This is a genomic window from Bacteroides sp. AF34-31BH (assembly GCF_003602795.1).
In the GTDB taxonomy this organism is placed as follows: Bacteria; Bacteroidota; Bacteroidia; order Bacteroidales; family Bacteroidaceae; genus Bacteroides; species Bacteroides uniformis.
In genome coordinates, this window is the sequence record NZ_QTLV01000014.1 from 57,672 (window position 1) to 115,342 (window position 57,671).

The 57,671-nt window shown below is 48.6% G+C and carries 50 protein-coding genes, 1 other RNA gene and 1 pseudogene (2 of these 52 cut by a window edge); 18 read left to right on the top strand and 34 right to left on the bottom strand.

Annotated elements, in window-relative coordinates:
* The 6 genes from DWZ67_RS17420 to ald form a co-directional block, all read left to right on the top strand.
* Nucleotides 1–1,233 carry the 3' portion of an ATP-binding protein gene (locus DWZ67_RS17420; protein WP_016274383.1) on the top strand. 330 nt of this gene lie to the left of the window's left edge, so only the last 1,233 of its 1,563 coding nucleotides appear in the window; the start codon falls outside the window, past its left edge; its stop codon occupies nt 1,231–1,233.
* A gap of 225 nt (nt 1,234–1,458) precedes the next feature.
* Nucleotides 1,459–3,519: a leucine-rich repeat protein gene (locus DWZ67_RS17425; RefSeq protein ID WP_165852490.1), complete on the top strand. Its 2,061-nt coding sequence runs from the start codon at nt 1,459–1,461 to the stop codon at nt 3,517–3,519.
* A 60-nt stretch (nt 3,520–3,579) separates the two neighbouring features.
* Complete coding sequence (locus DWZ67_RS20180; RefSeq protein ID WP_016274381.1) at nt 3,580–3,756, top strand: hypothetical protein; 177 nt, start codon at nt 3,580–3,582, stop codon at nt 3,754–3,756.
* An 87-nt stretch (nt 3,757–3,843) separates the two neighbouring features.
* The gene (locus DWZ67_RS20605; protein WP_120139424.1) at nt 3,844–6,123 is read left to right on the top strand and encodes a leucine-rich repeat domain-containing protein; all 2,280 of its coding nucleotides are present in this window, start codon (nt 3,844–3,846) and stop codon (nt 6,121–6,123) included.
* 32 nt (nt 6,124–6,155) lie between these two features.
* Complete coding sequence (locus DWZ67_RS17435; protein ID WP_057089516.1) at nt 6,156–7,157, top strand: fimbrillin family protein; 1,002 nt, start codon at nt 6,156–6,158, stop codon at nt 7,155–7,157.
* Nucleotides 7,158–7,275: 118 nt separating this feature from the next.
* Complete coding sequence (gene ald, locus DWZ67_RS17440) at nt 7,276–8,382, top strand: alanine dehydrogenase (RefSeq protein WP_016274378.1); 1,107 nt, start codon at nt 7,276–7,278, stop codon at nt 8,380–8,382.
* Between the two features lie 47 nt (nt 8,383–8,429).
* On the opposite strand, the gene DWZ67_RS17445 is transcribed toward ald, so the two are convergent.
* Entirely contained in the window at nt 8,430–9,644 is a 1,215-nt protein-coding gene (locus tag DWZ67_RS17445; protein ID WP_057089515.1) for an MFS transporter, read from the bottom strand.
* A gap of 202 nt (nt 9,645–9,846) precedes the next feature.
* Between DWZ67_RS17445 and DWZ67_RS17450 the strand changes: the two genes are divergently transcribed.
* The 4 genes from DWZ67_RS17450 (at nt 9,847) to gadC (ending at nt 14,914) form a co-directional block, all read left to right on the top strand.
* Nucleotides 9,847–11,283 (top strand): glutamate decarboxylase, encoded by a 1,437-nt coding sequence (locus DWZ67_RS17450; RefSeq protein WP_005831197.1) that lies wholly within the window; start codon nt 9,847–9,849, stop codon nt 11,281–11,283.
* Between the two features lie 122 nt (nt 11,284–11,405).
* Nucleotides 11,406–12,371, top strand: a complete 966-nt coding sequence (gene glsA / locus DWZ67_RS17455; RefSeq protein WP_009038262.1) for a glutaminase A — start codon at nt 11,406–11,408, stop codon at nt 12,369–12,371.
* 109 nt (nt 12,372–12,480) lie between these two features.
* Nucleotides 12,481–13,224 (top strand): potassium channel family protein, encoded by a 744-nt coding sequence (locus tag DWZ67_RS17460; RefSeq protein ID WP_005832258.1) that lies wholly within the window; start codon nt 12,481–12,483, stop codon nt 13,222–13,224.
* Between the two features lie 103 nt (nt 13,225–13,327).
* Complete coding sequence (gene gadC / locus DWZ67_RS17465) at nt 13,328–14,914, top strand: putative glutamine/gamma-aminobutyrate antiporter GadC (RefSeq protein WP_005832260.1); 1,587 nt, start codon at nt 13,328–13,330, stop codon at nt 14,912–14,914.
* A 92-nt stretch (nt 14,915–15,006) separates the two neighbouring features.
* Here the strand turns inward: gadC and DWZ67_RS17470 are convergent, their stop codons facing one another.
* From DWZ67_RS17470 to DWZ67_RS17510, 9 genes are all read right to left on the bottom strand, one after another.
* Nucleotides 15,007–15,957, bottom strand: a complete 951-nt coding sequence (locus tag DWZ67_RS17470; RefSeq protein ID WP_009038261.1) for an NAD(P)H-dependent flavin oxidoreductase — start codon at nt 15,955–15,957, stop codon at nt 15,007–15,009.
* 78 nt (nt 15,958–16,035) lie between these two features.
* Nucleotides 16,036–16,698, bottom strand: a complete 663-nt coding sequence (locus tag DWZ67_RS17475) for a DUF4858 domain-containing protein (protein ID WP_008664780.1) — start codon at nt 16,696–16,698, stop codon at nt 16,036–16,038.
* Nucleotides 16,699–16,746: 48 nt separating this feature from the next.
* Entirely contained in the window at nt 16,747–17,304 is a 558-nt protein-coding gene (locus DWZ67_RS17480; RefSeq protein WP_005831209.1) for a DUF4943 family protein, read from the bottom strand.
* Between the two features lie 19 nt (nt 17,305–17,323).
* A complete protein-coding gene (locus DWZ67_RS17485; RefSeq protein ID WP_057256420.1) occupies nt 17,324–18,424 on the bottom strand; it encodes an outer membrane beta-barrel protein in 1,101 nt (366 codons plus the stop codon).
* Complete coding sequence (locus DWZ67_RS17490) at nt 18,411–19,019, bottom strand: RNA polymerase sigma factor (protein ID WP_005832268.1); 609 nt, start codon at nt 19,017–19,019, stop codon at nt 18,411–18,413. Before DWZ67_RS17490 ends, DWZ67_RS17485 begins: the two co-directional genes overlap by 14 nt.
* Before the next feature lie 50 nt (nt 19,020–19,069).
* Nucleotides 19,070–19,774, bottom strand: coding sequence for a hypothetical protein (locus DWZ67_RS17495; RefSeq protein WP_035448799.1), 705 nt, complete (start codon nt 19,772–19,774; stop codon nt 19,070–19,072).
* Between the two features lie 6 nt (nt 19,775–19,780).
* Nucleotides 19,781–20,491: a hypothetical protein gene (locus DWZ67_RS17500; RefSeq protein WP_005832272.1), complete on the bottom strand. Its 711-nt coding sequence runs from the start codon at nt 20,489–20,491 to the stop codon at nt 19,781–19,783.
* Nucleotides 20,492–20,721: 230 nt separating this feature from the next.
* Entirely contained in the window at nt 20,722–21,570 is an 849-nt protein-coding gene (gene nadC / locus DWZ67_RS17505) for a carboxylating nicotinate-nucleotide diphosphorylase (RefSeq protein ID WP_005832274.1), read from the bottom strand.
* Complete coding sequence (locus tag DWZ67_RS17510; protein ID WP_005832276.1) at nt 21,563–21,955, bottom strand: DUF4783 domain-containing protein; 393 nt, start codon at nt 21,953–21,955, stop codon at nt 21,563–21,565. The genes nadC and DWZ67_RS17510 overlap by 8 nt, the downstream gene beginning before the upstream one ends.
* A 94-nt stretch (nt 21,956–22,049) precedes the next feature.
* Between DWZ67_RS17510 and rlmH the strand changes: the two genes are divergently transcribed.
* Nucleotides 22,050–22,523, top strand: a complete 474-nt coding sequence (gene rlmH, locus DWZ67_RS17515; RefSeq protein WP_005831223.1) for a 23S rRNA (pseudouridine(1915)-N(3))-methyltransferase RlmH — start codon at nt 22,050–22,052, stop codon at nt 22,521–22,523.
* A 6-nt stretch (nt 22,524–22,529) separates the two neighbouring features.
* Here the strand turns inward: rlmH and DWZ67_RS17520 are convergent, their stop codons facing one another.
* The 10 genes from DWZ67_RS17520 to DWZ67_RS17565 all read right to left on the bottom strand — a co-directional run bounded on the left by DWZ67_RS17520 (nt 22,530) and on the right by DWZ67_RS17565 (nt 37,396).
* Nucleotides 22,530–25,439, bottom strand: coding sequence for a bifunctional fucokinase/fucose-1-phosphate guanylyltransferase (locus tag DWZ67_RS17520; RefSeq protein ID WP_229122489.1), 2,910 nt, complete (start codon nt 25,437–25,439; stop codon nt 22,530–22,532).
* A 423-nt stretch (nt 25,440–25,862) separates the two neighbouring features.
* Nucleotides 25,863–26,219 (bottom strand): MarR family transcriptional regulator, encoded by a 357-nt coding sequence (locus DWZ67_RS17525; RefSeq protein WP_005831273.1) that lies wholly within the window; start codon nt 26,217–26,219, stop codon nt 25,863–25,865.
* 11 nt (nt 26,220–26,230) lie between these two features.
* On the bottom strand, nt 26,231–28,702 hold the full coding sequence (locus DWZ67_RS17530; protein ID WP_087333046.1) for an FAD-dependent oxidoreductase: 2,472 nt from the start codon (nt 28,700–28,702) through the stop codon (nt 26,231–26,233).
* A 178-nt stretch (nt 28,703–28,880) separates the two neighbouring features.
* Nucleotides 28,881–30,095: a clostripain-related cysteine peptidase gene (locus tag DWZ67_RS17535; RefSeq protein ID WP_117749714.1), complete on the bottom strand. Its 1,215-nt coding sequence runs from the start codon at nt 30,093–30,095 to the stop codon at nt 28,881–28,883.
* 10 nt (nt 30,096–30,105) lie between these two features.
* Nucleotides 30,106–30,504 (bottom strand): hypothetical protein, encoded by a 399-nt coding sequence (locus DWZ67_RS17540; protein ID WP_009038255.1) that lies wholly within the window; start codon nt 30,502–30,504, stop codon nt 30,106–30,108.
* A gap of 122 nt (nt 30,505–30,626) precedes the next feature.
* Nucleotides 30,627–31,487, bottom strand: coding sequence for an RNA polymerase sigma factor RpoD/SigA (locus DWZ67_RS17545; RefSeq protein WP_002561589.1), 861 nt, complete (start codon nt 31,485–31,487; stop codon nt 30,627–30,629).
* Between the two features lie 192 nt (nt 31,488–31,679).
* Nucleotides 31,680–33,209, bottom strand: a complete 1,530-nt coding sequence (locus DWZ67_RS17550) for a Do family serine endopeptidase (RefSeq protein ID WP_035458138.1) — start codon at nt 33,207–33,209, stop codon at nt 31,680–31,682.
* Between the two features lie 347 nt (nt 33,210–33,556).
* Nucleotides 33,557–34,891 (bottom strand): transglutaminase-like domain-containing protein, encoded by a 1,335-nt coding sequence (locus DWZ67_RS17555; RefSeq protein ID WP_120139425.1) that lies wholly within the window; start codon nt 34,889–34,891, stop codon nt 33,557–33,559.
* Nucleotides 34,888–36,060, bottom strand: a complete 1,173-nt coding sequence (locus DWZ67_RS17560) for a dipeptide epimerase (protein ID WP_009038253.1) — start codon at nt 36,058–36,060, stop codon at nt 34,888–34,890. Before DWZ67_RS17560 ends, DWZ67_RS17555 begins: the two co-directional genes overlap by 4 nt.
* Before the next feature lie 130 nt (nt 36,061–36,190).
* Nucleotides 36,191–37,396: an NlpC/P60 family protein gene (locus tag DWZ67_RS17565; protein WP_044468207.1), complete on the bottom strand. Its 1,206-nt coding sequence runs from the start codon at nt 37,394–37,396 to the stop codon at nt 36,191–36,193.
* A gap of 200 nt (nt 37,397–37,596) precedes the next feature.
* Between DWZ67_RS17565 and rnpB the strand changes: the two genes are divergently transcribed.
* Both rnpB and DWZ67_RS17575 read left to right on the top strand, forming a co-directional pair.
* An RNA gene (gene rnpB, locus DWZ67_RS17570) (RNase P RNA component class A) lies at nt 37,597–38,010 on the top strand.
* Between the two features lie 30 nt (nt 38,011–38,040).
* Nucleotides 38,041–39,360 carry a YihY/virulence factor BrkB family protein gene (locus DWZ67_RS17575; protein ID WP_005832288.1) on the top strand — a complete coding sequence of 440 codons (1,320 nt, stop codon included), beginning with the start codon at nt 38,041–38,043 and terminating at the stop codon, nt 39,358–39,360.
* 136 nt (nt 39,361–39,496) lie between these two features.
* On the opposite strand, the pseudogene DWZ67_RS17580 reads toward DWZ67_RS17575, so the two are convergent.
* The 6 genes and pseudogenes from DWZ67_RS17580 to pstC all read right to left on the bottom strand — a co-directional run.
* Nucleotides 39,497–39,577: pseudogene (locus tag DWZ67_RS17580) on the bottom strand (NAD(P)H nitroreductase); the annotation flags it as partial.
* 12 nt (nt 39,578–39,589) lie between these two features.
* On the bottom strand, nt 39,590–40,192 hold the full coding sequence (locus DWZ67_RS17585; RefSeq protein ID WP_005832292.1) for a riboflavin synthase: 603 nt from the start codon (nt 40,190–40,192) through the stop codon (nt 39,590–39,592).
* Between the two features lie 352 nt (nt 40,193–40,544).
* Nucleotides 40,545–41,240 carry a phosphate signaling complex protein PhoU gene (phoU, locus tag DWZ67_RS17590; RefSeq protein WP_005832294.1) on the bottom strand — a complete coding sequence of 232 codons (696 nt, stop codon included), beginning with the start codon at nt 41,238–41,240 and terminating at the stop codon, nt 40,545–40,547.
* Between the two features lie 60 nt (nt 41,241–41,300).
* A complete protein-coding gene (gene pstB, locus DWZ67_RS17595; protein ID WP_120139435.1) occupies nt 41,301–42,056 on the bottom strand; it encodes a phosphate ABC transporter ATP-binding protein PstB in 756 nt (251 codons plus the stop codon).
* Between the two features lie 17 nt (nt 42,057–42,073).
* Entirely contained in the window at nt 42,074–42,934 is an 861-nt protein-coding gene (gene pstA, locus DWZ67_RS17600; protein ID WP_016274363.1) for a phosphate ABC transporter permease PstA, read from the bottom strand.
* A 12-nt stretch (nt 42,935–42,946) separates the two neighbouring features.
* Nucleotides 42,947–44,131, bottom strand: a complete 1,185-nt coding sequence (pstC, locus tag DWZ67_RS17605; RefSeq protein ID WP_120139426.1) for a phosphate ABC transporter permease subunit PstC — start codon at nt 44,129–44,131, stop codon at nt 42,947–42,949.
* A 191-nt stretch (nt 44,132–44,322) separates the two neighbouring features.
* Between pstC and DWZ67_RS17610 the strand changes: the two genes are divergently transcribed.
* From DWZ67_RS17610 to DWZ67_RS17625, 4 genes are all read left to right on the top strand, one after another.
* On the top strand, nt 44,323–45,144 hold the full coding sequence (locus DWZ67_RS17610) for a PstS family phosphate ABC transporter substrate-binding protein (protein ID WP_120139427.1): 822 nt from the start codon (nt 44,323–44,325) through the stop codon (nt 45,142–45,144).
* A 74-nt stretch (nt 45,145–45,218) separates the two neighbouring features.
* Entirely contained in the window at nt 45,219–46,958 is a 1,740-nt protein-coding gene (locus DWZ67_RS17615; RefSeq protein ID WP_120139428.1) for a glutamine--tRNA ligase/YqeY domain fusion protein, read from the top strand.
* Between the two features lie 4 nt (nt 46,959–46,962).
* Nucleotides 46,963–48,375 carry a tetratricopeptide repeat protein gene (locus tag DWZ67_RS17620; RefSeq protein ID WP_120139429.1) on the top strand — a complete coding sequence of 471 codons (1,413 nt, stop codon included), beginning with the start codon at nt 46,963–46,965 and terminating at the stop codon, nt 48,373–48,375.
* A 28-nt stretch (nt 48,376–48,403) separates the two neighbouring features.
* Nucleotides 48,404–49,042 carry a DedA family protein gene (locus DWZ67_RS17625; protein WP_005831315.1) on the top strand — a complete coding sequence of 213 codons (639 nt, stop codon included), beginning with the start codon at nt 48,404–48,406 and terminating at the stop codon, nt 49,040–49,042.
* A gap of 90 nt (nt 49,043–49,132) precedes the next feature.
* Here the strand turns inward: DWZ67_RS17625 and tpx are convergent, their stop codons facing one another.
* The gene (tpx, locus tag DWZ67_RS17630; RefSeq protein ID WP_005831317.1) at nt 49,133–49,633 is read right to left on the bottom strand and encodes a thiol peroxidase; all 501 of its coding nucleotides are present in this window, start codon (nt 49,631–49,633) and stop codon (nt 49,133–49,135) included.
* 126 nt (nt 49,634–49,759) lie between these two features.
* Between tpx and DWZ67_RS17635 the strand changes: the two genes are divergently transcribed.
* Nucleotides 49,760–50,359 carry an HdeD family acid-resistance protein gene (locus DWZ67_RS17635; RefSeq protein ID WP_005831320.1) on the top strand — a complete coding sequence of 200 codons (600 nt, stop codon included), beginning with the start codon at nt 49,760–49,762 and terminating at the stop codon, nt 50,357–50,359.
* A 63-nt stretch (nt 50,360–50,422) separates the two neighbouring features.
* On the opposite strand, the gene DWZ67_RS17640 is transcribed toward DWZ67_RS17635, so the two are convergent.
* The 7 genes from DWZ67_RS17640 to DWZ67_RS17670 form a co-directional block, all read right to left on the bottom strand.
* Nucleotides 50,423–51,016, bottom strand: coding sequence for a master DNA invertase Mpi family serine-type recombinase (locus tag DWZ67_RS17640; RefSeq protein WP_057089503.1), 594 nt, complete (start codon nt 51,014–51,016; stop codon nt 50,423–50,425).
* A gap of 228 nt (nt 51,017–51,244) precedes the next feature.
* The gene (locus DWZ67_RS17645) at nt 51,245–52,486 is read right to left on the bottom strand and encodes a DegT/DnrJ/EryC1/StrS family aminotransferase (RefSeq protein WP_120139430.1); all 1,242 of its coding nucleotides are present in this window, start codon (nt 52,484–52,486) and stop codon (nt 51,245–51,247) included.
* A gap of 86 nt (nt 52,487–52,572) precedes the next feature.
* Nucleotides 52,573–53,235 carry an MBL fold metallo-hydrolase gene (locus tag DWZ67_RS17650; protein WP_120139431.1) on the bottom strand — a complete coding sequence of 221 codons (663 nt, stop codon included), beginning with the start codon at nt 53,233–53,235 and terminating at the stop codon, nt 52,573–52,575.
* The gene (locus DWZ67_RS17655; RefSeq protein WP_243635188.1) at nt 53,205–55,673 is read right to left on the bottom strand and encodes an acyl-CoA reductase; all 2,469 of its coding nucleotides are present in this window, start codon (nt 55,671–55,673) and stop codon (nt 53,205–53,207) included. The genes DWZ67_RS17650 and DWZ67_RS17655 overlap by 31 nt, the downstream gene beginning before the upstream one ends.
* A gap of 2 nt (nt 55,674–55,675) precedes the next feature.
* A complete protein-coding gene (locus DWZ67_RS17660; protein WP_120028781.1) occupies nt 55,676–57,109 on the bottom strand; it encodes a class I adenylate-forming enzyme family protein in 1,434 nt (477 codons plus the stop codon).
* 5 nt (nt 57,110–57,114) lie between these two features.
* Nucleotides 57,115–57,345 (bottom strand): acyl carrier protein, encoded by a 231-nt coding sequence (locus DWZ67_RS17665; RefSeq protein ID WP_005832318.1) that lies wholly within the window; start codon nt 57,343–57,345, stop codon nt 57,115–57,117.
* Between the two features lie 3 nt (nt 57,346–57,348).
* Nucleotides 57,349–57,671 carry the end of a transketolase family protein gene (locus DWZ67_RS17670; RefSeq protein ID WP_009038242.1) on the bottom strand. 643 nt of this gene lie beyond the right edge of the window, so 323 of the gene's 966 nt are visible here — the last part of the coding sequence; its start codon lies beyond the right edge, outside the window — the gene reads right to left on this strand; its stop codon occupies nt 57,349–57,351.

Here is a 57,671-nt window from a genome sequence, read left to right on the forward strand (position 1 = left end):
AAAGCTGTGACAGAATGGGAACAGCTTTATGGCACGGGAATGGCGGAAAGCACGCTTGCCCTTCGCTTCGCCGGAGTGGTCAGGCGTGCCTGCGAGCAGACGGGGCAACGTGTGGCCATCCTCATCGACGAATACGACAAGCCCATGCTGCAAGCCATCGGCAACAAAGCGCTGCAGAACGAGTTCCGCAACACCTTGAAACCCTTCTACGGCGTACTGAAAACCATGGACGGATGCATCCAGTTTGCCCTGCTGACGGGGGTCACCAAGTTCGGCAAGGTCAGCGTGTTCAGCGACCTCAACAACCTGAACGACATCTCCATGGACCGGCGATACCTTGCCCTTTGCGGTGTCACCGACGAAGAGCTGCGCCAAGAATTCGCCCCAAGCATCCGGCTGCTGGCGCAGGCGCAAAACATGACCTACGAGGAAACCTGCCAACGCTTGCAGAAAGATTACGACGGTTACCACTTCACACACAACTCCATCGGAATCTACAACCCTTTCAGCCTGCTCAACACCTTCGACAAGCAGGAGTTCGGCAGCTATTGGTTCGAGACGGGCACCCCCACCTATCTGGTGGAACTGCTGAAACGCAACCACTACAACCTGGAGGAGATGGCCCATGCAGAAACCTACGCCGACGTGCTGAACAGCATCTATGGCGACGAAGACCCACTGCCCGTCATCTTCCAAAGCGGATACCTCACGATTAAGGAGTACGACCCAAGGTTCGGACTCTACCGCCTCGGCTTCCCCAACCGGGAAGTGGAAGAAGGGTTCGTCAAGTTCCTGATGCCGTTCTACACCCGCTTCAACAAGATAGAGGCACCGTTCGAGATACAGAAGTTTGTACGTGAGATAGAATCCGGACAGCCCGATGCCTTCTTCCGCCGCCTGCAAAGTTTCTTTGCCGACACCCCCTACGAACTTGTCGGCGACCGCGAACTGCACTACCAGAACGTGCTTTTCATTGTCTTCAAGCTGGTGGGATTCTATACCCAAGTGGAATATCACACCTCCGAGGGACGTGTGGACCTCGTGCTGAAGACAGACCGCTACATCTACATCATGGAGTTCAAGTTCGAAGGCACTGCCGAAGAAGCGCTGCGGCAGATTGACGAAAAACACTACGCGCAACCCTTCGAAGCCGACGGTCGCCCACTGTTCAGGATAGGCGTGAACTTCAGCGCCCGGACGCGCAACATAGAAAGGTGGCTGATAAAAGCATGACTTCCTCCCCATAAGGACGGATTTTCATCCTCCGCACTTCCCTTCGCACCCCCTCCGGAAGCACTTCTGAGAGGGGGTGCGACAATTCAGGACAACAAGGCGACAATGCAGGACAAGCACCGAGGGGTAAAATTAGGCAGTTTATACCATTATTAACAACTTTGCAGACACATTTGCAAAGGAACATTAATAAAACCTATAACAACCCAAATGGAGAACTGCATCATGAAACGACTGACCTCACAGGGATGGGAAACGCTGCGCATACTGACCGCCATCACGGCAGCCATAGGTACCATGATATGCCTGCTGATACTGGCAGGATGCACCAACGAACTGACCGGGCAGGACGAAAACCGGGGAAACGGACAAGCGCTGACGCTGGGAACCGTAAGCATAGAAGGAGGAAACACCCGTGCCGCCAATGCCGTGCCCGGCGTGGCATCCGGCCATAGCTTCAGAGACGACGAAAAGCTGCACGTAGCCCTCACCGCCGGAAGCGCCCAATCTGCCGGCACCTACCTATACGACGGCAACAACAGCAGCTGGAGTTCCACCAAGACCGAGCGCGCCTACTGGCAAGGGAGCGGCAACCACACCCTCACCGCCTGGTGGGGACCCGCTTATTCTTCCTCCTCCCCTGCCGTTTACGACATGCCCTCCGACTACGAAACCAACACCGCCGCAGGGAGCACCCTGAATGCCTGGGACGGCAAGCAATATACCGCTGCCGCCGATAAATGGCACATCACCGACCTGCTGCACTACAGCGGTACACATTCCGCCACATCCTCTTCCATCAATCTGCTGCTGAAGCACAGCATGGCGCAGCTATGCGTCAACCTGCTGCCGGGCGACGGCATCACCGCCGAACAGCTGCAGAAGGCCACCGTACACCTCAAGCAAGCGAAAGCCTACTTCACCATGAATACCGACGGAGAGCCCGTCATCCATAATCACGACGGCGAAGCCTCCACCCCTACCGATGTCCGCCTGCTGAAGAACGGCAATACCTCGTCGGCATACTACGCCCTGATGCTGCCGGGACAGACCTTTGCCGCAAACCGACTGATGATAAGCATCCACATCGGAAACGACATCTATAAGTACCTCCCCACCAACGACATCACCACCCAAGCCAATACCTGCCACGAGCTGAAACTGAAAGTAAACAAAGCAGGGGTGAGCGCATTGAGCGTAACGTCCACCGGATGGCAAAGCCCGACACTGGTGGAGGCGACGGAAGCAGAAAGCTTCGTAACAGTGGAGAACGAAACAGCGGGAAGCCTGCTGGCAGATGGGTCTGCACTGAAGACTGCACTGGCAAGCGCCGGCCAAGACAGCCCCATCAAGGTAATGATTACGGGGGAGATTAGCGACCAGGACTTGGCGAATTTGAAAGAGCAGATGATCGGTGGTAGTAATGGTAATAAATACTTCAAGGTCAGCCACCTCTACATCACCGCAAGCGGGGCGACAACCATACCGGAGGGATTTTGCAAAACGGGGGATAACACAAATACCGCACTTCAAGAGGTGATACTCCCCGAAGGGATAACAAGTATAGGAGAGCGCGCATTCCAAAGCTGCACGACACTAAAGAGCATTCAACTGCCAAAGAAAGTGACAAAGATAGGAAAGTACGCATTCATTAATTGCCGCCAGCTAACAAACATCCAACTGCCGGACGGAGTGACAGAAATAGGAGAATACGCATTCGTCGACTGTAGCAGCCTGACAGAAATCAGCATCCCCACGGGAGTAACGAAGATAGGAGAGAGGACATTCCAAAGCTGCGCGAATCTGACGAGCATCCAACTGCCGGAGACAGTGACAGAGATAGGCCAAAGCGCATTCAACTACTGTGGAAGTCTGAAGGAAATCAACATACCGAAAGCAGCGACAAGCATAGGAAGCTACGCATTCCAGTATTGTAGCAGCTTGACAGAAATCAGCATACCCAAAGCAGTGACAAGCATAGGAGTCTGCGCATTCTACGACTGCTCCGCCCTCGAAGAAGTCGTCCTCAGCGGCACCAACGACCAATTTGGCTTCTTCCTGCCCACCGTTGGTGATGGTGCATTCGCAGGCACCTCCGCCACCCTCCTCTTCCTCACCGATGTCACCGAAGAGATGTTCAAGGCAGAAGGAAATGCCGCCACATGCCAATCCTGGGGTAGTGTCACCTGGAAAGCCATCCACTACAACCTGACTGCGGATAATCCTGCCAGCCTGACAGACACCGCCAACTATAGCGGCCACTGGCTCAAGGACTCCCCCCAATAACCCCAACCCCATAACCCATAACCCATAACTCAAAATTCATAACTCATAATTCAAAACCCCATGGCAACAACCTTTGAAAAGCTCATCAGTCTCGTGGCCTACGACAACGCCCTGACCGAGCGCACGGACGACTTCTACCTCCGTGCCAAGACACAACCCCGCACACTGGGCATCACCGAGATAGCCCGCGAAACAGCCCGGCAACTGGGCAAGTACGGCGAAAACCCGTTGGGATAACACCCCACGGCCCTACCCCCATAAGGGTGCGCACCCCCACCCCGAACGGCCCTACTTATACGAAACCCTAAAAAAGACACCCAACGAATGAAAACAAGGAACCACCTCCGCCGGACGCTACTGCTCCCCACCCTGCTGCTTGCCCTGCTGCCGCCCTGCGCCTGCACAGACGACATCTGCCCCGACACCGCCCCCCTGCCCGGTGCCGACAGTGAAGCCACAGCCTCCCTCATAGGCCAACCCATACAGATAGGCTGCATCGCCACAAGCGTGGAACAGCAGTCGCCCATGGCCGGAGAAGGAGGAGGGCAGACACGCGCCGACGGAACCACCGGCACACCCGCCACGGAAACCGGCTTCCCCAAAGTAGGAACCACCATCACCGTATTCATGACCGTGCCCGTAAGGTCGTCGTCGGCAGCAGACGGCTCGTCCGCCGAAGTCCGCTACAGCCACGCCAACTACACCTGCACCTCCGTCAGCACCGACGGCGGCACGCAAGCCGTCACCTCCGCCACTTGGCAGCCCACCGACCCCGCCAACCTCCTCCGCTGGGAGAAAGACGCCGCCGCCTACTACTTCGCCGCCATCTCCCCCGCCATAGAGATGCAGCCACTGGAGGCATTGACATATACCGGCAGCGACGGCAACAGCGGAGGCAGCTACGCCCTGCAGACGGGCGAAGCCTTCACCTTCCAGCTGCCCCAAGCCTTCACCCCCGAGAACTACGCCTACTGGGAACAGCTGCGCACCTCCGGCCTCGCCGTCCGCATACCCCAGCCCACCGCCGACCCCATCCCCCTACAGATGCAACGCGCCCTGGTGAAAGTGGACATCTTCTCCACCGCATCCGCCGCCGTCCTGCTGAAAGCACCTGCCAAAGCCGTATTCTGCGTCTACACAGGCGGAGTGACGGCGCTGAGAGAGGCACCCATTGTGAGCAATTCTACTGACGGGATACACTCCTATCTGTTTGTTGACAAGCTCACCGACACCCGTTCCGTCACCACCTTGAGCCGGGACGGTGCGGCGGTGCATCGGGCGTTGATGATACCCACTTACCACCAATACAGCCCAGACTACCTCCCCCCTAATGGACCTACTTGCAGCGAAGCCGGAGGAAACGGTGCCCTCTCTTTTCTTACGGACAAGGTATATAGCGCCGGAGGCTCAATCGGCAGCAGCAGCGAGACCGGCAGCGTCACCGGCGGCACCACCGGCAACCGATTCTATCTCCCCGGCAAGTACCTGCAAGTGTCGGACGGAAGTACCGACATAAAAGGCACAGCACCGGAAAACATCCTCCTGCTGGATGGGACGGAAGCGTCCTACAATGCCGTAAAGAGCAGGCTGGAAGCGATAAATGCCGCCGGAAGCTCTTCTCCCCCTACCCTCGTCTCCAAACTCTTCATCAGCGGTTCTGTACCGGAAGGCATGGACCAGAGCGAGCTGTTAGGATTGCTGGGCAGCAGCCATAATTACGTACAAAACCTCTATATGGAGCCGGTGAAGGAAGTGCCTACGAATTGGTATCTCTTCACCAACGGCAATAGTACTCTGCAAAGCATCAACCTGCCACAAGCCACCAAAATAGGATATAATGCTTTCAATAAATGCACCGGCCTGACAAGCATCAACCTGCCACAAGTCACCAAAATAGGATATAATACTCTTCAGGGTTGTACCGGCCTGACAAGCATCGACCTGTCACAAGTCACCAAAATAGGAAATGGTACTTTTGTGAATTGTACCAGCCTGACAAATATTGACCTGTCACAAGCCACCGACATCGGAGAAAATGCTTTCTGGAATTGCACCGCCCTGACAAGTATCGACCTGCCACAAGTCACCGACATCGGAGTCAGTGCTTTTTGGAGTTGCACCGGCCTGACAAGTATCGACCTGCCACAAGCCATCGGAATCGGAGAAAGAGCCTTCCAGGATTGCACCGCCCTGGCAAGCATTGACCTGCCAAAAGTCACCAATATAGGAATCGGAGCTTTCGTCGGATGCGGGAAACTGGCAAGCATCTACCTGCCACAAGTCACCGACATCAGAGAAGATGCTTTCTTTGGTTGCACCGGCCTGAAGAGCATCGTCCTTAGCGGCACCGGTACCGAAAACAGCTTCGCTCTCCCCACCTACGACACCCAAAACGGTCTCGGAAATTATAATTTCTCCCCCGAGAACCTCTTCCTCACCGGAGTTACCGCACTCGAGGACGATCAAATCACCCAGTGCCGCACCTGGGGAAAGATGACTTGGGCGAACATATACTATAACTACAAGGGAAGCCCTTCACTTGCCGAAGCCACCATTACGGAGCTGACAAACCCCGAGAATTACACAAAAGTAACCGATAAGTAACTTATTATTAACAACAAATAAATAGACCAAATATGAAAACAAGAAGTATCCAAACGCTGCTCCTCGCAGCCACCCTCGGCCTGCTGGTCACCGCCTGTAACAACGATTCAGACCAGACAGTGGACATCACCAAGCCCATCAACGTGAAGCTCTCGCTCACCACCACCGGCACCAATATCCCCATCAGCCGCGCCGCCATCGGCGCCACCGAGTTCGATGATGACGACGCACTGGGCCTCTACATCGCCCACAAAACGGGTGCCAACGATGAATCCCCCATCAGCGCCTCCCTCGACCCCAAGAACACCAAATGGGTAAACGGCAGCTTCACCGACGAACCCCTCTACTGGCAGAACGTCACCGACCAGCACACCCTCTACGCCTACTATCCCTATACCAACACCGCCACCGACACCTACACCGTGCCCAACGTCAGCATCAAGCCCGACCAGAACAACAGCAGCACCGCCGCCGCCGACTACGAAGCCTCCGACCTGCTGTGGGGCAAATGCACCACCGTGGCAACGAACAACGCAAGCATCAGCATGAAGCACTGCATGAGCCAAATCACCGTCACCCTCTCCGCAGGAAACGGCTACTCCTCCCTGCCCGCCATCGACAAGGTAGAACTGCTCTGCTCCGCAGGCTTCGCCCTCAGCGGCACGTGGAATCTGGCAGACGGCAAAGTAACAAAGGCTAATGATGCCGCTGCCACCGACGCTGCAGCTGCATCTACCACCTCCATCACCACCTACGCCCACAGCGTTGCAGGTGCCACCACCTACCGCGCCATCGTGCTGCCGGGTCAGGCATTCACCAATAGCTCCCAATTCGTAAAAGTCACCTCCGGCAGCAACACCTACACCTACTATCTGGCTATGAGTTCCAGCGAAAACCTCACTACCGAGGCCAACAAAACCTACAACTTCGACCTCAGCCTGAACAAGGCCGGGCTGACGCTGAAAGGGATTACCATCGCCGCATGGGACACAGATGAAATAGAAGGGGATGCAGGCATGGACATTGGAAACTGATGGACAATGAATAACTGAGAACGAAAACTGTTCTTAAACATGGAGGGTACGGAGACACTGTACCCTCCATTTTTGTATCTTGCGCCATGTTTAACCCCTCAATAAAAACTTTAAGGTTATGATTATCGGAGTACCTAAAGAAATCAAGAACAACGAGAACCGTGTAGGAATGACCCCTGCCGGAGTAGCCGAGTTGGTGAAACGCGGTCATACGGTGTATGTGCAAGCCTCGGCAGGCGCAAACAGCGGTTTCTCTGACGATGATTACATCGCCGTAGGTGCACAAATGTTGCCAACCATTGAAGACACGTATGCCATAGCCGACATGATTGTCAAGGTAAAGGAGCCCATCGCACCGGAGTACAAACTGATAAAAAAGGAACAAGTGGTATTCACCTATTTCCACTTCGCTGCCGATAAATTGCTGACCGAAGCCATGATAGCAAGCGGCGCCGTCTGCATCGCCTACGAAACGGTAGAGAAAGAAGACCGCTCACTTCCGCTGCTTACCCCCATGAGCGAAGTGGCGGGACGCATGGCCACCCAGGTAGGAGCACGCTTCCTCGAAAAACCCCAAGGCGGCAAAGGGAAACTGATGGGTGGCGTGACGGGTGTACGCCCCGCACGCGTACTTATCCTGGGCGGCGGCATTGTGGGCACCAATGCCGCACAAATAGCTGCCGGAATGGGTGCCGAGGTACTGATTGCCGACATCAACCTTCCCCGCCTGCGCTACCTCAGTGAAGTGATGCCCAAGAATGTAAAAACACTCTATTCTTCCCTTCACAATATCAAAATGGAATTACCTACAATAGACCTCGTAATAGGGTCTGTCCTTATCCCCGGTGACAAAGCGCCTCATCTCATCACCAAAGAAATGCTGAAAATGATGAAGCCCGGCACCGTACTCGTAGACGTTGCCATCGACCAAGGCGGATGTTTCGAAACCTCCCACCCCACCACGCACAGCGACCCTACCTACATTGTGGACGGAATTGTACACTACGCCGTTGCCAATATCCCCGGCGCCGTACCCTTCACCTCCACCATGGCACTGACAAATGCCACCCTGCCCTACACCGTTGCCCTGGCATGCAAAGGCTGGAGACAAGCCTGCAAGGACGATCCGGCTCTGGCGTTGGGATTGAACGTAGTGGAAGGCAAGGTAACATACAGAGCTGTAGCCGATGTCTTCGGGCTGAAATATGAGGCGATTGAGTTATAAGTTATAGAGGGTGTCTCATCTGTGTGCCATCAACCGTTTTGACACCCTCAATCTCCAAACAAAGAATCCTTCTTCCTCGCATACTCCCACCACATGGCGAGCAGTGTGATGCAGAGGTTGAAAATAAACGGGAATTCCTTGGAACTAGTGTGGAACAAGGTCTGAAAGAAGTCTGTAATGAACGGGGACAATAGAATCGCCAGATAATTCATTACCATTACAAAGGCCAGTGCCAAAGTTGTTTTTTCCGGTATAGCCGTATCTACTGTCTCGTCATAAATCAGCGGTTGAATGACACCATATCCCAAACCAACCAACATACATCCCGGTATTATCAGCCATTCTTTAGGCGAAATCCATATCAAAAGCAAACCCGCTGCAATGAACAAAAGGCTGTAAAACTTTGTGTGTTTCCCCATCCACTTCACGATATGCCCCAGGAAGAAACCCGGAGCCATAATGGCAAGGAAGAATAAGGAGATCATCAATCCGGAATTTCCGCTGGAGAAGTGATGGGCCTCCATCAAAAAAGGCAAGTCAAAAGTAACCGCCAGCACTACATACGTAGTGACGCCATAAAACAGCATCAACTGTAGCAGATGGCAGATATGGATGCCGTATTTACCGGGAACCGCACGCTTGGATTCCTCCGGAACAACGGCAGCTGTATCTTCTGCTATCTGCGGCTGACCGGTATCCCCCTTCAAATATCCGACAAGCAGCAGAGAAACCAACGGAAGCAGGTATACCACGAAAGGCAAGTGCCAGTTTACCTCTGCCAGATACCCAGTCACCGCCGTTGCCACAACCAGCGTCACATTGGTAATGGCAGAACTGTAACCAAACTGCTTCACCCGATATTCCCCCGTGAAATAGCGTGAAACCAGACCGGTGGACAACGGAATAATCACCCCCGAACCGATGCCAAGCAAAGCGCTGACCACCATCAACTGCCACATTTTATCCGAAAAAAGATAAAGTACCCCACTGGTGGCAAACATCCAAAGCCCCGCTTTCAGCAGACGCACAAAGTCACGTTTCTCGGCCAGCTTGCCCGCCAACAGCACAAAAGGAATTATCAGCAGCGAAGGCAGGGAGGTAAGCATCTGTATATCCAGTTCTGTGGCATGTGGAAAAATGGTAGTAAGTTGTCCCAAAATAGGTGATACGGCCAACCCCGGCAAGGAAGTCAATGCAGAGACTGACCAAATGCCGACAAGCGTGATAAGGGGGATTGTACCCCTTCCGGTATTGATTTTCATATAGTAGTATATTAATTAAATGAATAATGTGGGAACAACAAACTTACCTTCAGAATGTTCGTTTTTTAAGATTTTACTACGCTGCCCTTTAATAAACGCCAAATAATGCAAAACCCCGGAACTTTCATCCGCAAACCCCGTTGTTGTGGGAAATTCGACGGGGAAAAGCCCCGCCGCCTAAACCTTTAAAAAACTTATTAATATGGAAGATTTGAATTTCAGAAAAGGAGATGCAAAAACTGAAGTATTCGGTTCAAACCGTATGTTACAACCCTCACCCGTAGAAAAGATTCCCGACGGACCCACTACCCCGGAAATCGCCTATCAGATGGTGAAAGACGAAACCTTCGCCCAAACGCAGCCTCGCTTGAATCTGGCTACATTCGTCACTACCTATATGGACGAATATGCCACCAAGTTGATGAACGAAGCCATCAACATCAACTACATTGACGAGACCGAATATCCGCGCATCGCCGTAATGAACGGTAAATGTATCAACATCGTGGCCAACCTCTGGAACTCTCCTGAAAAAGAAACCTGGAAAACCGGCGCACTTGCCATCGGTTCCTCGGAGGCATGTATGCTGGGTGGTGTGGCAGCCTGGTTGCGCTGGCGCAAGAAACGTCAGGCACAAGGCAAACCGTTCGACAAACCCAACTTCGTTATTTCAACCGGTTTCCAGGTGGTATGGGAAAAATTCGCCCAATTGTGGCAGATTGAAATGCGTGAAGTACCTTTGACACTCGACAAGACCACGCTCGACCCCGAAGAAGCCTTGAAGATGTGTGATGAGAACACCATCTGTATCGTGCCTATCCAAGGCGTTACATGGACAGGACTGAACGATGACGTCGAAGCCCTCGACAAAGCCCTCGATGCCTACAATGCGAAGACCGGCTACGACATTCCTATCCACGTAGATGCCGCCAGCGGTGGTTTCATCCTCCCGTTCCTCTATCCCGAAAAGAAATGGGACTTCCGTCTGAAGTGGGTACTCTCCATCAGCGTCAGCGGACACAAATTCGGTCTGGTTTATCCGGGTCTGGGCTGGGTTTGCTGGAAAGGCAAGGAATATCTGCCCGAAGAAATGTCATTCAGCGTAAACTACCTCGGTGCCAACATTACTCAGGTAGGCCTGAACTTCTCCCGTCCTGCCGCACAGATTCTGGGTCAATATTACCAGTTCATCCGTTTGGGATTCCAGGGTTACAAGGAAGTACAGTACAACTCTCTGACCATCGCCAAGTATATCCATGACGAAATCGGCAAGATGGCTCCGTTCGTAAACTATTCCGACGAAGTTGTGAACCCGCTGTTCATCTGGTACTTGAAACCGGAATATGCAAGAGCTGCCAAATGGACTCTGTATGACCTGCAGGACAAGTTGTCACAGCACGGCTGGATGGTACCCGCCTATACACTGCCTTCAAAACTGGAAGACTACGTCGTTATGCGTGTCGTTGTCCGCCAGGGATTCAGCCGCGACATGGCAGACATGCTGTTGGGTGACATCAAGAATGCCATCACCGAACTGGAGAAACTGGACTATCCGACGCCTACCCGTATGGCACAGGAAAAGAACCTGCCGGTGGAAACCAAAATATTCAACCACGGATGCCGTACTCATAAAAAATAAATTAATTTACGATTAAACGATTTACGATGTACGATTAGAGTTTCTCTTGATACGGACTACGTTTAAAGGAGTAATTTCAATCGTAAATCGTACATCGTCTAATCGTACATCACAACGTGTTTATGGAAAAGAAAATATCAATTTCACAAATAAAGGAGGTTGCCCAAGAAGCCTACAATGAGGTGAAGGGCAGCACAGGAGGCAAGAATGCGGATTATATTCCCTACCTTGCCAACATAGACTCCAAACTATTCGGACTCAGCATCTGCCTGATGAACGGGCAGACCATCAATATAGGTGACACAGACTATCGTTTCGGTATAGAGTCCGTCTCGAAGGTACACACAGCCATCCTTATCCTGCGCCAATACGGTGCGCAGAAAGTGCTGGACATGATAGGTGCCGATGCCACGGGACTACCGTTCAACTCCATCATCGCCATCTTGCTGGAAAACGACCACCCTTCCACTCCATTGGTAAATGCCGGTGCCATTTCCGCCTGTTCCATGGTACAGCCAGTGGGAAACTCCGACAAGAAATGGGATGCCATTGTACAGAATGTCACTGAGCTGTGCGGCTCTGCCCCACAACTCATCGACGAACTGTACAAATCGGAAACGGCTACCAACTTCAACAACCGCTCCATTGCCTGGCTGCTGAAAAACTACAACCGCATCTACGATAATCCGGACATGGCTCTCGACCTCTATACTCGCCAGTGTTCTCTCGGCATCACGGCCCAGCAACTGGGCATTGCCGCAGGAACCATCGCCAATAACGGTGTGAACCCCGTCACCAAACAAACGGTGTTCGAAGCCAGCTTGGCACCGAAAATCACGTCGATGATTTCTACCGTAGGCTTCTACGAGCATTCGGGCGACTGGATGTACACCGCCGGCATACCGGCCAAAAGCGGTGTAGGCGGTGGTGTAATGGCCGTATTGCCCGGTGTCATGGGAGTATCGGCCTTCGCTCCTCCCCTAGACGAAGCGGGAAACTCCGTAAAGGCCCAATCGGCAATCAAGTTCATCATGAACAAGCTCGGCCTGGGTGTGTTCAACGGTGATAACGTAACGATTACAGAATAAGTTTCTCTTTTTAGTTATGAGTTATAGGTTATGAGTTATTTGTTGGTAGGCACCGTAATCAGCAAATGACTTATAACTCATAACTTATGACTTTATAATGGACTTCATCATGAAAATGGCTCTATCAGAATTTGTATTGCGGGAAAAAGGTATCTATGGCATACTGCATGTCATTATATTGATACTGTCGCTATTTTTAGTTATCAGCATCTCTGTCGACACGTTCAAGGGGATCCCCTTTTACGAACAGTCGGTCTACATGAAAGTACAGTTGTGGATATGCGCCCTGTTCCTGGCAGATTTTGTATTGGAATGGTTCCTGGCAGAGAAGAAGGGTCACTACGTGGCCACGCATTTCATTTTCCTGCTGGTAGCTATACCCTATCAAAACATCATTGCCTATATGGGATGGACTTTCTCACCCGAGATAACCTATATGCTGCGTTTCATCCCATTGGTGCGGGGTGGTTACGCCATGGCTATCGTGGTGGGTTGGCTGACGTACAACCGCGCATCGGGACTGTTCGTTTCCTACCTTACCATGTTGCTGGCCACTGTCTATTTTTCCAGTCTGGCCTTTTATGTCATGGAGCATGGTCCCAATCCTTTAGTCAAAGGATATGGAGACGCCTTATGGTGGGCATTTATGGATGTGACGACGGTGGGTTCCAATATCATAGCAGTCACTCCCACCGGACGGGTACTGTCCGTACTGCTGGCTGCGCTGGGCATGATGATGTTCCCTATCTTTACAGTGTATGTAACGAGCCTGGTCGAACGGCGCAATAAGGAAAAAGAAGAGTTCTACAAGAAAGTTGCACAGAAGCCCGCGCCCAAAGCCGACGCTTCCTGAATAGTTAAAACCTGAACTTTCACTTATCCGTTGGGAACAACTCTCCCCAAGTGTTGTTATAGACGCTGATTTTGAATATATTTTTCATCTAAAACCTTAACTTATGGCAAATATTAAACAAACAGTGAAGCTGGGTGTATTTACCCTGGCAATCATGAATGTGACGGCAGTAGTATCCCTACGTGGACTTCCTGCCGAGGCCGTGTACGGAATGAGTTCGGCCTTCTACTACTTATTTGCAGCCATTGTTTTTCTGATTCCGACGTCACTTGTCGCCGCGGAACTGGCTGCCATGTTTCAAGACAAGCAAGGCGGTGTGTTCCGCTGGGTGGGCGAAGCCTACGGAAAAAAACTGGGCTTCCTTGCCATCTGGGTACAATGGATTGAAAGTACAATCTGGTATCCTACCGTATTGACATTCGGTGCCGTATCCATTGCTTTCATCGGCATGAACGACGTACACGACATGTCACTGGCCAACAACAAGTATTACTCGCTCGTCGTTGTCCTCATCATCTACTGGCTGGCTACGTTCATCTCCATGAAGGGCATGAGCTGGGTAGGTAAAGTGGCAAAGGTCGGCGGCCTGGTCGGGACTATTATCCCTGCCGCACTGCTGATTATCCTGGGTATTATCTACCTTGCCACCGGCGGACACTCCAACCTGGATTTCCACAGCAGCTTCTTCCCCGACTTGACGAACTTCGACAACGTGGTGCTTGCTGCCAGTATCTTCCTCTTCTATGCCGGTATGGAAATGGGCGGTATCCACGTAAAAGACGTGAACAATCCCTCCAAGAATTATCCGAAGGCAGTGTTCATCGGTGCAGCCATTACGGTTATCATCTTCGTACTCGGAACTTTCTCACTGGGTATCATCATCCCGGCCAAAGACATCAGTCTGACACAGAGTCTGCTTGTAGGCTTCGATAACTATTTCCATTACATCCGTGCCTCCTGGCTGTCACCCATCATTGCCATTGCTCTGGCATTCGGGGTGCTGGCAGGTGTATTGACATGGGTTGCCGGTCCGTCCAAAGGTATCTTTGCCGTAGGAAAAGCAGGCTACATGCCTCCGTTCTTCCAAAAGACAAACAAACTGGGCGTACAGAAGAATATCCTTTATGTACAAGGCGGTGCAGTAACCGTACTGAGCCTTCTGTTCGTAGTCATGCCTTCCGTACAGAGTTTCTACCAGATTCTATCACAGCTGACTGTAGTCCTCTATCTTATCATGTATATGCTGATGTTCTCCGGAGCCATCGTGCTGCGTTATAAGATGAAGAAGCTGAACCGTCCGTTCCGTATCGGCAAGAATGGCAACGGATTGATGTGGCTCATCGGTGGTCTTGGTTTCTGCGGGTCATTGCTGGCATTCGTATTGAGCTTTATCCCACCCAGCCAGATTTCAACAGGCAGCAACACTGTATGGTTCTCCGTGCTCATCATCGGTGCGCTGATTGTAGTCATTGCCCCATTCATTATTTATGCTTCCAAGAAACCGTCCTGGGTTGACCCGAACAGTAGCTTTGAACCGTTCCATTGGGAAGAGCAACCTGCTGTGCAGACAGCCGGTAAAAGTGCAACAAATATGGCTACCGGTAGCGCCACTGCCAGCAGCAATGGCACAAGTAATTCCGCCACAAGTGGAAATACGGCAAAAGACACAACCAATATCCCCAAAGGATAAAAGGTTATAAGTTGAAACTAAAAAAGGAATATCCCCGAAATCACCGGGAATATTCCTTTTTTATTGTTATATGATACCAGAAGAGGGAATATTCAGAAATCCAATTCCTGCATTCTCTCCCACGCCCTTCTGCTCTCCTCCACCAACTCTTGCATGACCGACGCCACAGACTGCACTCCCTTTCCATGCAGCAAGGCAGATACCTGCCCTATTTCCAGTTCCCCTTCTTCCAAGTCACCTTCAAAAATACCACGTTTGGCACGGCCACGCCCTAAAAGGATACGAAGTTCTTCCTCTGAAGCTCCCACAGCCTCAGCAGCCTCTACGGCGCTGCGAAAGTTATTGCGCACCAGACGCACCGGAGCCAATTTCTTCAAAAGCAGACGGGTATCCCCTTCTTCCAAATGCAAGCAGTAATCCTTAAATACCTCGTTTGCAGAACTCTCTGCCGTCAAGGCAAAGCGTGTACCAATCTGCACACCTTCCGCACCCAGCACCCGGGCAGCCAGCATGGCCTCACCCGTTGCAATGCCACCGGCGGCAATCAGCGGAAGTGTAGTAACTGCACGTACAGCTGGTATCAGGCACAGGGTGGTAGTCTCCTCCCTCCCATTGTGCCCACCGGCTTCGAAGCCTTCGGCAACTACTGCATCAACACCCGCCTCTTCTGCCTTCACGGCAAAACGCGAGGACGAAACAACATGCACCACCGTGATGCCACGCTCGTGCAACCAACCAGTCCATTTCTTCGGGCTGCCGGCAGATGTAAATACAATCTTCACTCCCTCGTCGGCCACAATCTGCATTATCTCTTCTATCTGGGGATACATCAAGGGAATATTCACACCAAAAGCATGATGCGTAGCCTCATGGCATTTCCTGATATGCTCCCGCAACGTTTCGGGATGCATCGAACCTGCGCCGAGCAAGCCTAGCCCTCCTGCATTGCTTACAGCAGCAGCAAGTCTCCAGCCGCTACACCACACCATGCCACCTTGAATTATCGGATATCTTATTCCGAATAGAGAAGTCACTCTGTTCATTATTACTTTTTTTAAAGGTTTACTAATGAAAACAAGAAGAGGAGAAAGAAAGTTCAAAATTTGACAAAAAGTGATAAATTACTGTTGTTCCAAAACAGTTATCGAATCTCCATACGCCTTCAATACTTCCAGCGTACGGGCACGGCGCTTGCGGCCTTTGAAATTCCAAAACTCACGGGTAAAAGGTGTCATCAGGTCTAAACCGGAAATTCCACCGCCACTGGCACCCTGCCAACCGCCCACAGCCATATTATTGGCCCGCTCCGTCACCCGGTAACGCAAACCGGTTGCTTCAATCTGCTCCACCGTCTCACGCGGACCGGCATCAAACGGATGTTTAGCCCAGTTCGTAGGAATCATCAGAATCTTAAGCGCATAGAATTCATCTCCTCGCCAAGTATCCTTGTCTACCTTGATTTTTTTCTGATAAATGGGGTCCCAATTATATTTGGTATTGGCTGTATAAGGACGTAAGGTAAGCACCACTTTTTTCTCGGGCGCTTTCGGCATGACGGGCAATGAATTATCAAAATCCATCCACGACTTGTCCATCACCGCTTTCGGAGTACCCAGAGAATTGTTCATTTCCAATTCCTGCAATACCTCCGGATTCAGTTTTACCTCCCCCTCGCCCTTCAGCAACCGGTTCAGCCTCAACGAGTCCTGAGGGGTCCAGTTTTGGGCATAGCAAGGGAAGGCTACTGCACAGAGCAGCCCCATTACAAGTATAAATCTCTTCACCTGACAGTTTGATTACTTAATACCTAATCCTTAATCCCTAAAAACATTTCACCACCACATATATCCGCTGCCACAAAGCGGTTCGTCATAGCAGGGATCAATCGTCCACATAGTCCGTGGATACTTACGGGTTTCCCACCAGCGGCGGTAGCGCGAAGCAGCATCCAGCACCTCTTCATCCGAAAGGAAATAGATACCTTCATAATTCTCCGCATCCGTATGTACCATCTTGCATCCCATCGAAGCATTGTTCCCGAGGCGGATAGTCTCTACCGTCCACAGGATGCATTCGCCCAAACGCAGCTTGCCACCTGCCGAATAGGATACCGGAGCCAGGGGGAAAGAGGGAATGACCGTCAAGTCCTCGGCATACTTCAGCAATTCCTCTATATCTTCGGAAGTGAACTTGGGCATGTTACTCAATCCATCCGGACTTTGGGTAGAATATTTGCCAGCCTTCAACTGCTTGACAAACAAGTCTACATCCGGATGGTTGTAGTCCAACGTTTCTTTGCTGCAAGAGCTCAAAGAGAGAACAGAAAGAGTAAAGAATACGAGCAGCATAGTCTGCCCGAATATATGTAATTTATTGTATAGAGTCTTCATATTTGTATGGTATTTAAGATTAATAAGTCATGCGCACGCCGCACAACAGATTCAGATTGGTGGGCCGTTCCGTACGCAAGGTTCTTGTCTGCGAGTCCGTATCGAAATGATGGGATACAGACGGCTCTGCAAACAAGGCAAAACGGTTGTTCATTTTATAGCGTACCCCTACTCCGGCAGCAACCGACAACTGTACCGGCTCTGCACCGAAACCATTGTCCGGAGCACCAGCAATGCATTTCTCGGCTGCTCCACCTACCATAGCATAGAAATCCACTTTCGGCGTACTGGCCAGCATCATGTTCAGCCTTACCGGAACTTCCAGCGTATGCAACGTATGGTCACCATCCAAGCAATTATACTGAAGACCGGCTTCCAAGGAGAAATGCTTGTTCAAACAACGTTCCACGCTTACCCCGGCCGTGAACGGCATATGAAAATTCCCTTTCGGCAGGGAAGTGCCGATGCCTGCTTTCAATGCCCAATTACGGGGCTTGGATGGCGATACAGCCACAGAGTTTGCCGGTTCTTCCTCAGAAGATGGCAGCATTCTATCTATATCAGCATCCTTATGGCCAGGATTTGAATGGTAGTTCCCGTTTCCGGCCGGAGTTCCGTTACTGTAATAACCGTTTCCCGGCTGCTGCTGGTTTCCGTACACCCGTTGGGTAATCCGAATGGAAACATGGACAGACACGGATTCATCCTCATCGGCCTGCGCCGTCAATCCTGCCGGAATGCCGTTGGCGGGATGCTGTGTACCGGGCTTTTGTGCCATGGGGTTGGCCTGATGGATAGAGGGAAAACTTTCCTGCACCACATCCCCGTTCAAGTTACCTTCCGGCGTCATGGCCGCCACTTGTGTAAAGGCCTCCTTGATTTCCTCTTTCGGAGAGAAATACCAGAAAGCGGCAGAAGCAGCTCCCAGTACAAATACAACAGAGGCGGCTGCGGCTACGCGGTGAAACCTCGGAGAAAGAAAAAGCGGCCTCCTGCCTTTTGCGGCAACCGGTGACGGCAAGTCACGTTGCAACCCTTCCCAGAAGTCCTCCCGCACTGTCATCTCTGCGCCGGCAAGACGACTGCGGAACAAACCGGTTATTTCATCATTTTCTCTCATATTCAGTATATTCTTTAATTCTTTTTATCAACAAACACTTAGCACGATGCAACTGCGAGGTAGACGAATGCTCTTTGATGTGGAGGATTTCGGCTATTTCCTTGTGCGATTTCTCCTCAAAGACGTATAAGTTGAATACAGTACGGCATCCATCGGGAAGTTCCGCCACGAACGCCATCAGCATTTCTTCGGAAATACGGCCTCCGGTTTCGGCAATGCCTGCTTCATCCGGAATGTCGGGCAATTGTTCCTCATTCACCACCAGTTGGCTGAAACGTTGCTGTTTCCGCAGGTAGTCTATCGCCTGCGTCACCATTACCCTTGTCACCCAGGTACTCAATGCACATTCGCCACGGAAGGTGAAGTGGGTGAAAATTTTGATGAAGCCATCGTGCAATACGTCATGGGCCGCATCGACATCGCCCGTATAGCGGTAACATACCGCCAGCATCTGCTTGGAGTAGAGGGTGTATAATTCCTTTCGGGCGGAATCCTTTCCTGCCCGGCAGCCCTCAATCAGTTCTATCTCATTTTCCAATGTCAGTGCTCGTTTTACGGACGCCTCTTTGCGTCGTTTGTTAGTTAGACGCAGCATTGCGGAAAATGCTGCTGAATTAATTCTAAAAAGAAGTTAAAGAACGGAGATTATTTATATTTGGCTTTCAAAGCCTGTATTTGCTTGTCCAGCATCTCATCCAGTTTATCAAATTCATGCCAATACAGAAAACCGGGAACCATGTTGACGTAATTGATAAATTTCTTATACTGCACAAGAAACAAGGCCTGGTCCCGAAGACCGTCGCCACCGTCAAAAACATTCGCCCACTCCCTGGACATGGCAGCACTCATAAGAGCATCTGTTTTCGTTGCATAGTAATCACTGACATCCTTTTGTTTCCTGCCCAACTCAAAATAAGTCTGCAATACATCCTGCAACATACGTTTGTCCGGTATATACTGCATCAATGAAGAACCTTTCAGCACATCCAGCGCATCTGTCCTATAAGAAAATTCATCCATATTATTGAAAAACTTGCCATACTTCCACAGAGTATCTGTCGGTATCTTGGATACATCCATATCATGTTCCCTCAACAACAGACTCATGTGTATGTCAATATCCAACAAGTGCTTTATATTACGGAGCTCCTGCCTATTATATTCCAACTCTTCCGTTACCAACTGCATCGTAGCACGCACTTCCTTTTGGCGGGCATTCTCGGTAATCCGGTCATTTCCCCAGAAAGTGACAATGATGCCCGCAGCCACAATACTGAACTGGCGGAAATAATCACCTATGCGCCAACTTTTTATCTTATGGTTCAACCTGTTAAAGCTTGTCTTTCCCATATCTTTTCATTCTAAATGATACTTTTTCTCAAGCGCTTGTATTGCCTCGTCTATACGTTTTCCCACACGTTCTACATAGTCCGGCGTAAAATAGTTCCGCGCTACCCTGACAAAGTTCCGTACCGACCTGTCCGACAAGTAAATATCCCACGCCTCATATCCTCCACGATTTATCTGGTCCGTCTGTTCATCAGTCAATGCCAAATGGAAAGGAACCATAATTTCGTCCTTCATATCGTAATAGCCATTCATAGTCGCCCTAAATCCATCCAATACCTCATAGATTCCGGTCAACTGCAACAGTAGCTCTTTATCTGAAATCTTCTGCATCAACATGGAGTTTTTAAGTATATCCAATGCATTCTGACTATAATAAAAACTGCGGATATGCCCCATAAGAAAGCGGAACTGTATCAATGAATCTTCCGGTATCGTCCGATGCTTTAAGTCATGCTCCACCAATAAGCTGGAAAGACGTTCATCCTCTCTAAACTCTGAAACGATACTCTTATAATTTTCCCGGTTACTTTTCAGTTCATCCCTAATCAGCGACATGGTGGCTTGAATATCCTTTTTCTCGGAGTTTTGAGTAACCAACTCACTACCGACAAAAGTAATCAGTACGCCAATCACCACAATGGAAGTCTGCCGGATGTAGTCTCCCACTTGCCAATCTTTGACAGTTGTTTTTACTTTATTCCATGTTATGTTTTTCATATCTTCCTACGCTATTATCCATTACTCTGAAACACATCATCCGTTATAGCCAAACGCATCATCTATCCGTCCCCAACAGACCATCTGTTTCACCCCAATACACCATCTGTTTTTTCAGGAGTCATTACTCTGCTGGTTATCAAGAGAAAGCCTCTCATAAGTCTGCCGTAATGCAGCATTCTTTATGAGAGGCTTTCCTTATTATTCTGCAATAATGCTTTCCGCCTTTGTCAACATGCTTTAAAGCTCATGTCCAATCCTTTCACAGAGTGCGTCAAAGCTCCTACGGAAATAAAATCCACACCGCATTCGGCATAGTCGCGGAGCGTATCAAACGTGATGCCGCCGGAAGATTCCGTTTCATAGCGGCCGCCTACCATCTCTACGGCCTTCTTTGTCATTGCCGGCGTAAAGTTGTCGAACATGATACGGTCTACACCGCCCAGGTCGAGCACCTGCTGCAATTCGTCGAAGTTGCGCACTTCTATTTCTATCTTGAGGTCCTTGCCTTTTTCCTTGCAATATTCCTTCGCACGGTTGATAGCCTTGTCGATTCCTCCGGCAAAGTCCACATGGTTGTCTTTCAGCAAAATCATATCGAACAAGCCGATACGGTGGTTTACACCGCCACCGATTTTCACTGCCATTTTCTCGAGGATACGCATGCCCGGAGTAGTCTTGCGGGTATCGAGTACACGGGTATTCGTACCTTTCAGTTGCTCGGCATACCTATGTGTCATGGTGGCAATGCCACTCATGCGCTGCATGATGTTCAGCATCAGACGCTCCGTTTGCAACAAAGACTGTATCTTGCCTTCCACAATCATGGCCACATCACCCGGCTTTACGGCTGTACCGTCATTAATGAACACTTCCACCTTCATGGTAGGATCGAAACGGCGGAACACCTCCTTTGCTATCTCGATACCGGCCAGGATGCCCGGTTCTTTTATCAACAGTTTGGATTTGCCCATTGCCGTAGCAGGAATGCACGAAAGGGTTGTATGGTCTCCATCGCCTATATCTTCGGCGAAAGCCAGGTCTATCAACCTGTCAATCAATTCTTCTTCCTTATTCATCTGTTTTATCTATCCTTATTTGATGTATGACATATTTGTTCTGTACTTTTCTGAAGAAACAATTCACCCGAAAGTTTCCATTTGCGGTCATCAAGGTACCGATGACGAAACCGGACTCATCGCGCTTCCCCTGATGGTTCACATTAAAACTGCCGACCTTGTGGTTGGAGAAGAAAGCAGCCATTGTGCCCTCTGCCGTCCGCTTGTCGGCGTGGGTCGACTTATTCTGAATGATTAAATCGACCTTGTCACCCAGATACTTGTTGAGCTCCTGAGAGTTTCCTTCCTTGAAGGCTCCAATCACTCCCTCGGGAACATTCTGAGCCAGCAGCACAGACGTCCAAATGAAGAGACCGGTCAACAAAAAGATTACCCGTTTTTTCATTTTCACAAGTATTTATGATAGGCAAAGGTAAGCATTTGTCTCAAAATACAATAAAAAAATGCTAAATTTGTGTGCTAATCAAAACAGAACCAGTATGAAAACTACTCTGCTCGTTGTAGGACGAACTGTAGAACAACACTTTATAACAGCCATCAACGACTATGTGCAACGTACCAAGCGTTATCTCTCATTCGAGATGGAAGTCATCCCCGAACTGAAAAACACCAAGAGCCTCTCCATGGAAGTGCAGAAGGAAAAGGAAGGGGAACTGATATTGAAAGCTCTCCAGCCGGGAGATGTGGTCGTACTGCTGGACGAAGGTGGAAAAGAAATGCGCTCCATAGAGTTTGCAGACTATATGAAGCGCAAGATGAATACCGTGAACAAACGGCTGGTATTTATTATCGGAGGCCCTTACGGATTCTCCCCCAAAGTGTACGAAGCGGCACACGAGAAGATGTCCCTCTCACGCATGACCTTTTCCCATCAGATGGTGCGCCTCATCTTTGTGGAGCAACTCTACCGGGCGATGACCATACTGAACGGGGGGCCGTATCATCATGAATGATGAATTTCAGCTCCGCGACACCTGGAATCCCTTATCCGAGAGTGACATTTCTACGAACCTGGCTCTCGGATTCGGTACATTCAGCGTCAAGGTCTCACGGATGCGCAGGGCTGCCTGCGGATCCTTAGCCACCATATACAGATAACCTCCCCCACCGGCTCCCGGCAGTTTATATCCTAAGGTATAGTCTTTTATCTGACAGATGATGTCCTCTACGGCAGGAGGATTTGTTCCACTGTCCAGTGCCTTCTTCTGCATCCATGTCTTGCCTACCAGTGTTCCGAAACTCTTGAAGTCATTCCGTTGAATGGCTTCGGCCATATCCAAGGCATGTGCTTTCATCTCTTCTAATAACCCCAGGTGCAGGGAAGAGTTGAGGAACATGGAGCGTACTATTTCTGCAAGGATGCCCTTGGCTGTACGCGTAATGCCCGTATAATACAGCAGATGGCAATCGCGGTATTCCGGATGGGTAAACAAATGCTCGGGCAACCAGCGTACCAATGGCTGCTGGGCAAATCCAGCCTCCGTCTGCAACAGTTTGATGCCTTGCAATACCCCACCGTATTGGTCTTGCCAACCGCCACCGGTCGTCAGCAACTGTTCCAGGGCAAGCGTACGGCGGCATATTTCGTTCTTATCCCACATCAGTCCGCAAAAGTCACTCAATGAACCCAAGACAGTAGAAGCCAAAATGGAGCTTGTGCCCAGACCGGAACCTGCAGGTATGGCAGAAAGCAATGTAATCTCTATACCTGTGCCGAAGGCTTCCAGTTGTTTTTCCAGCGAAGGATAAGCCGTTTCTGAAAAAGCCGGAACAAACCCGGCCAGCGCCAATGCTGCTTTGGGAATGGAAAAGGGGGAACCTATCATGCAATAGGATTGCAATTCCTCAAAAGTATTCACCACCTCCATGGCTCCCATATCAATGGAGCGCAACACGATGCGATGCTCCGCGCAAGGTTTGATGTACACTTGTAAAGGCGGCTGCCCGTTCAGTTCAATGGCAATATTCACCACACTCCCACCGGCAAACAAGGAGTAAGGCGGAGTGTCCGTCCATCCTCCCGCCATATCTATGCGTACGGGGCTACGCCCCCATACAATCTGGTCACTATACACATTCAGGCGAGGACTGCTCTTGCGTTCATACAAATCAGTCAGCAATCCTTCGCGCAACAAGCTGAATGCGGCCTGCTCGTCTGCCTTGAAGTCCCTTCCGTCCAGCTTCTCAATCTGTGCACGCAGCATCCGGTTATGGATACGCTGCATCAGCGAGGCATCTGTCGGCAACACTTCCGGCTTGTCAATGCCGAATTTATGGAATTTACCGGCCACATCCATCAAGTCGAGTTGATAGAATACACTCTTTGCATGGTTGCGTGCCAGCACTTCCCAGTTTCCTTTGCAGAAGCTCTCCCGCTGTGCATACAGCAGACGCAAGTCGGCTTGTGCTGAAATTTCGTCGGCGGACAACCGACGACTTTCCAGCCAGACAGCCTTTCCTTCCGTCAAGCCCGGTTCGGAAACCATCCATCGAAGCACTGTCCCCATCTGCTCTTTATCTTCCACAACCGGGAAAATGGCAGCAGCCTGCAGGTCCTCTTTTCTGCCGGTGATGTCTTCCACCGACAATTCCCGTTCGACCAGCCATTCCGAAAACGACATTCCAAGGAACAGTGTCTTTTCATCCCGAATATCCCCCTTAAAAGTATCGTCAAAACCATAGGGGCGTACTGCCCAGCGCTGGTCGGCAAGCGGAACTATATCAATGCAGATACCGTCTGGAATGGTCAGCCTCCAGTCATTCTTGGGAACACCCGTGATAATCTGCCGTGCCCCCAGCCGCCAAGAAGCTCCAACAAAGCTATTTTCAATCCAAAGACTGTCGTTCTTCGGAGTAAGGGGGAGATGCACTTCTGCATTCTGCACAAAGATGGCCGGATTGGGCTTCAACTTCCGGTGCATAATCTGGCGCTGGTCGTAGACCTTATTCTGTAAGGTGACGGTTGAAGACAACAGTTCGCGGCTTGTTCCATAATGGTAGAATTCGCCTCCGGGCAAAGGCAATATGGCGACGGAGAGGCTATTCAGCTCTTCATCCTCAATACGGGGATGATTTCCTAAGGACAAGCCAAAGTCAGCATACAAGTCATAGTATTTCAAGTCGGAATATGGCGTATCCACGTCCAAAGCCCCATCTGCCTTCTGCGAACGTTTCATCAGCAAGTCAACGGCCCGGTCGCTCAATAGCCAGATGCCGATATCCATTAAAAAGAGATGTGTCTTGGAGAGGTTTTCCAATTCTTCCAGAGAGGGTTTCTGAAGCATGAAATCCAAGGATTCCGGTTGATTCCGGTCCGAGATAAACACACCATGATGTGTGGCGAGCAACGGGTCTACCCACAGTCCATAGCACACCACATCTGCATCGGGAATCTCTTGAAGCGGCTTTTCCGCACGGATATATACGTCACCACTGGCAATCAGCGTACGCAGTCTTTCGGGAGCCCGCTCCATTATCTTTTCGTAAAGTGGGAGTTGAAGGGATAATAAATTCTGTCCCAGTTTTTGTCCACGCGCCCAGCGAAACACCGGAATCGGGGTCAATATCTTGCCCGACGGTGCATATCCCGGTAAACGACGGCTTTGTCCTCCGGCATGCAGCAGAATACGCTTCTCTATTGGAATGCTTTTCTCTGTTGGAATGCACTTTTCTGTTGGAATACGCTCCTCCGCCCAATACTTCCTATCCCGTTCCTTCTGCCATTCTCTCAAGAGCCAGGTAGTTCCCCCACCCGAGCCAAGTTTCATTCCCACCGGGTCGGAAGTACAAAACCATTCCGTACGGTCTACATTTTCCAGTTCATAGAATGCCGACACCAGATTAGGCGGCAAAGACAATAATTTCTGCATATCAATCGCTGTATTGCTTACTATTTGACAGCAAAGTAAAATAATATTAGGCAATTGACATAGAAAGTTTCAATTTATTTCTTTGGTATCAAGCTTGTGTTCCTTTACGGAAATACGACTGAGTATATAGGCGATTCATAAAGAATGGCTTTTCCAATCAAGTTCATTTTTAAAACAGAGAAAAGAATTGATTAAGAGTTAAGAAATTGTCGAAAGAGACATTATTAAAGATTCTTAGTAAATTTCTCAGTAATAAAAGATAGAAATACACACGAACAGATACAAACAATTTATAGCATGCAATACACGATACTAACAACATGTCGTGCAAGAAGTTAATAACGTGTCCTACAAAAAACAAATATCGTGTCCGCAGGATATTAACTTCCTGCAAACACGATATTAATTCGCTTTTACACAAAACTATACGAGGCTAACTACCTGCTGCAACAACCCCGACAATTCGAAAGTAGCATTCTTAATATCCGAAATCCGGTTCTTGCCTTCTGTCGTAAGAGAAAAACGCATCTGACGCTTATCTTCCTTACCTATCAGACGGGTAATGAGCTTCTTTCCCTCGACAGAGCGAATGACCTTTGAAGTGTTGGAGGCAGACAAACCCAGTGCCTCGGCTATCTCACTGGAGGTAAGCTTAGGAGTATTGAGCAGCGTGCACAACAGCATTCCTTCATTCAGCGATAAATCATACATCTGCGTAAACTGCACCTCGAACTCGGCAATAGCCCGATAAACATCACGGATTTTACATAAAGTCTCCATATCTTGTCCTCCTATATAAATAAGTTCACATTTGCCTTGTCCGCACGTTCCATATAGGTAGCCACGCCGCCGATGGTTACTTCATCCAGAAGTTCTTCGTGCTGGATGCCCATCATATCCATAGACATCTGGCAAGCAATGAATTCCACTCCCTGCGCCAATGCCTGCGAGCGCAACGACTCCAAAGAATCCACTCCCTTGCGCTTCATCAAGAAGCGCATCATGCGGCTGCCCATGCCAAACATATTCATCTGCGACAACTTCAGTTTCAAAGAGCTGGACGGCAGCATCATGCCGAACATCTTGCCGAAGAAGTCCTTCTGCACACTGGGTTTCTGCACTTTCTTCAAGACGTTCAGTCCCCAGAAGGTGAAGAAAATGGTTACTTTCTGTCCCGTTGCCGCTGCTCCGTTTGCTAGTACGAAGGTTGCCAGCGCTTTGTCCAGGTCGTCACTGAACAGAATCAGCGTCTTTCCCCTACCCCTGGCTGCGGAAACATTGGAAGCAGATGTACAAGCCGGAGCACCTTTCTCGATGACTACCGTATAGCGTCCTTTCTCGTCATGCTTCTCTATCAATTTATTTCCCGTCGTATCACACCAGGCAGAAGCATCGCGTGCAAAACCGGCATCGGTTGCCACAATCTCCACACGCTCGCCCACAGCAATGCTATCCATCGCCTTTTTCACCTGCATGATAGGTCCCGGACATTGCAAACCGCAAGCATTTATCTTCAACGTTTCCTTCTTGGACACTGATGCATCCGCAGGAACATCATCAGTAGCAGCCTCTACCGAAGAAGAAGAGCCGCCGCCTGCCGGAGCAGATGGAAACGGCAGAGGTGCTGTTGCCGTGGAGTAGGTCTTATAACCACCTATCAGATTGCGCACATTGCGATAGCCGCGCCCCATCAGGATGCGCAGGGACAGATAACCGCGCAGACCCACAGCACAGAAAAGCACTACCGGCTTGTCTGTAGGTATCTCTGCCAAATGTTCGCGCATTTCGTCCAACGGAATATTGACGGCTCCCGGAATGGTGCCGAAAGAGAATTCCTCGGGCGTACGGGTATCTATCAGCATCACTTTATCCTTCTCTTCTACCAGCTCGCGCCAAGAGATGACAGGCATAGCACCGCTGATAATGTTCGATGCTACATAGCCGCCAATAGCGATGGGGTCTTTAGCCGAGGAGAAAGGAGGCGCATACGTGTGCTCCGTCTCCATCAAATCGTAGACTGTGCCACCCCGCTTGATGAGTCCGGCTATCTGGTCGATTCGCTTGTCCACTCCCTCGTAACCGATACATTGCGCACCATAGAGTTTACCGGTTTTGGGATGGAAAGTCAGTTTCAAGGTCAAAGGTAGGGCATCCGGATAGTAACCGGCATGAGATGCCGAGTGAGTCACCGAGCTTTGATATTCCATGCCCCACTGCTTCAAGCGTTTGGCTGCAAGGCCCGTAGAGGCTACCGTCATGTCGAATACTTTGGCAATGGAGGTGCCGATAGCTCCTTCGTAGGAAACAGTATTGCCAAACACCATATTATCAGCAACGATACGTCCCTGGCGGTTGGCAGGATTTGCCAGATAATTGAGCCAGGGCTTTCCGGTCAGCGGATGAGGATATTCGATGGCATCGCCCACAGCATAGATGTCTTTTTCGGAAGTCTCCAAGTGTTCGTCTACCCAGATACCGCCCATCTCGCCCAGTTTCAAGCCGGCTTGTTGCGCCAATGCAGTGGCAGGACGCACACCGATGGAGAGTAACACCATATCGGCAGGAATGGCCTTTCCGCTTTTCAGGAATACGGTGATTCCGTTGTCCGTACGCTTGAAATGGGTTACTCCTTCTTCCAGATAGAGAGAGACGCCTTTCTGCAACAGATGCTGATGAATAGGTGCCGCCATAGAGAAGTCGATAGGTGCCATCACCTGATTACCCATTTCGACTACAGACACATGAACACCGGCATGATGCAGGTTCTCCGCCATTTCCAATCCGATGAAACCGGCACCTACCACCACGGCGCGTTTCACCTGCTTGTCCGAGATATAAGCCTTGATATGGTCGGTATCTTCTACATTGCGCAACGTGAAGATGCCTTCGGAATTAATGCCTTCCAAGGGGGGCTTCACGGGGTTGGCACCGGGAGAAAGCAAAAGTTTGTCATAGCTTTCGTCGTACTCCTTGCCTTCCACATTGCGTATGGTAACGGTCTTGTTTTTGGGATGGATGGCGATTACTTCATTCTGCACACGCACATCAATGCGGAAGCGCTTGCCGAAAGATTCGGGTGTCTGCACCAGCAGCTTCTCGCGCTCTGCTATCACTCCACCTATATAATAAGGTAAACCACAATTAGCATACGAGATGTAAGGGCCTTTCTCCAATAAAAGGATTTCAGCCATTTCGTCCACTCTTCTCAGTCGGGCGGCTGCCGTGGCTCCACCTGCTACACCGCCAATGATTACATATTTCATAATTCTTCGTTTTTTAAGTTTGATGATGCAAAGAAAAGAGTTATTTTCAATAAAACATAATTTCCAAAGGAAAATATTATTAAAAGACTCATTTTTAATAAGAATAGGCATAAAAAAACGGATTATTACAAGTTTTTACACCTATAATAATCCGTTCAGTATGCAAGTTTTTATAAGCTTACCAACCAAGCCGAGCAAGACCGACAGCACTATACCATGAAGTAGAACGATAAGCGGCATTAGCAGCTTGAGCAGCAGCAGAAGTGGCAGTGGAAGGTATATAATGGCTAACCCCATTTGCCCGCTTCATGGAGAACATACCAACAGACATCGAATAAATCATTGGCGTTTTTTTCCAACAGACAGAAGCTGCATCATATGCTTGCTTCCATTCATCCAAGACAACTTCATCCACAACAAGTTTTTCCATCATTTCTACGAAATCATAATAGCCTACATAATAAGACGATCCTACTTTACGCTGATCATAATCAAAGACCGATGATCGAAGAACTTCCCTATCTGCTGTCACTCCCGACAAAGCATTTGCTGTAGCAGCAGCTAAGTTCTCAAGCTCAGAAGATTTCAGCACATCTATAGCAGTACCCATTGTCCAATTGCTATTACTCCCTATTTTTCCAGTATAAATTTCATCATAAGCAGCAAAAGTCCCAATAGCCATTTCTACCGCTGCACCTTTCTGAAATATAAATGGAAACATTCTATCATAGGCAGCACCTGGACCTGGATTCTCAGCAGGGAAACCAATATAGTAATCGCAACAATCACGCAACTCATACGCGACTTCCACCGACTGCATAAAGCAAGCATCAAACATAATAAAGTCAAAATGAGGGGCATTCTGTAATACCGATTTCAAGTCCTCAATATTCATATAATGCCCTCCTCCAGTCTTATCATTTCCTATCCAGCGAGTAGAAGGCAATGGAGTAGGTATCCATCCTTCCCCATGCGACCAATAAATCAAACCATAACTTTCCGCTTTATATAAAGAATTCCCAAACACATCATTGAATACCTCTTGTGTCTCAGCTACTCCACATGAATTTCTATCTTCGTATTCTTTGACTATTGTTTCAACAACAGTACCACCTTTATTTTCAATTTCAATCAAACGAGGAGATCCCGTATCTATATACACCAATAAATGCATATCAGATGTATTATCAATTGAAGCCATCCCAGCTTTCAATTCCTCCAAATCCCCATCCGTAAAGCTAGCCAATGGATTTATACTATTATCCGCTGCCATATATACCAGCACAGTACGTTTCCCATCAACCGGAGGATCAGGCATCGGATCATCACCACGACACGCCGACATGAACAAGGGGAAAACGAAGAAAAAAATAAGATATAGTTTTGTTTTCATACTTGAAATCTTATTCCTGCGGTTTTGCAAATGTGAAAGCTTCAGGCTTCACCACCTGCAAAACCATATTCTTACTCTTCTTATACTTGCCTTTTACCTTTACAGCCTCTTTTTCCAACTTTTTCCTGTTTTCAGAGAAATAAATCATACAAGTATAGTCCGGCTTCTTCAGATTGTACTCCAGATAGTTCTTGAGCTGGTAAGTGTATAAATCACGCTTGGGCAAGAATCCATTCTTATCCAGCTCTACGCTGTCCAATACCTGGATGTCTGTATAATATACGATGGAGTCATTGAAAGAAGCCGCCACACCAAAAGCATATACAGCCTTTTCCTTATCTTTCATTGTAAAAGCCGAGCACAACGCAAAAACCAAAGCTACGGCACAAAGTATACGAACGTATTTCATTGAGTTATGAGTTATAAGTTATGAATTATCAATGGGGGCAAAGATATAAAAAAAACCGCACGCCTACTAAAGACGTACGGTTTTTTAATTCCTTCTATTTGTCGGAAACTGATATTTCTTATTTATCCCAAATAAGATTTGAGCAATTTACTACGATTACTTTGTCTTAATCTTCTGATTGCTTTTTCCTTAATCTGACGCACACGCTCACGGGTCAAGCCGAATTTGTCGCCGATTTCCTCTAATGTCATTTCCTGCTGTCCGATACCGAAAAACATCTGTATGATTTCTTTTTCCCTATCGGTTAACGTAGAAAGAGCTCTATCAATTTCCCTCGCAAGAGACTCGTTCACCAAAGAGCGGTCGGCCATAGGGGAGTCGTCGTTGACCAGCACATCGAGCAAGCTGTTGTCCTCTCCTTCTACGAAAGGTGCGTCTACCGAGATATGACGGCCGGACACCTTCAGCGTATCAGAGATTTTGTCAACAGGGATTTCCAGTTCATCGGCAAGCTCTTCGGGAGACGGACGACGTTCGTTTTCCTGCTCGAACTTGGAGAAGGCCTTGCTGATTTTATTCAGCGAACCTACCTGGTTCAACGGAAGACGTACAATACGCGACTGCTCTGCCAAAGCCTGCAGAATGGACTGACGTATCCACCATACTGCATAACTGATGAACTTGAAACCACGTGTTTCATCGAACTTTTCGGCAGCCTTGATCAGTCCTAAATTACCCTCGTTAATCAAGTCGGGCAAACTCAAACCTTGGTTTTGGTACTGCTTGGCCACAGATACAACGAAACGCAGATTGGCACGTGTCAATTTCTCCAGTGCAACACGGTCACCCTTGCGGATGCGCTGAGCGAGCTCCACTTCCTCTTCAACAGTAATGAGGTCTTCGCGACCGATTTCCTGCAAATACTTGTCAAGAGAAGCGCTCTCTCTGTTAGTGATACTTTTTGTAATTTTAAGTTGTCTCATTCTTATAATACAGATTTGGGTTGCAAAGGTACGACAAATTATTTTGTTACAATAATTTCATCCCAACTTTTTCACCTTATTTATATCTTATCCTATATAACAAAAAGGATGCCGGTATGTATTGTACCGACACCCCCTTTTTCGCTATTGTTAGCTAATATTACAATCTTCTTACCTAACTATCCCTATTTTTTATTCTTGAGTCAAATCAACGGCATACATTGCACGTTTTCCTGACGGGAACATACCGGTGATGAACAAACCTTGCTCAGGAGACTTTCTTGCCTCTTTCATCGCCTTTTCCAAATCGTCCACCGTCTTCATCGGCACTCCGTTGGCTTTCAGAATGATGAAGCCCTTGCGAATACCTGCATCGGCCATCTTACCATTGGTAACCCCGGTAACTTCCAGACCGTACCCCAGGTTCAACTGCTTCTTCAGCTCGGAAGATACGGGCTTGAAGGCTGCACCCAAGATTTCCATTCCGGCATCCTTCACTACCTTCGTAGTGCCTTGCTCATTCTTCAGCGTGATTTCGAATTCCTTTTCCTTCTTGTCACGAACCACCGTTACCTTCACTTTGTCGCCCGGACGGTGTTTTGCCAGCATTTCCTGCAAATCCGAGAACTTGTGAATCTTCTTGCCGTTCAATGCTATGATTACATCGTTTTCCTTCAAGACGCCGGCAGCGGAACCACCTTCAACAACTTCGGCCACATAGATACCCTCTTTCACACCAAGTTCGTCGGCCTTCTTCTTCAGTTCTTCGGTCCAGCGTTCGTCCATCTGCAGGTCTGTGCTCAAATCACTACCCTTGATGCCAAGGAGCGCGCGCTGCACGGTACCAAACTGTTTCAAGTCGGCTACCACCTTTGTCATAATGCTGGTAGGGATGGCAAAACCATAACCGGAATAAGCACCCGTGGGTGAGTAAAGCATGGCATTGATACCAACCAGCTCGCCTTTGGCATTCACCAACGCACCACCACTGTTACCTTGGTTGATGGCAGCATCCGTCTGAATGAAAGACTGGATGTTTGCAGCTTGTCCGTTGGAGGCAGAAGAGCCAATGGAACGGGCTTTTGCACTGACGATACCAGCTGTTACGGTAGAGTTCAGGTTGAACGGATTACCTACTGCCAATACCCATTCTCCCACCTTCAACTGGTCGGAGTCACCAACCGGAATTGTCGGGAAGTCATCCCCTTCAATCTTAATCAATGCCAAGTCCGTGCTGGGGTCAGTACCGATGATGCGTCCTTTCAGCTCACGGTCGTCATTCAGTTTCACAGTGATTTCATCAGCACCTTCCACCACGTGATTGTTCGTCACAATATATCCGTCTTTGGAGATGATGACACCCGAACCGAAACCTACACGCGGCTGGGTCTGTATCTGGCGCTGGCGTCCACGACCGTCTCCAAAGAAGAAGTCAAAAATATCCGGCTGTTCTTGCACCGTCTGAGTCTTGCTCAACTGAGTGGCACGTATATGCACTACAGCATGGAGCGAACTCTCCGCTGCTTGTGTCAAATCCACAGGCTGGGCATCCGTTGCATGGAAAGCCGCCGGTAGCAGATTATTGGGGTTCTGTTGGAACAACTCGCTGAATGCGGCAGGCTTTTCCTTATTCAGCATCTTATAAGTGGTCAATCCAGCCACTCCAGAGCTCAGGAGCACGATAGCCGCAACTCCAAGGATGTTTTTTGTTGTCTGTTTCATACTATTCTTCCTATTCTTTAAATTGTTAATATTCAAGTTTCGTTTAACATTACGACGTTAAAATAACGACAAAAAACGTTCAGTTATTCCGCTTGTCACTCTTTTTTGTTCTCTTTTAACAGAGGATATTTAGGGCTTAACAGCGGTTAACGGCAAAGACTGACAAATTAGCATTTATGTACGATTGCTGACTGTTAAAGAACTGACAGATAGGGCATAAAAAGACGCATCACCCGTTGCGGCCGAAACGGATGATGCATTTGGGGTAAACAGATGATGCGTTTATACCAAACAGATGATGTGTTCGGGCTGAACGCATCATCTGTTTTTAGAGGGCAGATAGCACCTTAATAATTCAAGTAATCAATGTCCATGTGGTAGTCCCACTGCGGGAAGTAGAGGTTACCTCCCTCCCACTCCACCTCGCCACGCTGGAAGTCGACGGTCTCGCTGCGGGGATACTGCTTTTCGGGCTGTAGCGGCATGCCGTAATCAGTGTTCACAATCATGCGCCAAGAGTCTATACCACCCAGGAAGAAATATTCTTCGTCGGCATTGCGAGCAAAGGCAGGAATGCCGAATGACTGGTCGGCAGGCACCCAACCCACACCCTCAAAATAGACTTCTGCCCAATCGTGCAGATTCCATGCACGGGGATGCATCATGAAGCCGCTCTGGAAATGTGCGGGAATTCCACTGATGCGGCAAAGCGTAATGAACAGCAGGCTGACTTGGCCACAGTCTCCGTGACGGTTGTCCAACACATATTCCGGGATATTCTCAATGGTGGAATATTCGCGTGCAGAAGCCCACGGGAAGTTGTCATTCACCCAACGGAAGATACGTTTGGCTTTCAAGTAGGGGTTGGTTTCACCGGCTGTCAATTTGGCAGCAAGTTCGCGCAAGCGCGGGGAAAAGACGATATGCTTCTCACGCTCGGCTGTATATTCCTTATAAAGAGCGGTCGTCGTATCATAGGGCTGCACGTCTTCCGGCTTCAGATTATGCCATTCGCCGTTGGCGGTAAACTCAAAGGTTTCGGAGAATACGGTCGGTTCGCCTTCGACAGCACGTTTCTCCATGTACAATGTACTGTGACGGCACTCGGGCGACGAAAAGGTGTATTGCGGTTCACTGGCCGAAATGAACTCGACATCCTGCTGCCGAGCCTGGTCCTGACGGGGATAGGGCAACCAGCAACGGATGATTTTCCCGGCAGGCACGGCATTGGTATCCACGGTCAACGTGTAGGTGACGCGCATGCGCTTCGGCGCAACAATGGCCTTGCCCTCCTTCTTCACAGCAGAAATGATTTCGGGCAGGTTCTCCATATTCACTTTCTCGCTGCCACTCGGCGAAGAACCTTCCTTGGCTATCTTGATGTCATAGCAAGTGGAGTCCACACGAAACAGATTAGGTCCGGCATTACGGAAATAGCGTTTCTCTCCATCCAGCATCATGCACTCCAAAGCTTTGGAAGCTTCCCACTGGCGCATCTGCTCATCGGTCACGTCGGGAATATACTTGCGGATATAGTCCTTCACCTGGGATTCCGTCATACAGAAATCCGTAAGCAGACGTTGGTACAGGTCGTCCTCCCAATTATAGGGCTTGCTCTCGGACTTCGTGCTGCATGCAGAAGCTATCACAAACAGAGCGACGGTATACAATAGCTTTCTCATAACTTCACCACTCCAATACCCGGCAAATCGGGCAACGTTATCTTACCTTTCACAACCTCCATACCCTTGAAACGATCGTTCGCAATCAGCAGACTACCGTCCAAGTCGGCAAAGTCCACTGCCGGAGAGAATTGAGAGGCAGCGGTAATGGCACAAGAGGTCTCGGTCATACAGCCTACCATCACTTTCATGTCCAATGCACGTGCCAAAGTCACCATCTTCCAGGCTTCGCGCATACCGGTACACTTCATCAGCTTGATGTTGATGCCCGTAAAGGCGCCCTTCAAGCCTGCCACATCCTTCAGACGCTGAATGGACTCATCGGCAAATATGGGTAACGGGCTTTGCTGGGCGACCCATGCGATATCGTCCAATTGTTCCTTGGGCATCGGTTGCTCTATCATGACAATTCCTTTTTCGTGCAGCCAATGTATCATATCGAGCGCATGATGTTTGTCTTTCCAGCCCTGGTTGGCATCAATGGCAATCGGAAGGTCTGTCACCGAACGGATGGTCTCTATCATTTCTTTGTCGTTCTCCCGCCCCAGCTTCACTTTAAGGATATTGAACCGGTCGGCACACTCTTTCGTCTTTTCACGCACCACGTCGGCCGTATCAATGCCGATGGTGAAAGTTGTAGAGGGAGTCTTCTCCTTGTCCAAACCCCATATCTTATACCAAGGGGCTTGCAACAGTTTGCCCACAAGGTCGTGCAAGGCGATGTCCACAGCAGTTTTAGCAGCGGAATCCCCTGCCGAGAGGCTGTCTATATAAGCCAGTATATCTTCCAGCTGAAAGGGGTCTGAGAATTGGCCGATGACATCCTGCACCTTCTTCAGAAAAGCCAATACACTGTCCATCGTGCCCAGTTCGTGTTGCAGGTACGGGGGCATGGAGGCTTCACCATAACCGATAATGCCATCATATTCTATCTCGACCTGAACGTCGGGAGTGGTAGTACGCGAGTAGGTGGCCACTGTAAAGACATGGCGCAATTTCAGTTCATAGGGGAAGAAACGCAGTTTCATTTTGGGGGTTACACCTGCCCTACTGTTCACGTTGAACAAGGAAGGAGCGTCATTTCCTCCGGCAAATACATGATTGATTGCCATGCCTGAGCCGAGTGCGGCAAAAGCGGCGGTTTTCAGGAAATCTCTTCTGTTTGACATAATTGTGTGTGTATTAAATGTGCCAATATGCTAATGTGCCAATATGCCAATGGGCTGCGCTATATATATACTACGTCATGTTTGCACCGTCACGCCGAGGTCATTGGCATATTGGCACATTAGCACATTATTACATTGAATAAAATGGATTCGTTTTCGTTGTATTGAGCGACGCCTCCTTATTTATATAAGGTAACACGCGCGTAGCGAACAACAGTCTACCGAGGTTGTATTCATCGAACAGCTCGTCGTCGGGGCTGAAGCTATTGACGCGCACATCGCCTTGCGAATGGATGAAACGCTTGTTGCCGATATACATGCCGACATGTACCACACGTTCCTTGCGTTCCGGCGTCGCCTTGCGCCCGAAGAAAATCAAATCGCCCGGCTGGAGGTTACTGAAATCAGGAGCGATATCGATATGCTCGCCCACGTATGCCTGCTGGGAAGCATCCCGCGGAATGATGATGTCGTGCATGAAAAGAACGGTGCGCATGAAGCCGCTACAATCCACCCCTTTGGAGGAAGTGCCAGCCCAAAGATAAGGGATGCCCATCATGCTATGCGCCGTAGCTATAATGCTGGCTGCGTCCTGCTTCAAGGCTGCCCGCCATTTCTTCTCAGGCATAGAGATGGATTTGGAGATATATCCCTGGCGGCCGTCGGGATAAGCCACCTTATAAAAGGCACCTTTTGTCCCCTCCCACTTCAGGCGGTTTCCGGCAGCAACATCAGAGACGGTCTGCGATGCCTGGCTGGGCTGTGAGTAGACAAAGCCATAATGCGAAGTCACCACTATTTTCTCTGCATTGTTCCAAGCGGTCAGCTCTTCCCGCGTGACGGGATGTATGCCTACTCGGTGTACCCATGCAATGTAGTTGTCCGGTGTCTGGATACGGTACCAGCCGTCGCGCTGCAACACCCGCACCGGCATACCCATCAAGCCTTGCGTCATCATTTCTGAAGAGAAATCCGGGGCTACCCGAAGATTGCACACAGACACATTGACAATGCCATACGTCTTGCCTTCAAGTCCGGCCTCATCCGGAAGCACTTGCAGACAATCCATCACCGCATATCCTTTCTTTGCCAAACCATCCAGCAAAGCCGTCTTTGCCTCTGCCGAAGTGGTGACACCACGCAACATCACATTCTTTCCGGAGAAAGAGTAATCCACATCGAACAAAGCCACGCGCTTGTCCGGTGCAAACTTTTGTTTCAAACTGTCAGCGAGTTGCGCCACTTCTGCAGGTATTGTACGGTCACCCACTTCCGAAGCGACAGCAAAAAGCGGGATTAACAGAAATAAAGAAAAAAGAGAGGATAACTTTTTCATTGGCCAAAAGGATTTGGGGGTTATTACTAATAGCAAAGCTACGAATTTATTCCGAAATAGATACATGTTTTTAAGATAATTAAGAGTAAAGAATGAAGAATGAAGGATTCATCCGTACTGCATCCGCACACTGCACAACAAATTCTTCATCCTTCATTCTTCATTCTTCATTAATATTCCGTATCTTTGTACCCTATAAAGCAGTTGGTCGGTCTGTCGCTTGCGCCTCGTGCGTATGAGGAAAGTCCGGGCAACACAGAGCGTCCCACTTCCTAACAGAAAGCTGTCCGTGAGGGTAGAGTAACGTAGAAGAAAATAACCGCCGTCGCCCTTGGGCTACGGTAAGGGTGAGAAGGTGGGGTAAGAGCCTACCAGTCTTGTGGCGACACAAGGGCTGTGCGTCTTGGGAGTTGTAAGGTCATGTAAACCGACGTTATGAGAGTTGCTCGCTCCATGTCGGAGGGTAGACCGCTAAAGCTTGTATGGTGACATGCGGCTCAGATAAATGACAGACACTTCTTTAATGGAGAATGGATAATGAAGAATGGATAATTCCTAATTAGGCTTTTTCAGAAACAGAAGAACAGAACCCGGCTTACAGACTGACTGCTTTTTTATTGACAATGGATAATCGAGATAATAGCATGAACAAGCGTATTGCTGCCCTTTGGAAATTCCTCACCTACGACATCTGGCGTATTACGGAAGATGAAGTCACGCGAACGACCTTTTCCGTATACAATATCATCAAGACGATTTATCTTTGCATCAACCGCTTCACCAAAGACCGGATAGTAAACAAAGCCTCGGCGCTGACTTACAGTACGCTGCTTGCCATCGTGCCTATTCTTGCCATTTTGTTTGCCATAGCCCGCGGTTTCGGATTCGATAATCTGATGGAAAGCCAGATTGTCAACGGTTTCGGCGGTCCTACGGAAACCACGGAAGTCATCCTGCAATTCGTGAATTCGTATTTGTCTCAGACCAAGAGTGGAATATTCATCGGAGTGGGTCTGATTATGTTGCTGTGGACAGTCCTGAATCTAATCAACAATATGGAAATCACCTTCAACCGCATCTGGCAGGTGAAAAAGGCGCGCAGCATGTACCGCAAAATAACGGATTACTTCTCTATGCTTCTGCTGATGCCCATTCTGCTGGTGGTGTCCGGTGGTCTTTCCATCTTCATGAGTACGATGGTGAAGAACCTCGAAGACTTTACCCTGCTGGCTCCCGTCGGCAAGTTTATGGTGCGCCTCATCCCCTTCGTGCTGACCTGGTTCATGTTTACAGCACTGTACGTCTTTATGCCGAATACAAAGGTCAAGCTGAAACACGCACTCATATCCGGTATTCTGGCAGGTACGGCACACCAGGCATTCCAATTCCTTTACATCAGCAGCCAGTTGTGGGTTTCCCGTTACAATGCCATCTATGGTAGTTTTGCCGCCCTTCCGATGTTTCTGCTATGGTTGCAGGTATCCTGGACCATCTGCCTATTCGGTGCCGAACTGACCTACGCCGGACAGAATATCCGGAACTTCAGCTTCGACAAGGATGCGCGCAATATCAGCCGGCGCTACCGCGATTTTATCTCCATCCTGATAATGTCTCTCATAGCCAAGCGCTTTGAACAAGACGCCCAGCCCTATACAGCCGAAGAGATATCCGAAGAGTGCCAGATTCCCATCCGGCTGACACACGAAACCCTTTATGAATTGCAGGAAATCAACCTCCTACATGAAGTGGTGACCGATGAAAAGAGTGAAGACATCGCTTACCAGCCTTCCATGGATATCAACAAAATGAATGTGGCCCTCCTACTGGACAAACTGGACACGCACGGCTCAGAAGATTTCAAAATTGATAAGGAAAATGAATTCAACAACCAATGGGGAGCATTGCTGAAGGCACGGGAGGAATACTACAAGAATGCAAGCAAGGTGCTGCTGAAGGATTTGTAAGCACGCGGAAGTCTTTCCGGAAACTCCGTATCTGCTTTCTTTTTGATTATTTTTTAGACGCGGATGACGCGGATGGGAATATTAAAAAAATCCGCGTCATCTGCGTCATCTGTGTCTAAAAAGTAAATCACCGATATTTCTCAGGCTCCACGGCACGAGTCATATCATAGGCACGGTCACTCTGACGGGATGCCACTAATTGCAGGAAATCGTCCATAGTGCCGTTACCTTATTTATATTGTATCATGCGGCTGATGTACTTACCAATGATATCGAACTCCAGATTCACCACACTGCCCACTTTGAAAGCATGGAAATTGGTATGCTCAAAGGTGTAAGGAATAATGGCCACCTGGAAAGTATCGTCGGTGGGATTGCACACGGTCAGGCTGACACCATTGACCGTTACCGAGCCTTTGTCTACCGTGATGTAGCCGCGCTTTGCCATCTCCTTGTCAAAAGCATACCGGAAAGTAAAGTAATAGCTTCCTTCCGCATCCTTTATATCGATGCAAGTGGCAGTCTGGTCCACATGTCCTTGAACGATATGGCCATCCAGCCGGCCGTTCATCATCATACTACGCTCCACATTCACTTCATCTCCCACCTGCAACAAGCCAAGATTGGAACGGTCCAGCGTTTCCTTCATGGCCGTCACGGTATAGGTATCATCTGTCAGACTGACTACCGTCAGGCAAACACCGTTGTGAGACACACTCTGGTCTATTTTTAATTCACTGACGAATGAACACTTGAAAGTAAAATGTACATTCTCCTGGTCTTTGACCATCGCCACCAATGTGGCACATTCTTCTACTATTCCGGAAAACATGGTTCTATATACTTTTAGGTTATACGCGATTTATTATTAATATGCGCAAAGATACAAAAAGCCCTTCGTATAGGTACAAAAAAAAGGAAGCTTTTCACAAAGCCTCCTTTTTCAGTTTTCAATAGGTATTAGTTTTTTTTTAAGGTAAAAAGATTGTTTTCAGGATAACGATGCAAATATAGGCGCTTTTCGTGATACTAACCAAATTAAAAAACATGTCTTATAACATCTTTTTGAGAAATCATTTAAGTTTATTATCATTTCAAAGCATTTTTCTACACCTGCAATCGTTTTCAATGGACAAATATAAGGCTATTTTCCATGAAACACTGAAATTATCCTAAAATTTTGTTTATTTCTTATCATTTAAGTAGTGTTCGTCTGTCCGCCCACTATGTTTTAACACTTTTGCGTCGATAAAGAACACTATTTCTTCGGCAATATTCGTGATGTGGTCGCCGGAACGCTCCAACTTGCGGAACACGCTCACCAGGTTCAGACAAGAAAGTGCACTCTCCGGATGCCGGCTGATGTAGTCGGCAAGAATGGCAGTGGCCTCAGCATTGATTTCATCCAGCATATTGTCCTTGGCAAACACGGCGGTAGCCAGTTCCTGGCTCTCCTCCTGAAGCGCCTGTTTTGCCTGTTCGAGCATGGAGAGTACCTGGGCTATCATCTCTTCGAGACGGAGTTGCTTGACCAGCTCAGTATCCAAAGCAGGTTCATGGCAGTTGAGGGCAAAGCGGGCAATGCCCTCTGCAAAGTCGCCCAGACGCTCCAGGTTCGTATTGATTTTGAGCATGGCAAGCACAAAGCGCAGGTCGATGGCAACGGGGTTGTAAAGGGCAATGATGTCTTCCACGTCGCTGTCTATTTTCAGTTCGAAAGCATTGACACGACGTTCGCGCACCAATACCTGCTGGGCCAGTTCCCGGTCCAGCGTAAGCACGGCATCACCTGCACGGTCGAGCTGATTATATACCAGGGTCCACATTTCGTCTATTTCCTTTTTCAGCAAGACGAGTTCAGATTCGATAAACTTCACCATAATGTTTCTATTTTAAGATTACTTTTGTACAACTTATTTTGGCCTGCATGGAACAATCCGCTACCCGAAACGTCCCGTGATGTAGTTCTGCGTCTCCACCTTGTCGGGATTCGTAAATATCTTCCGGGTATCTCCAAACTCCACCATCTCACCCATATAGAAGAAAGCCGTATTATCACTGACACGCGCAGCCTGCTGCATGTTGTGGGTGACGATGACGATAGTGTACTGCTTCTTCAACTCGTGGATAAGCTCTTCCACTTTGGCGGTGGAGATGGGGTCGAGGGCGGATGCCGGCTCGTCCATCAGCAGGACCGAAGGAGACACCGCCATGGCACGGGCTATGCAGAGACGTTGCTGCTGACCGCCGGAGAGGGCGTAGGCAGAGACTTTCAGCTTGTCCTTCACCTCATCCCAAAGGGCGGCGCCTTTCAGGGTTTCTTCCACCCGCTGACGGATGAAGGAGTTATCGGTGATGCCATTCACACGGAGTCCGTAGGCAACGTTCTCGAAGATGCTTTTGGGGAAAGGATTGGGCCGCTGGAACACCATGCCTACGTTCTTGCGGAGTTCGTCCACTTGCACTCCTTTTCCATAGATGTCTTGTCCGTCAATGCGTATCTCGCCGGTCAGACGGGTGTCGGGAATCAAATCGTTCATGCGGTTCAGCAGGCGCAGGAAGGTAGACTTTCCACAGCCCGAGGGACCGATGAAGGCTATCACAGACTTCTCCTCAATTTCCATGCTGATGCCTTTCAGGGCATGGAAATCGCCATACCAGAAGTTCACGTCACGGGTTTCTATCTTGTTCTTCATACCTATTGTATATGTTTTCAATTCGTCTTAATCTTCTTCTCAAAGTATTTCCGCAGGGCGTTCGCCAGCAAGTTCACCAGGAGGATAATGAGTATCAGCACCAGTGCCGTGCCGTAGGCAATGGGAAGCTGCGCTTCCATATCGGTGCCGCTGGTAGAGATGACGTAGAGGTGATAAGGAAGCGCCATGCACTGGTCGAAGATACTTGCAGGCAGCTGTGGCAAGAAGTAGGCGGCACAGGTGAAAAGGATGGGTGCCGTCTCGCCCGAAACACGCCCCAGCGCCAGAATCAGTCCAGTAATGATATTGGGCATCCCCATCGGCAGGATGACATGCCAGATGGTCTGAAGCTTGGTAGCTCCCAACGCGCGGCTTCCTTCGCGCATGCTGTCGGGGATGGCTTTCAGTGCTTCTTCCGTGGTGCGGATAACCAAAGGCAGACTCAGCAAGCCCAGTGTCAACGAACCTGCCAGGATGCTGTCTCCAAAATCCATATAGTTGACGAACAGTGCCATGCCGAACAGACCGAACACGATGGAAGGGATGCCGCTCAGATTATTCGTCATCATCCGTATGAAGCGTACTACCCAGCCTTTCGGCACATACTCATTCATATAAATGCCGCTCATCACTCCCACCGGAAAAGCAAACAAGGCACTACCCGCCATCAAACAGAACGTACCTACAATGGCAGGAAGGATTCCGCCGGCAGTCATACCGTTGGTAGGAGCTGTAGTGAGGAACTCCCAATCGATGACTCCTATACCTTTATATATAATGAAACCGAGGATTGCAAAAAGAATCCCCACCACACTCAGGCTCAACAGACGGAACAAGCCAAATGCCACGTTTTGCGAAAGATGCTTTCTATTGACCATATCTACCTTCTTTTATTTTCGTCTTGGCGAAACTGCTTCCACCGTGAAGTTTATCAATAAACTGATGAAGAACAGCACGACACCCAGCAGGAACAATGCTTCGTAGTGAGCTCCGCCGGCAGGCGCTTCGCCTAGTTCGGCGGCAATCGTTGCCGGAATGGTGCGCAGCGGTTCCAGGATGGTATGGGGAATGACGGCGGCGTTGCCCGTCACCATCAGCACAGCCATCGTCTCGCCCACCGCACGGCCGATGCCCAACACCACTCCGGAGGTGATGCCCGAAATGGAGTAAGGAATCACCACCTTATATATAGTCTGCCATTGCGACGCTCCCAGCGCCAGACTGGCTTCGCGCATGGCACGAGGGCAATTTCTCATCGCATCTTCCGTCACCGTAATGATGGTGGGCAACGCCATAATGGCAAGCACAATACTGCCCGCCAGCCCGCTCTCGCCTACCGGCAAGTTGAACACCTGCTGCAAAAACGGCACAATGACAATTAAGCCGAAAAAGCCGTAGACCACCGACGGTATGCCACTCAGCAACTCAATGATGGGCTTCAGCAGATTCCTTACCCGGGAATTGGCTACCTCCGACATATAGATTGCCACCGACAGACCAAACGGCAATGCAAAGAGGATGGCAAACAGACTGACCCACAGCGTCCCCGTAATGAGCGGCAAAAAGCCGAACTGTGCAGCAGGTGTTGCCGTGGGAAACCATTCGGCATCGGCAAAGACGTCCTTCACCGAAATGGTGTTGTCTTTCAGCAGATGCACCGAGTCTGGACGGACGATGAACTGCTGCGGTACAAAGGCTATAATGCCAGGCGTACGCTCCACCAGCTCCGTAATGCAGGCACCTGCATTTTCGTAGGAAGCGCCCAACTGCTCTTCCGTATAATACAGTGTGATGTCCTCCAAACGGAAAAGGCGGATAGGAAGGTCCTCCCCTCCCACTTCGTTCCAGTTTGTCAGCTCTTCATCAAAGACATTCTTTATCTGTGCCGGAGTCAGTTCGCCCACCCGGTTCTCCTTATTCAAGGCCAATACATACCCTTCTTCTATCACCTTGCTGCTGAACAAGCCCAGCGCTTCGGAAAAGAGGAACACGACGATAAGTACGATGGTAAGACTCGTCACAAAGCCGCTACAAGCCAGTATACCTTCTACAATCTTCTCAAAAATCTTTTTCATGTTGCCTATTGATTTCTGTATGCAAAGGAACGAGCCGGATGTTAAGGCAGTGTGACTAACGTTTGAAAGAAATGTTTCAAAGGTGTTACAAAACTATTACAACGACTCAAAGCACATTCCATGTAACACATTTGTAATATCCATTACCTTAATTTGCATCATGTGTTTACCCTATTTGCACCATGTGTTTTATGAAGACAAGAAAATTACTCCTACTCCTCGCCCTGGCAGCTGCCACCACTGGCATGCAGGCGCAACGCATCAAAGGCAGCGATACCGTGCTCCCCATAGCGCAGCAGACCGCCGAACGCTTTATGACCCTGAACCCCTCTGCCCGTGTCACCGTGACCGGCGGCGGAACCGGTGTCGGTATTTCAGCCCTGCTGGACCAGACCACGGACATCGCCATGGCTTCCCGCGCCATCAAGTTCAGCGAAAAGATGAAAGCCAAAGCTGCCGGAGAAGACCTGGCGGAAGTACCCATCGCCTACGATGCCCTTGCCGTAGTGGTCCACCCCTCTAACCCGGTGACACAACTGACCCGCCAACAACTGGAAGATATCTTCCGGGGCAAAGTCACCAACTGGCAGCAAGTGGGCGGAGACGACCGCAAAATCGTAGTCTACTCCCGCGAGACTTCCTCCGGTACCTACGAGTTCTTCAAGGAAAGCGTACTGAAAAACAAGAACTACATGAGCAGCAGTCTCTCCATGCCTGCCACGGGAGCCATTATCCAATCCGTCAGCCAAACTCGCGGAGCCATCGGATATGTGGGCCTAGCCTATGTATCGCCGCGAATCAAGACACTCGCCGTTTCATACGACGGGCAACATTATGCCGCTCCCACGCTGGAGAATGCCATCAATAAGACTTATCCGATAGTACGCCCGCTATACTATTATTATAACCGGAAAAACGCTTTGGTCATAGCCCCTCTGCTCGATTTCATTTTGTCTGCCGCAGGACAGAAAATCATCAAAGAGAGCGGATATATCCCGGTACATAACGAATAAATCTTCATTCTTCATTCTTCATTCTTCATTTTTTTACCCTATCTTTGTCCCCACGATACGAAAATAGTAACATTATGGCAGAAATAAAGAGCGAAGAAACAAGCGAAAAAAAGAGCTTGAACTTCATTGAGCAAATAGTAGAAAACGATTTGAAAGAAGGTAAAAACGGGGGAAAAGTACAAACACGCTTCCCGCCCGAACCGAACGGTTACCTCCACATCGGACACGCCAAGGCCATCTGCCTTGATTTCGGTATTGCCGCCGCACACGGCGGTGTCTGCAACCTGCGTTTCGATGACACCAACCCCACCAAGGAAGATGTGGAATATGTAGAAGCCATCAAGGAAGACATCCAGTGGCTGGGCTACAAATGGGGTAACGAATATTACGCTTCCGACTATTTCCAGCAATTGTGGGACTTCGCTATCCGCCTCATCAAGGAGGGCAAGGCATACATCGACGAACAGACTTCCGAGCAGATTGCCGCCCAGAAAGGAACTCCCACCCAGCCCGGTGTGGAAAGTCCCTACCGCAACCGTCCTATCGAAGAAACACTGGATTTGTTCCAGAAGATGAACAGCGGCGAGATTGAGGAAGGTGCCATGGTGCTCCGCGCCAAGATAGACATGGCAAGCCCCAACATGCACTTCCGCGACCCTATCATCTACCGTGTAGTGAAGCATCCGCACCATCGCACGGGCACCACTTGGAAGGCTTATCCGATGTACGACTTTGCCCACGGGCAAAGCGACTTCTTCGAAGGCGTGACACACTCGCTCTGCACACTGGAGTTTGTGCCCCACCGTCCGCTCTACGACCTCTTCGTGGACTGGGTGAAGGAAGGCAAAGACCTCGATGATAACCGCCCCCATCAGTATGAGTTCAACAAACTGAACCTCAGCTATACGCTGATGAGCAAGCGCAACCTGCTGACGCTGGTCAAGGAAGGCTTGGTGAACGGTTGGGACGACCCCCGTATGCCGACTATCTGCGGTTTCCGCCGTCGCGGTTACTCTCCGGAGTCCATCCATAAGTTCATCGACAAAATAGGATATACAACCTACGATGCGCTCAATGAATTTGCCCTGCTGGAAAGCGCCGTGCGCGAGGACTTGAACGACCGCGCCACCCGCGTATCCGCCGTACTGAATCCGGTGAAGCTTATCATCACTAACTATCCCGAAGGGCAAGTGGAAGAGATGGAAGCCGTCAACAACCCCGAACATCCCGAAGAAGGCAACCACGTCATCGAGTTTAGCCGCGAACTCTGGATGGAGCGCGACGACTTCATGGAAGATGCTCCGAAAAAATACTTCCGCATGACACCGGGACAAGAGGTACGTCTGAAGAACGCGTACATCGTGAAATGCACCGACTGCAAGAAGAACGACGCCGGTGAAATCACCGAAGTATATTGCGAATACGCCCCCGATACCAAGAGCGGTCTGCCCGGAGCCAACCGTAAGGTGAAAGGCACCATCCACTGGGTAAGTTGTGCCCACTGCCTCGAAGCAGAAGTGCGTCTCTACGACCGTCTGTGGAAAGTGGAGAACCCGCGCGACGAGCTTGCCGCCATCCGCGAAGCGAAGAACTGCGACGCACTGACAGCCATGAAAGAAATGATCAACCCCGACTCCCTGAATGTGCTGCCCTGCTGCTACATCGAGAAGTACGCTGCCGGCATGCAGCCCCTCTCCTACCTGCAGTTCCAACGTATCGGTTATTTTAATGTTGACAAAGATTCTACGCCAGAAAAAATGGTATTCAACCGTACTGTAGGTCTGAAAGACGTTTGGGGTAAAATCAATAAATAAGAATATGAGTAAAAAAAACCTGCTGTCCGGAAGAGACAAAGAACTGCAAGAAATGGCAGAACAATATGAAGCTGCCAAAGCAGAGAACAGAACCATCTATCTGGACGCAGACGACTTAGCCGACCTCGCAGACTGGTATGCCGTGCATCATAAATATGCCATGGCTACCGAGGTCGTAGAGTATGGCTTGGGAATACATCCGGATAATACGGCTCTGCTGGTGGAACAGGCATACTTGTTCCTCGACACCCAGCATAAAGAGCAAGCCAAGGATATATTGGAACGGATTGCCGAAGAATCTTCCGAAGTGAAAGTGCTGAAAGCCAACCTACTGTTGGGCGAAGGCAAAGAAGAAGAAGCAGAAGCGATACTCGACAGCATAGACGATAAGGACGACCTGGCCAACATCATCGATGTATCCTATATGTACATTGACATGGGATTCCCGGAAAAAGCATTGACATGGCTGACGCGCGGACTCGAAAAATATGCCGAAGAAGAAGCCTACCTTGCCGTCACCGGCGATTGTTACTATGCCCAGGGACTGTTTGAAAAAGCCACCTTCTTCTTCAATAAGCTGATTGACAAGAATCCGTATTCGGCTCCTTACTGGTTTGGACTGGCCCGTTGCTACTTTGACCAGCAGATGTTCGACAAAGCAATCGAAGCATGCGACTATGCCACGGTGGCCGATGACGAGTTTGCCGATGCCTACCTGATGAAAGGACATTCCTTCTTCCAATTGGGAAATGAGGAAAGTGCCATGGAGAACTACCTGCAGGCCGAAAAATTCCATCTTGTCTCCCACGGTTTCATCAACACCTTCATCGGTCTGAACAAAGCCTCCAAAGGAGAATGGAAAGAAGGATACGACTATCTGGAAAAAGCCATAACGGCCGAAGACAGCCATGACTTCGCCTTGCCTTCTCTTTATGCCAATGCAGCCCTATGCCTGCACAAGATGGGAAAAAAGCGCAAAGCCCACCAGTATTGTAAAAAAGCATACGACCTGGCACCCGAAGAGATAGACCCGTACCTGATTGAGGGACGCATCTACATGGAAGAAGGTGAGTATGAGAAAGGTGTGAAGAGATGGGCCAAAGCCTTAGAGTATGCCCCCTATGCGGATACCTGGCACGAAATAGGCATGTGTAGCATGGAAATAGGACAACTGAGCTATGCCAAGCTGGCCTTTGAACATGTCAAAGAGATGGAGCCGGACTTTGAAGGTATCAACGAAAGGCTGACCTCTCTGTATATGCTGCTCAAAGACAAGGAGAACTTCATGAAGTACAACCAGCTGTGCGAACATCCGTTCAGGCTGGAAGAGTTGGACAAATTGCAACAGATACTACAAGAAGATAACCAGGAAGAGCTGGCCCTAGTGATGAAGAATATTTTCAATGCATTACAATAACAGTAATTATATACCACTAATCTAGCAAATGGAATCAGTAGCCTTTATCCAATGGTGTCTCGACCACCTCAATTACTGGACCATCACTTTATTGATGGCCATTGAAAGTTCGTTTATCCCCTTCCCTTCGGAAGTTGTAGTCCCTCCTGCCGCTTGGAAAGCCGCCAACAATGACAACATGAATATATATCTGGTGGTATTGTTTGCAACCATAGGGGCAAATATCGGAGCCTTGATAAACTACTATCTGGCAAAATGGCTGGGACGCCCCATCATTTACAAGTTTGCCAACAGCCGTTTCGGGCACATGTGCCTCATCGACGAAGCCAAAGTGCAGCATGCGGAAGAATATTTTGACAAGCATGGAGCCGTATCAACCTTTGTCGGCCGCCTGATACCTGCCGTACGCCAGTTGATATCCATCCCTGCCGGTCTGGCACGCATGAAACTGGGAACTTTCTTGCTGTACACTACCCTGGGTGCGGGCCTTTGGAATTCCATCCTGGCTTTCATCGGATATTACTTGTCCACAGTACCCGGCATCGAGAACGAGGAACAGCTGCTTGCCAAAGTAACGGAATACAGCCATGAGATAGGTTATGTATTTATCGGCATCGGTGTACTCATCGTGGCATTCTTCATCTATAAAGGAATGAAGAAGAAATAAAAAAGAAAACGGCATGATAATAAAAAAGCGGTGGACAGCATGATAAATTCTGTCCACCGCTTTTTATTGCTTATCCCAAATCCAAACTTTCTACTTTACAGCTGCAATAGCTTTATCATAATCTGGTTCTTGCGTAATTTCAGGTACCAATTCCGTATAGGCAATCTTACCATCCTTACCGATAACCACTACCGAACGCGCCAATAGACCTGCAAGCGGTCCGTCGGCCATGCGTACCCCGTAGTTTTCATCAAAATCGGAGAAACGGAAATCAGACAAAGGAATCACATTCTCAATACCCTCCGTTGTACAGAAACGTGCATGTGCAAAAGGTAAATCCTTGGAGATTGCCAACACTACCGTATCGGGCAGGCCGGCAGCCAGTTTGTTGAACTTACGTACAGAAGTAGCGCACACACCAGTGTCAAGGCTGGGGAAAATATTCAAAATAACATTCTTCCCGTTCAGTTCCTTCAAAGAGAAGGAAGACAAATCTGTTTTTACCAATTCGAAATCGGGGGCAACAGAGCCCACCTTTATAAATTCACCGATAACCTTTACCGGTTGTCCTTTAAATTTTGTTGTTGCCATAGTTTTATCAAATTATATGTATACATAACAAATTACATACAGAAAAAGTTCACCCGAAACTTTTTTCCCGATAAACTGTTATTCTACAGACGAATTAATGATAATCACTTAAAAAATTAAATTCACATGAAAACTATTTTTGACGAACTTCAGCAGGAAGTAAAGAATTGGTGGATTTCACTCATTCTTGGTATTCTTTATGTAATAGTGGCTATAAGCCTGATGTTCTCCCCCCTCAGCGGGTATGCGGTATTGAGCATTCTGTTCAGCGTCTCCATGTTGTTCAGCGGTCTGCTGGAAATATCCTTTGCAGTAAGTAACCGTAGAAGGGTATCCAGTTGGGGATGGTATCTGGCTGGAGGTATCATCGACATGATTCTGGGATTCTACCTGATAGCCTACCCGATGCTCAGCATGGAAGTCATTCCGTTCATCATCGCCTTCTGGCTGATGTTCCGCGGCTTCTCATCCGTAGGCTATGCCATGGACCTCAAAAGATACGGGACAAGAGACTGGGGATGGTATGTTGCTTTCGGTATTCTTGCCGTCATCTGCTCGCTCATCATCTTGTGGCAACCTGCAGTAGGCGCCCTTTACGCCGTGTACATGATTTCGTTTGCATTCCTGATTATAGGTTTCTTCCGTATCATGCTGTCATTCGAGCTGAAAAACCTGCACAAGCGCGGGAAAGAGTGGAAGGAAAAGAAAGAAGTATCAGCCGAATAAGTAGCCCACACGAAGCGTGTCAAAAGGAATCCCACCTTTGACACCTTCGTTTAGCTGAATTGCTCAATAGTGTCTCAGAAAACGGAACATCGTAGTCCGTGACACTCCCATCTGCCGGGCAAGCTCAGCACACGACTCTCCTCTTTGGTGCTCCCTCACAAGTTTCCTCTTGTTCGCATAGAGTATCTTCATTTTGGGTGTGTCCCCTTTCTTCCTGCCCAGATGTTTTCCTTCTTTCCTCCGTCGTTCCAAGGCTTCTTTGGTGCGCATGGAAATCAGATTACGCTCTATCTCGGCCATCAGTCCAAAAGCAAATCCCAGCACTTTGCTATTGATGTCATTCTGGAACACATACCCCTCTTTGGTACTGTACAGCACCACTCCCCTTTTGATGCAGGAGTTAAGAATGGTCATTATCTCCAGCAGTGTCCGGCTAAGCCGCGAAATCTCCGTTATAATCAAGGAGTCTCCCGGTTTCATCCGGTCCAACAAGCCCGCCAGTTTACGCTCTTTGCTACTCACTTTTCCGCTGACCGTCTCCATGTACCATCTGTCGATGCTCAACCCATTCTTTTCCGCGAAGCGTATAATTTCCTCGCGCTGATTCTCTAAAAACTGTTTTTCTGTACTTACTCTTAAATAAGCTACTACTGCCATAATTGATAAACGTTTATTGGTTATTATTCACCACCAAAGAACGGTTATTCAAGTAAGAGTGGCAACACACAACTATGACTCTCTATCACAGAGGATCACATTATGGACATCCCCGAAGTCAGGGAAGACTTCTCGGTAACTATCTCAAATATGCCTATAAACAAAGAAAACAGCCCCACTGAAGCTGTTTTCTGAAATTAGTTCATAAAAAATTGATACTATGTAGTTTCATAGTATACTCTTCTTCATTTCATTCACTATGTATCTCACATCCTCATCCGTCACATAAGGACCACTCGGCAAGCAAAGACCACGTTTGAACAAGCCCTCACTGACACCATTCACATAGGCAGGATTAGCCGAATAAACCGGCTGGAGGTGCATGGGCTTCCATAAGGGACGGCTCTCGATACCGGCTCTGTCCAAGCAAACACGCATGGCCTCTACATTACGGTTAGGCTCACAAGAAGTATGGGCACTCACTGACTCATGCGTAACACCGGCGGCACCACCTACGGCGCCTTTTACTGTCTCACGGTAGGCATCCTCCTCACCTCTCACATGCAGATTCCCGTCAAGCAGTACCGTGTTCAGCCAATAATTGCTGTCATAACGTCCGGAAGGATTCTCATGAAGCGTAATTCCCTCCACATCGGCCAACAACTTACGATACAGACCGCACAGATGCTTATGGTGCGCTATATGCTCATCCACCACCGTCATCTGACCGCGGCCGATTCCCGCACAAATGTTACTCATCCTATAATTATAGCCTATACGCTCATGCTGGTAGTAGGGATAGGACTCACGGGCCTGGGTAGCATAGAACATTATCTCACGCTTATACTCTTCATCAGGGCAAATCAAAGCACCGCCACCGCTGGTGGTTATCATCTTGTTGCCATTGAAAGAAAGCACACCATATTTGCCAAAAGTTCCAAGAACTTGCCCGTCAAACTTGCTTCCAAAGCCTTCGGCGGCATCCTCTATGACCGGAATATCATATTTATCTGCCACCGACATGATTTGGTCTATCTTGTAGGGCATCCCATACAAAGCCACCGGAACAATCGCTTTGGGCTTTCGGCCGGTCTTGTCGATACGGTCCCTGATAGCCTGCTCCAGAAGAACCGGGTCCATGTTCCATGTATCAGCCTCAGAATCCACGAATACCGGAGTGGCACCAAGGTAGGTCACCGGATGGGAAGAGGCACAAAAAGTGAAGCTCTGTACTATCACTTCATCACCTTGAGCAACTCCGCAAGCAAGCAGGGCCAGATGCACAGCAGCAGTACCGGCACTTAAAGCCACCACCTTTTTATTCCGCCCAATGAAGCGTTCCAAATCCTGCTCGAAGGCATTCACGTTCGGTCCGAGAGGAACAACCCAGTTGGTATCAAAGGCTTCTTGTATGAAGCCCATCTCCTTGCCGCTCATGTGGGCGAGGCAAAGATATATTCTCTTATCCATTTCTTTGTAAAATAAATCAGGTTCATTCGACAGAAGAAGAACTCTTCCGCCTCACATAATAGGGGATAAATAACCAATAAAATAGTCTATAAATATACTTCCGGCTGAAAGTTCTCATAATTCTCACCATGACCGGGATATAAACGACACCCCTTCGATAAAGAAAGAATACGTTGTCGGGATAGTTCTGCGGATACTTTATTGCTGTTAGAAAATGAAGCGGGCACCTTTAGCCCTGGTATAAACGCATCACCTGTAAACAAACAATTGCCAAACTTGTAAGTCAGGCAACTTCTATCATGACCGGGAGTCTCATAAACTTCCACTCCAGCACTTCCATATAAATATACAGTATCCCCTTCTTTCAGTTCTTTCATGACACTATAATGTTGAAATACATAAGGGCACAAACTATAGCGCGATAAATTCAATTTATCGGAGTACAAGCCTTCCTTTCCCAAAGCAGAGATATAGATGGGAGTTTCCGGATATTCATCAATGATGGAATCCAAGCCATATATATGATCAAAATGGGAATGGGTAATGAAAATACCTTTCAAATGTAATCCCCGATTGTTTATGTTCTCAATTATAGGGGCAGGATCTCCACAATCAATCAAAAAACACAGGTCACAATTCCTGCTTATTGCCAAATAGGTATTTGATTCAAATACAGAATTGACAATCCGAACAATCTCAATCATTTCCACTTTGCCCGTCAACAAAGAGGGCCGCCCAAGGTATTCCATCTGACCAATCTGTCAATCAGAAACAGTCCATCCCACGGCATTTCAAAGTTCAACATCCTGCCTATCAAAGGGCATCGGGCAACACCTGCCATTGTAGCCTTATTTGCAAAATCAATGGCCTTATCTTCAGGAGCGGCAATGCCAATCGTCTGGATATAATCCTGAACATGTACCAATGCATCATTTATGTGATCCACCGGATGTACCATAAGCACACGTGAATACACTGGCTTACAAAGTTCATTGTCCTCTGAATAGAGTACTGTCCATGACATCGTATCACTTCCCCAAACTCTACCTTTAAAATCATACACTCCCCTGGACGAGTGAACAGCAGATATCTGTTCCGGAGATATGAATGGTTTAGGAATTTGGGCTTCCGTTTTGGGAAATGCCTCCGCTAAAATTTCACAGAAACGTTCAGGAGTAACTATTCCTCCTTTCTCAATATAAAGATTATGAGGTGATGCACAACCGGACTGGTCAAAAACAGATACATCTACCGACACCCGTCTTGCCAATTTCTTCGCAGCATGCTCCGATGACAGTTCCTCCCTAGCAATTACCGCATAAGACAATTTGGGGCCGAAAACAACTGTCTCACAGTCAATCATCGAAGGATACTTTGCCACCGTCTCAACCGCCTCTTTCCCTCCCCATGCAATTCTGACCTGGGCAGACCCGGACATCAACTCTCCCAATTTTTTGGCATCTCTCGAGAAATATACAACAGCCACAGTATCCATCAGAGCCGAACCTTCAAGTGTATAGCCATCCTCAGTTGTATAAGTAACTCCTTCAAACGCATTCAAAAGCGCACGGAACACACCGTCATCCTTGGCAGAGACCTTTAATAAGTTCACATTTTTAGTTATGATACATTGGACCAAGGCAAACACACCTAATATTTGTACATTGCCTGCCATCCAATGACAAGCCAGTCCTCGCGAATTTGCCTTCAAGAAATGTTTTGAAGAATTTGGAAAATGCAAGAAGGTATCGCAATACCTTATATTCCCCCTCAGACCCTCTTCGGCTATCTGCCTTAAATGAGACGCTTCACACCAATTCGACAAGAACAGCAAGCCTTTGTCCTTCAAAAAGGAAAAACGTTCATCGGACAGCCATTTCTTTGCGACTTCACCAATGATGCCAATCAGTGCCTCGACCGGTTGCTGCCGAAGCCAGTCCAGTTTATCATTCAGACAAGAAATAATACCCTGCAGCTGCTCCTCTCCCGTATTTCCTTTCAAAGTTCCCCTAAAATATTGAATGTCCAGATGAGAGTCCGACTTTATTTCCGTCCCTTCTTTCTGTTGAAACACCAACTTGGAGGAAAGAATATCCCCACATCCTCTGACCTCCGCTTTCTTCAACCGTCCGACAATACGGAACCTCTGTCCCGAACGTCCATAAGGACAAGGCGAATCTTCCAGAATGCCGATATCATCTGTCAATACTACATTGCCCGGATAAGAATGAGGAATAGGAGTTATAAATTCAAGCATCCCTTCCTTTCCCGCCGGAAGGACACTTCTTGTAACGGTATCGCGGGCCAGGACTTTCACATAAGAAGAGGCATGCTTACAGCCACAGGCACAATCCGGATAATTCAACCCCATCTGCTCTGTAAATCCATAAATGTCGATGACATCTTCCGGACAAATGCCAAAGCACCGCGCTAATTGCTCATTAAAAAGTTCTTTGCTTATTTTCTCACTTTCCAATTTTTTCCAACCGCCAATATGGATTATCTTGGAACCTTTAGGCAAATGCAGTCTCACATCTGATTCCAGTATTGACTTCAATACATGTTGATACAATATATAAGTGAATCCAAAAACCACAACAGGCTGTCCGGATGGCAATTCTTTTATAAATGCCTGAATGCCTTCCACATCAAAATATGAGAGACCATTCTCATCCGCTTTCAGAAAATAACCGACTTTACTCGCAAACTTAAGATACCCGGTCACCGCGGCAAATCTTGCTCCAAGCAATTTTCTGGAGGCAGAACGGGGATCAATATCCATAATCAGGAAAGGTTTCCTCTCTTTGCCAATGAATTCACTGACCACCTTTACCATTGCTTTACCTTGTCTTTTTGCTGTTATCTTATCAATGACTACGGTACTCGGTATTCCAGAAGTGGCAGAGGACTGTAATGCCAAAGTCAGTTCTTCCCGGGGAACTGAATTCAGGTTGAATCCCAATTCCTTGAACACACTGACGGCCACTGGCGGAAGTTCATCCACCGAATGAATCGGCTCATGAGGATTAAAGTTCTTCCTCTCACAAAAATGCCGATACATCTCATTGTGCTCATAGTGGAAAACAAGCTCATCACGCAGAGCTTCCATAAACAAATTATCACATTCTTCACTCCCATCATAAGGAGGTCTGTTCAACAGTTCTTCAACCATGCTTCGTTCATTCATAATCATTTCAATAATAACCGTTGTATCTTGCCCGATGTTGTTCGGGGAATACTATCAATATGTTCCAGATAGACCGGTATCTTATAATTCTCCACCAGAGCCGCCATCTCTTTCCGGACCCTTTCATCATCCTCTTCCGTCAGGCAGCCAACGATGAAAGCCTTCACGACTTCTCCCATCACATCATCATGCACACCGATGCATGCAGACTCCTCAATACCCGGAATGGAGTTCAAGGCCTCTTCGACCTCAATCGGACTGACTTTTTTCCCGCCGACATTGATAATCTCCTTTTTACGGCTTTTCAGGTATATATAGCCGGAGTGATCAATGTAGCCCCAATCTCCGGTTTTGAAATAGCCGTTATAAAAATCATTCCTGAAGATATCTTCTGATACTCCCCAATAGCCAGCACACACATGTCCGCCCTTTACGCACAACTCGCCCTCCTGCCCTGCCGCAAGTAAATTTCCTTGTTCATCACAAACGACAATTTCCGTACCGGGAGAAGACTTGCCCACTGAATCCAAATGTTCCATATCGGTATGGAAATCGATAAAAGCGCTTCTCGAAGCTTCGGTCAACCCATAGTGCATACATATCTTGGTATCAGGCAACAGACGCATCAATCTCTCTTTCTCAGTTTTCGGCATAAATGCACTGCCTATCTCTATATACCTCAATTGGGAGGCATATCGGGCAATCCTATCCGCACTCATCTTGGCAATATAGGCCCAGCTGGCAGGCACCATACCAAAACCAGTGACCCTGCATCTTTCTATCTCACCGAAGAATCTCTTCATGCTGGCAAAGCTGCCCAAGAGGATTAGAGTGGCGCCTTTAGCCAGTACACATCTCAGCCGGCCCAAGCCGAAAGAATGACTGATAGGCAAAGCCAGCAATTCAATATCCTCGGAAGTATTCCCTATGAAAGTATTTATATTATTTGCAGCGGACAATTGGTTGGAGTAGGACAAAACCACCCCTTTGGGCATACCGGTGGTACCGGTAGTAAACAGAAGGTCGGCAATATCCCTCTCTTGAGGAAAAACCACATCAAAATCCTTATCGAATCCTATCTCTGTGAACGGAAGCACCTCATGTCCCCCTTTATTGCGTAGCTCGCCGATAATCATGGAAGGTGCTGCACAATCAATGATCCTTTCCAGACGGGTTACATTGGTCTCCGGATCAATCGGGACACAAATACACCCTGCCAGATGCGCTCCAAAATAGGCATAAATGAAATCTATATTTTTACTTGCAGAGACAATGATCCGGTCGCCCTTTCCCACTCCCTTAGAAATGAAATAGGCAGCCGTATGCTTGATATTGTTCCACAAGACACGATAAGAGACAGTCACTTCCCCCGAAATGACGGCCGTCTTTTCGGGAGAAGTAATTGAATGCCGATATATGATTTCCTCTATCACCATAATTATTACAACTTTTCCTCCACAGCTGCTATGATATCATGGACATCTTCCAGATCCATCATCTCTTCCGGCTCAAAATTGATATCAAAGGCCTCTTCTACATTAGAAAGGATTGTCAAATGTCCCATAGAATCCCATTGGGGAAAATCACCGATTGTACTATTCTCATTAACATTGGATACTTCCGTTTCACAGACAGAAGCTACAATCTCAAATACTTTTTCTTTTACGTTCATAATCTATCTATTTATAAATGACATAATCCGTTCTACGACTTTATCAGTTGATAATCCGTTCTGTTCCATCATATAAGGATAGTCACCCACTATGGAAAAACTATCCGAAGCTCCTATTTTCAGCAATTTAGGATGTGAGTTATATTGTGATAAGTAATCTGCCAAGGAGTCGCCCATACCTCCAACCATACGGTGTTCTTCAAGAGAAACAATGAAAGGCGCATTAAAATCTATAACTTCAATATCCAGAGGTTTGACAGTATGCATATCGACAACAGAAGCAGAAACTCCTTTCCCTGCTAAAATTTCAGCTACCTGCATAGCCA

What these genes read in the sequence shown, in the direction of transcription:
- DWZ67_RS17425 (WP_165852490.1), top strand. Translation starts at nt 1,459, where the DNA reads ATGAAACGACTGACCTCACAGGGATGGGAAACGCTGCGCATACTGACC.
- DWZ67_RS20180 (WP_016274381.1), top strand. Translation starts at nt 3,580, where the DNA reads ATGGCAACAACCTTTGAAAAGCTCATCAGTCTCGTGGCCTACGACAAC.
- DWZ67_RS20605 (WP_120139424.1), top strand. Translation starts at nt 3,844, where the DNA reads ATGAAAACAAGGAACCACCTCCGCCGGACGCTACTGCTCCCCACCCTG.
- DWZ67_RS17435 (WP_057089516.1), top strand. Translation starts at nt 6,156, where the DNA reads ATGAAAACAAGAAGTATCCAAACGCTGCTCCTCGCAGCCACCCTCGGC.
- ald (WP_016274378.1), top strand. Translation starts at nt 7,276, where the DNA reads ATGATTATCGGAGTACCTAAAGAAATCAAGAACAACGAGAACCGTGTA.
- DWZ67_RS17445 (WP_057089515.1), bottom strand. Translation starts at nt 9,644, where the DNA reads ATGAAAATCAATACCGGAAGGGGTACAATCCCCCTTATCACGCTTGTC.
- DWZ67_RS17450 (WP_005831197.1), top strand. Translation starts at nt 9,847, where the DNA reads ATGGAAGATTTGAATTTCAGAAAAGGAGATGCAAAAACTGAAGTATTC.
- glsA (WP_009038262.1), top strand. Translation starts at nt 11,406, where the DNA reads ATGGAAAAGAAAATATCAATTTCACAAATAAAGGAGGTTGCCCAAGAA.
- DWZ67_RS17460 (WP_005832258.1), top strand. Translation starts at nt 12,481, where the DNA reads ATGAAAATGGCTCTATCAGAATTTGTATTGCGGGAAAAAGGTATCTAT.
- gadC (WP_005832260.1), top strand. Translation starts at nt 13,328, where the DNA reads ATGGCAAATATTAAACAAACAGTGAAGCTGGGTGTATTTACCCTGGCA.
- DWZ67_RS17470 (WP_009038261.1), bottom strand. Translation starts at nt 15,957, where the DNA reads ATGAACAGAGTGACTTCTCTATTCGGAATAAGATATCCGATAATTCAA.
- DWZ67_RS17480 (WP_005831209.1), bottom strand. Translation starts at nt 17,304, where the DNA reads ATGAAGACTCTATACAATAAATTACATATATTCGGGCAGACTATGCTG.
- DWZ67_RS17485 (WP_057256420.1), bottom strand. Translation starts at nt 18,424, where the DNA reads ATGAGAGAAAATGATGAAATAACCGGTTTGTTCCGCAGTCGTCTTGCC.
- DWZ67_RS17490 (WP_005832268.1), bottom strand. Translation starts at nt 19,019, where the DNA reads ATGCTGCGTCTAACTAACAAACGACGCAAAGAGGCGTCCGTAAAACGA.
- DWZ67_RS17495 (WP_035448799.1), bottom strand. Translation starts at nt 19,774, where the DNA reads ATGGGAAAGACAAGCTTTAACAGGTTGAACCATAAGATAAAAAGTTGG.
- DWZ67_RS17500 (WP_005832272.1), bottom strand. Translation starts at nt 20,491, where the DNA reads ATGAAAAACATAACATGGAATAAAGTAAAAACAACTGTCAAAGATTGG.
- nadC (WP_005832274.1), bottom strand. Translation starts at nt 21,570, where the DNA reads ATGAATAAGGAAGAAGAATTGATTGACAGGTTGATAGACCTGGCTTTC.
- DWZ67_RS17510 (WP_005832276.1), bottom strand. Translation starts at nt 21,955, where the DNA reads ATGAAAAAACGGGTAATCTTTTTGTTGACCGGTCTCTTCATTTGGACG.
- rlmH (WP_005831223.1), top strand. Translation starts at nt 22,050, where the DNA reads ATGAAAACTACTCTGCTCGTTGTAGGACGAACTGTAGAACAACACTTT.
- DWZ67_RS17520 (WP_229122489.1), bottom strand. Translation starts at nt 25,439, where the DNA reads ATGCAGAAATTATTGTCTTTGCCGCCTAATCTGGTGTCGGCATTCTAT.
- DWZ67_RS17525 (WP_005831273.1), bottom strand. Translation starts at nt 26,219, where the DNA reads ATGGAGACTTTATGTAAAATCCGTGATGTTTATCGGGCTATTGCCGAG.
- DWZ67_RS17530 (WP_087333046.1), bottom strand. Translation starts at nt 28,702, where the DNA reads ATGAAATATGTAATCATTGGCGGTGTAGCAGGTGGAGCCACGGCAGCC.
- DWZ67_RS17535 (WP_117749714.1), bottom strand. Translation starts at nt 30,095, where the DNA reads ATGAAAACAAAACTATATCTTATTTTTTTCTTCGTTTTCCCCTTGTTC.
- DWZ67_RS17540 (WP_009038255.1), bottom strand. Translation starts at nt 30,504, where the DNA reads ATGAAATACGTTCGTATACTTTGTGCCGTAGCTTTGGTTTTTGCGTTG.
- DWZ67_RS17545 (WP_002561589.1), bottom strand. Translation starts at nt 31,487, where the DNA reads ATGAGACAACTTAAAATTACAAAAAGTATCACTAACAGAGAGAGCGCT.
- DWZ67_RS17550 (WP_035458138.1), bottom strand. Translation starts at nt 33,209, where the DNA reads ATGAAACAGACAACAAAAAACATCCTTGGAGTTGCGGCTATCGTGCTC.
- DWZ67_RS17555 (WP_120139425.1), bottom strand. Translation starts at nt 34,891, where the DNA reads ATGAGAAAGCTATTGTATACCGTCGCTCTGTTTGTGATAGCTTCTGCA.
- DWZ67_RS17560 (WP_009038253.1), bottom strand. Translation starts at nt 36,060, where the DNA reads ATGTCAAACAGAAGAGATTTCCTGAAAACCGCCGCTTTTGCCGCACTC.
- DWZ67_RS17565 (WP_044468207.1), bottom strand. Translation starts at nt 37,396, where the DNA reads ATGAAAAAGTTATCCTCTCTTTTTTCTTTATTTCTGTTAATCCCGCTT.
- DWZ67_RS17575 (WP_005832288.1), top strand. Translation starts at nt 38,041, where the DNA reads ATGAACAAGCGTATTGCTGCCCTTTGGAAATTCCTCACCTACGACATC.
- DWZ67_RS17585 (WP_005832292.1), bottom strand. Translation starts at nt 40,192, where the DNA reads ATGTTTTCCGGAATAGTAGAAGAATGTGCCACATTGGTGGCGATGGTC.
- phoU (WP_005832294.1), bottom strand. Translation starts at nt 41,240, where the DNA reads ATGGTGAAGTTTATCGAATCTGAACTCGTCTTGCTGAAAAAGGAAATA.
- pstB (WP_120139435.1), bottom strand. Translation starts at nt 42,056, where the DNA reads ATGAAGAACAAGATAGAAACCCGTGACGTGAACTTCTGGTATGGCGAT.
- pstA (WP_016274363.1), bottom strand. Translation starts at nt 42,934, where the DNA reads ATGGTCAATAGAAAGCATCTTTCGCAAAACGTGGCATTTGGCTTGTTC.
- pstC (WP_120139426.1), bottom strand. Translation starts at nt 44,131, where the DNA reads ATGAAAAAGATTTTTGAGAAGATTGTAGAAGGTATACTGGCTTGTAGC.
- DWZ67_RS17610 (WP_120139427.1), top strand. Translation starts at nt 44,323, where the DNA reads ATGAAGACAAGAAAATTACTCCTACTCCTCGCCCTGGCAGCTGCCACC.
- DWZ67_RS17615 (WP_120139428.1), top strand. Translation starts at nt 45,219, where the DNA reads ATGGCAGAAATAAAGAGCGAAGAAACAAGCGAAAAAAAGAGCTTGAAC.
- DWZ67_RS17620 (WP_120139429.1), top strand. Translation starts at nt 46,963, where the DNA reads ATGAGTAAAAAAAACCTGCTGTCCGGAAGAGACAAAGAACTGCAAGAA.
- DWZ67_RS17625 (WP_005831315.1), top strand. Translation starts at nt 48,404, where the DNA reads ATGGAATCAGTAGCCTTTATCCAATGGTGTCTCGACCACCTCAATTAC.
- tpx (WP_005831317.1), bottom strand. Translation starts at nt 49,633, where the DNA reads ATGGCAACAACAAAATTTAAAGGACAACCGGTAAAGGTTATCGGTGAA.
- DWZ67_RS17635 (WP_005831320.1), top strand. Translation starts at nt 49,760, where the DNA reads ATGAAAACTATTTTTGACGAACTTCAGCAGGAAGTAAAGAATTGGTGG.
- DWZ67_RS17640 (WP_057089503.1), bottom strand. Translation starts at nt 51,016, where the DNA reads ATGGCAGTAGTAGCTTATTTAAGAGTAAGTACAGAAAAACAGTTTTTA.
- DWZ67_RS17645 (WP_120139430.1), bottom strand. Translation starts at nt 52,486, where the DNA reads ATGGATAAGAGAATATATCTTTGCCTCGCCCACATGAGCGGCAAGGAG.
- DWZ67_RS17650 (WP_120139431.1), bottom strand. Translation starts at nt 53,235, where the DNA reads ATGGAATACCTTGGGCGGCCCTCTTTGTTGACGGGCAAAGTGGAAATG.
- DWZ67_RS17655 (WP_243635188.1), bottom strand. Translation starts at nt 55,673, where the DNA reads ATGAATGAACGAAGCATGGTTGAAGAACTGTTGAACAGACCTCCTTAT.
- DWZ67_RS17660 (WP_120028781.1), bottom strand. Translation starts at nt 57,109, where the DNA reads ATGGTGATAGAGGAAATCATATATCGGCATTCAATTACTTCTCCCGAA.
- DWZ67_RS17665 (WP_005832318.1), bottom strand. Translation starts at nt 57,345, where the DNA reads ATGAACGTAAAAGAAAAAGTATTTGAGATTGTAGCTTCTGTCTGTGAA.